A 57,671-nucleotide genomic window follows, 5' to 3' on the forward strand; every position below is an offset into this window, starting at 1 on the left:
CAACGGCCATCGCGCCGCAAAGCTCGACCTGTGTCGCAGGCTGCTGGCCAACCCGCTGCAGGACAATATCGAACCGCGCGTCGAAAGCACGCCCGCGCCCCTCAGATTAGCGCATCGCTGCCCATGCTGTGGAGGATCGATGATCACGCTGGCCATCTGGCGCTGCGGACAAGCGCCGCCAGGTCCCTTGTGGGACAACACCTCATGATCGTACGCGGCAGGTCCACATCACCAGCTTTGGTATCCGTCGCCATCCGCGCCGGCATGCCGACCTTTGACTTTCCGCACAAGACCGCGAGCACTCGTGCCCGCGACAGAAGGCGTCCCCACCCAATCCGCGGTGATCGCCATCAAGAGTCGACCTTCCACCGTGCCATCATCCCTTGGGGTCGCATCGCGGTTGCCCTTCATTCACCCGACGAAGACAATCCCGACCGCCCCTCCAGGCTACATCCCCATAGCGCCAGATTAGCCCGCGGCTTCGTTCAATCCGGCTTGCAATGAGGTCCGACGTCGAGCCTGCGTGCCCCGGCTGTGCCCGGACCTCACAGAACCCTTCAGATTCCCATTCTGGCTTGATCGTGATTCAAGCTTTGGATGGAACGATTCGTGCTGACGGACGCCCAGTGGGCGAAGATGGAACCGCATTGTCTGGGTAAGCCAGCGGATCCTGGGCGAAGCGGCCAGGACAATCGCCTGTTCGTCGAAGCGGTTCTTTGGATCGTGCGGACTGGCAGTCCGTGGCGTGATCTGCCTGCCCTCTTCGGAAAGTGGAACAGCGTTTTCACGCGATACCGAGGTTGGGTCAAAGCCGATGTTTTCATTCGGCTTTTCGAGGCTTGCTCGGGCCAGCCGGACATGGAATACGCCATGGTCGACGCCACCATCGTCAAGGTCCATCGACACGGCCAGGGCGCAAAAGGGGGACTCAAAGCCAGGCCATAGGTCGCTCCAAGGGCGGTATGACAACCAAAATCTTGGCGCTTGCCGACGCGCTTGGCAATCTCGTGCGCTTTGTCCTGCTGCCGGGCCAGCGCTTCGATACGGTCGGTGTCGAACCGCTCATCCAAGGCCTCTCCTTCGGCGCTCTGATCGCCGACAAGGCCTTCGACAGCAACACCATCATCGCCGATCTGAACGAGCGTGGCGCCAAGATCGTCATTTCCCAGCATCCGCGCCGAACAAAGCCGATCCCGCTCGATGCCGAGATGTACAAATGGCGTCATCTGATCGAGAATTTCTTCTGCAAACTCAAAGAGTTCAAACGCATCGCCATGCGCGCCGACAAAACCGACCAGAGCTTCAATGCCATCATTCATCTCGCTGCTGCCGTCATCAACTCCAAATGAATCTCAACAAGCCCTAGGCCAGCGGGTTGAATACGACATTAACGTTTGGTCTGTCAGTGAATGTACTTGCCCGCCATTGCTAGGTTTACGTCCGTGCCTGTTGGTATCTGCCTTCCGGATGAACCACACCTCCAGATTCGGCTGCTTCTGGCTTTATAGCCAGGTTTCGGGTCTATTGGCCGGCCACATCGGTCACGCCCAAATGGGCCAATGGAGCCTCTAAGTCAGCTACGATCGTCAACTGGTGGGTCGCTCGGCTTATGGCGACATAGAAGCGAAGCGGTCCCTGTCTTTGTCTATTTCGGGCCGGTAAGCGGCCGGGCGCGCCCTACCGAGGCACGCTTCGTTACTGAGTTTTTAGGAAAGCGCTGAGGCAAACCGATCATCCTAAACCCAACTCAACCTCCGCAGCCGTGGGTAGTGCATCAGATGCACTACCCAGCCGTCGCAGCATTTGACAGACCAACATGCGCGGTGTCATTTTGGTGGCTCAGCCAACATTGTCGCAAAGTCCTTATGTAGCCTCAGTCGCGCCCGCATGTCGCATTCTTGTTGCGTGGAGCGGCGGGAGCTCAGTGGGAACATACGTAAATCCATGGGAAATGCTGGAACCTTGAGTATTGGTCCCGCCTCCCCAATTGTATCTTGTTCAGACGCTAACTAGCTGTAGCTCCTATGATAATTTGCCTAAAGGATTCGATCGCAGTGGGGACTCTGACTCCGTTAGTCCTGGTTCGAATCCAGGTTCCCCAGAGAGCGTCGGCGCGCGCCCTGCCGGAAGCTTGGCCGAGGATGATGGTGGAGCGGCAGCAATGAAATTGATGGCGACGCCGAAGACAATCTGGCCGCCGGGATGGGTGATCCAGGCGAAACCGTGCACCAGCGCGAAAAGCAGGGCGGTGGCTACGGCGGCACCCAGGCCGAGCCGGGCCGAGCCTGTAACCGCGGCCGCCGAGGCGCCGCAAAGGTGCCGGCCAGCATCTTGCGCTCGAGCCCGGTGTCGAAGACGCCGGCTCGCTCCGAATAGAGCCCGGCCAGGGAGGCGAAGAGCAACAACCCGGAGAACAGCAGTTGCTCGGCCTCGATGGTGCAGGTCGGGTCCTGCACCGCCATGATGACGGCGCCCGCCGAAGCGTGCATCGCGAGCAATCGGACAGCAGGCACAGCATTCAACTCTCGAAGGCGTCCGTCGACATTCGACAAGAAACCTATGGCGCGGCGCGAGCGCTGGCGCTGTACGACTGACGAAGCGGCTGTCAATCCGAGGCGACGCCGTTCTTGATCCGTGTGAGGCGGCTTTCGCCTTCCTCCGGGCCGAAGCAGCTTTCGAAATCATTGCATTCCTGGCAACGGGGCGCGCTGCACAGCGAAAAACCTTCGGCCTCGCAGAGCTTGCGGTGAAAGTATTTCTTCCACTTCATCTTTTGGGTGTTGCCGGCCGCCAGCGTCGGAAAATGCGAGGCGAGCAGGCGGCCGAGGTCGGTTCGATTAAAAAGGCCAAGGTCCTGCCAGAGGTGGTCATTGCGCATGGCACGCCGGGCGATGATCCTGGCGAAGCGGGCGCTCGTCGGGTCGCCAGGTCGGGCATGCGCCAGCAGCAGTCCATGCAGAAGTTCTTCCTCCAGATCCGGCTCGGGCTCGCTCACCTCTTTCAAGGCAAACGCGTTGATAGGAATAGCAGGGAAACAGCGGGACAGGACATCGCGCAGCTCGGCGCGCGAAAGTCCGGTTGCCTCCGTCGCCGTCGCCTCGCCGGCCTCGATCTCCTCGAGCGCACGTGAAAGCACACAGGCAAGCACATGCTGGTCGAACCTCCTCTCCAGCTCGATGTGCGGCCATTGGCCGGTGCTGAGCCGGGCGTAATGTTGGGCAAATATGGTGCGTTCTCCTGGTTTCGTCCTATCAAATCATGCAGAGACCCGGCCTGCCGCAACATGGGTCGGGCAGTTCTTCGGTATGGCACTCCGGGTCGCCCCGCGTCGAGTAGTTCGGCAATTCTCGTCTGGTCCATCGGCTCTGACGCAAATTCTGTGATTGGAAGAGGTGTTCGCGAACCCCTGCCCTGCCGTTTGCGCCTCACGGGGAACACTGGCGCCGGAAATGCCCCTGCAGAGTTGGACGTGAACCGTGCGGGACAGAGGTCGCGTGCTGAGTGCGGCCACATGGTTCAAGCCCGCCAGACTCTCGGTTGAATGAGTCCTCAAAGCGCGCAGCGGGTGAGTTCCAGCGCACGTTCAGGACAGGATCGCGCGCCCCGCGATGCAGGCAGTTCCTCCCCTTCCGCAACTTCAATGTCACCAGGCAGGATGTAGCCCTCGTCATCAAGCTTGAAGATGTCCGGCGCTTGCGCCGCGCATCGCGCGTGACCCTGGCATTTGGCCTTTTGGACGATGATGCGCATAGCGCTGCCTCCATTGTCTGTGCCCCGGGTCGGGGCGGGCCTAAGACCAGTCCAGGATCAAATTTTCGATCCCGAACACATGGCCGCCAGAAGTTATCGGTGCCGTACCCTGCTTGATCCTGAAAGCCGGGATGCGCGCCAACCACTCCTCCAGGCCAATGACAATCTCCCGCCGGGCAAGGTGTGAGCCAAGGCAACGGTGGGGACCATAGCCAAACGCTGCGTGGCGGTTGTCCTCCCGCTCCAAATCGATTGTGTTGGGGCATTCGAATTCCGCCGGGTCACGATTGGCAATCATCGTGGCGCAGGAAACATAGTCCCCCTTCCGGATCGGCGCGCCTTCGAAGTCGATATCTTTCGTAGCCACGCGGATCAACTGAATGGGCGGATAGGCCCGCAGCAATTCTTCGGTTGCGAGCGGGATGCGGTCCGGTTCGCTCCGCAGCAATTGCTGATCTTTGAGGTTGCGCGCGAGGTACGCCAAGTCAAAGCCTATAGCTGCTGCGACCGTGTCGAGCCCAGCGACAAAGACAAGCACGCCGATGCCGCGGACTTGGGTGTCCGTCAGCCGGCGGCCCTCGACCTGTGCCTGCACGATAAAGGTCATGAAATCGTCAACCGCCTCCTGGCGGCGCATGGCTGCAAGTTCGTCGATGAATGCCACGATCGTCCGGGCAGCCACAGGTCGTTCCTTATCGTCGCCGTGGAGCAGATCTTTCCCCCAGCCGACGAATGTATCGAGTCGGTCATCGGGCAACCCCAGAAAGCGAAGAAAGGTGCTCACCGCGAAAGGAAAGGCAAAATCCTTCATCACGTCGCAGCTTGTGCCCGACGCGGCGATCCTTTCGATCAGCTCGACCGCCCGTTCGCGGACAGCCGGTTCCAAAGCCAACACCCGCTTTGGCGAAAGCAGCGGATTGAGCAGTGAGCGAAAGACGCCATGGGCCGGTGGATCGAGCTCAAGCGGGATCGTCGGCCAGTTTTCACCCAGTATGGAGGAGAAGATGCTGCGATGGCTGGAAAAAGTCTCTGCGTCCTGCAGCACCTTCCGCTGGTCCGCGGCACGGGTGATGACCCAGGTACCCCGGCCATCTTGCGTGTTGTAGCGGGAGTAAAAGATCGGAGGCCCGTCATGTACGCAAGCGACAGCTGCGTGTGGATCCCCGTTGGGTGTTGGTGGCATCCCTGGCGATGTAAACAGGCTGAAGTCCCTCACCATTTCGGGCGGGACATGATCTGGAACGGGGTTGGTCGCCATTTTGTTTTCTCTACATTGGCGTTCATGGCTCGATTGAGATTGCACCGCTGTTCATAAAGTCGATTTCCAGCATGGGCACGTCTCTTGTCGGGCGCCTTCTAGATTCTGTCGCCTGATACAGCCCACCTGCACCAGCGCGGATGAGATCGGTTGCGAAGTCGATCAGAAGGGGCATCTCCGCCGCGCTGCGGTCATGAAGCAAAGCCGCCGCTTATCCCCGTTAGGGTTGAGAGGCTGGTCAATCACCTCTGAGCTCCGTGACGCACTGCTGATGCCCTGCTGATCAAATTGTCGAAGCAAGTCGCGTGCCGGATAGGCGTACCCATGGCGCTGCACCAAGCAATGCCAGCCTGCACTAGGCCCGCCGCTGATGATCACCTGTCCATCATTCTTAGGACAACGTCCGACAACCGACATCCGTGGTCGGTTTTGTCGAGTCCGCGACATCGGGCTGTTCGGCTTGGCTGCTGCTGCACAGCCTTCCGGTCGACGAGCGAGGAGATCGCTCGCACGGCCCGGATTGAGCAACGACGCGATCCAGCGCAAGGTTCGGGTGCGGTCCGACAAGACCCGGCCGCGCTTCCGCTTCGGTTCGGCGCTGATGGCATATGCGTTGTTGTAGCCGCTGCAAGGATTTCCGGTCAGACGAGCGATGCACTCGTGCGCAGCGATCCGGCCGGCGACGAGCCTGACTGTATCGATGCGGTCAATTCCGGCGTGCACACCTGACCGTGCGTATGCGCTAACACGGCAAGCTCTATCGCACATGGACCTATATTTCCTCGCGAGCCGCTGTCGGAACGTGGTGCCGAGTCCTATGGCGGCCGGTTCAATCCGAGGGCCTGTCGGCACTCTACACATCCCGGTCGGTCGGACCGGGAACGCGTGGCAGACTCTCGGCCAGAAACCGCCAGTCGCTGCGCTCGCGTTCGCCTTCCTTGCGCGTGCCGAAGAACTGGACGATCATCTTGCCGTCGGCGCCATAGGCTTCAACGGACGTGACGTGACCGTCCCTCGTCGGCTTGCGCACGGCCCAGACCTCGCGGATGTGATGAGTCCTAAGATGGAGATGGAAGTTCTCGTCAAGCACATTGATGCGCGGCCCGATCTGCTTGACCGACTTGATCGGGCCGGAATGGATCTGGATGCAACCACGATTGCCGACAAAGCACATGATCGGCATCTCGTCTTCGGCCGCCTGTTGGAACAGGGCGCCAACGGCATCATTGTCGAGCAGCCAGGCGTAATCCTCGTCGGCCATACGCATCGCCTGGCAGCGGCTGAGCTTCAGGGTCTTTAACATATGGTAGAACTGATGCACGTCGCTCAGCCGGCTCCAGTGCTCGCGTAGGTCGTCGACCGTGGCGGCTTGGTCTGGACTCACTGCATTATCGAGCGCCCCGCTCGCCTCGACCGATATGATCGGCTCCTGGTCGGAGGATACAAGCTCTGCCGCCAGATTCTGATAGGCGTGCAGGTTCGAGGCGGGCCTGAGATGTACTTTGTGCATCGCCTCGCCGGTGGCATCAAAGAATTGCAGGCTGCGGCGGATCTCGGCTCCCTCGCGCTTCTCGACGGCGAAGCCATACGCCCACGCTTTCGGGAAGATGCGCAGGTCGATCTCGTCGCCGAGCACCATGGCATGCGGGTTGCCGGTGACCACTTTGTCGTAGACGCCGATCTTTTGGTGCACGGCACTTTGGTTGCGGGTGACCGCCATCACCTCGCCGACCGCTTCGAGGCCGGTCAGCAGATCATCGACGCGCGGCTCGATGCGCACCGCGCCGTGACCACAATGCGCCGCGACCAATTCGGCTTCCGAAATACCCAATCGAGCGGCGAGATCATGCTCCCGGATTTTCGGATTGTCTTCGCACGCCCGCCGGATTTCGTCCGGCGACGGTTTCTCGCGCTGGTCCATGTCTTACCCCTGCTTCCACCTACGTGTGAGGATCAGCTGCCCTGCCGGTGAATCTTCAGCCGATCGGGCGCGCCGTAATGCTCGACCCTGATCTGCTGCTGGCCCGTGAACAAAGTGTCGCTGGACAGCGTGCGCACGTCGTCGCACCCGCGCGAAAACCGGGGGTGCTATCGGAGCGGCGAGACCCGAGTGACACGAGCAGGCACATGCCGATGGAATCTCATCGAGCCGGTCGGTGGCCACCGGGCGGTGGTGAGCGATTGTGGGTGTTGTCGCAATCGGCCAATCGGTCATTCGGATGCCACGGGCGGCGCTGCTTCGCCAAACAAAGCGTGTCTGACCCAGTCCTGACATGTTGCTCCCTTGCTTCGCCGCATCGATCGCGAGGGCACCCACGACACGATTGTGGATCGGCAGTCTCTTGCCACCTCGCCAGTTGAGCTTCAAAAACCGTGCCAATTGCGCCGGAGCAAGCTCAGAAGGAGTCTTCTGTAATGGTCATTGGTTTAATGTGAGTTCAGCCAACAACTCAGGCCCAACATCCCGCGTGGCGGACCCGACAAACCCGACAGTACGTGTCGGTTGGCCGACACCTTCGCAGCAATGGACTCACAAGAATCACCGCAGGGTCAGAGATGCCGCGCTGTGTTGAAACGGTTTTCGCTTTGGCACGGTGCATGCAGCGTGATGCGCAAGCAGGTCCCGGACTGAGGAGAATGGAGCCATGATTACGCTCACCGACAACGCTGTTGCCGCCATCAAGACTGCTCTTTCCCGCGCCCAAGAGCCGGCGGAAGGCTTTCGCATCATGGTCCAGGCCGGCGGCTGCGCCGGCTTCAAATACTTAATGGGCCTGGAGAGCGTGTCGCGCGAGGGCGACGCGATCACCGAGACAGATGGGATCAAGCTGTTCGTGGACGCGGGCTCCCAACCGCATGTTGCCGGCATGACCGTCGACTTCCTCACCGGGCTCGAATCTTCCGGCTTTGTTTTCGATAACCCCAACGCGCGCGAGAAGTGCGGCTGCGGCAAGTCCTTCAGTTGATCGCCCGAAGCGCCTGTGCGGGTCCATGAAGCGATTGCCGCCGACGCACTCATTTGCGGCAGAGGAGGCTTATATGGCCGGCACAACAGATGTCCCTGTCCTCAAGAACAAGGCAAGGTCGAAGCCGATCTTGGGACCGGCAATCGCTTCAGGTAGGATGCAAAGAACGTCGCCTCCCGAAACAGTTCGGTTCCTGGTGGCACCCAAGCTGGCGGCCAAATCGCGCCGCTGCGCCAAATTCGGCTTATCGATAACGTTGTCGTGTTCGGGCGTCCTTACCTGCGGGCTAACGGCGGCGACTGCGGACTTGTCCATGTCGACGCCGATCCGGTCTACGTCAAACTCTCGGGCGTCTGCGCCGGCTGCCAGTTCGGGCCCATCATCATCAACGGCATGCGCCAGAGGCTCAATGAGGCGGTCGCACGCTCTCGTCATTCCGGTCAACTGAGGATCGCACATGAAACCTGTCTACCTCGACAACAACGCAACCACACGGGTCGATCCTGAGGTCGTGCAAGCGATGTTGCCGTTCTTTAGGGATCAATTCGGCAACCCTTCGTCGGCGCACGCTCTTGGCGCCTCAGTCAGTGCGGCGGTGAGAAAGGCGCGGAGGCAGTTGCAAGCTCTGATCGGCGCGGAGTTCGACGATGAGATCACCTTCACCTCGGGTGGGACAGAAAGCGACAATGCAGCGCTTCTTTCGGCGCTCGAGGCGGCGCCCAACCGAACCGAGATCGTGACGTCCGCGGTCGAGCATCCCGCCGTGCTGACGCTCTGCGCGCATCTTGAGAAGACCCGCCGCGTCAAGGTGCACAGGATTCCGGTGGATTGCCGTGGCCGGCTCGACCTCGACGCCTATATGGCCGCCCTCACCCCACAGGTGGCAATCGTCTCGATAATGTGGGCGAACAATGAGACTGGTGTGATCTTCCCCGTGGCCAGGCTTGCCGAGTTGGCCAAGGAAGTGGACGCCCTTTTTCATACCGATGCTGTGCAGGCGGTCGGCAAGCTTCCGATGGACCTGAAGTCGACCGCAATCGACATGCTGTCGCTCTCCGGCCACAAGCTGCACGGGCCGAAAGGGATCGGCGCGCTTTTCGTAAAACGTGGCGTCAATTTCCACTCGCTGATCAAGGGGGGCCACCAAGAACACAACCGGCGTGCTGGCACCGAGAATACGCCCGGCATAGTCGGGCTCGGCATGGCGGCCGAACTCGCCTTGAAATTCATGGACGACGAGACCACACGGGTAAAGTCGCTCCGCGACCGTTTAGAGGACGGGATTCTCCAGCGCATCCCAAGCACCTGTGTCACTGGTGATCCCCTGGAACGGTTGCCCAACACCGCAAACATCTCCTTCGAACATGTCGAAAGTGATGGAATCCCACTCCTCCTCAGCCGCGTGGGCATCGCGTGTTCCTCCGGCTCCGCCTGCACCTCCGGCTCTCTGGAACCGAGCCATGTCCTGAGCGCGATGAAAACGCCACACGCGGCAGTCCGCTTCTCCTTGGCGCGGGACAACGGCGAAGCGGACGTCGACCGGGTGCTCGAGGTCATGCCGGCAATCGTGGAGAAGCTGCGTGGCTTTCCCAGTTCTGGGCCGGGTAAGCGAAGCTCCGAAGACGTTCAATCCGGTCTATGCCTGAGCGGCAGCAGAACAGGCTACCGTCCATGACCCGTCATGTCTTTCTCAACGATACGACCTTGCGCGATGGCGAGCAGGCGCCCGGCGTCGTCTTTACCACGACGGAAAAGCTGGAGATCGCCGAGTCTCTTGCGGCGGCCGGCGTCACAGAGATCGAGATCGGCACGCCGGTCATGGGCGCCGACGAGATCGAAACAATTCGCGCCGTGGTCGCGCGGTGTCTCCCGGTTCGGCTCATGGCCTGGTGCCGGATGACGTTGCTGGATCTCGATGCAGCGATCGAGAGCGGCGTCCACGCCGTCAATCTATCGCTGCCTGCCTCGGACATCCAACTTGCCGCCAAGCTCGGCCTCGATAAGGCGGGAGCGCTCCAGGTCATCGAACATATGGTCAGACGCGCAGCCGCCGCCGGCTTCTTCGTCGCGGTGGGCTGCGAGGATGCCTCGCGGGCCAATCGGGATCATCTCGCCCGCGTCATCGAGACGGCTGCACGCGCCGGCGCAAGCCGCGTCAGGCTAGCCGACACAGTCGGCGTTCTCGATGCGTTTTCGACCTTCGAACTTGTCGCCCAGCTCGTGGCGCAGTCTCCAATCGACCTTGAATTTCATGCGCACAACGATCTCGGACTTGCTGCCGCCAACACGCTGGCCGCGATCCGCGCAGGCGCGCGCCATGCCTCCGTCACCGTCCTGGGGCTCGGCGAGCGTGCGGGCAATGCCGCGCTGGAAGAGGTGGCCGCCGCGATGGCGGTCCTCGACGGCGCGGATACCGGCATCGAGCTGACCGCATTGCCCGACCTCGCCGCCCAGGTGGCCTGGGCCGCCCGCCGGCAGACCGCGGCCATTAAACCGGTCGTCGGCGCCGATGTTTTCACGCACGAATCCGGCATTCACGTCGCAGGGCTGCTGAAGGACTCGCGCACTTATCAGGGGCTCGATCCGGCTCTCGTCGGCCGCTGCCGGCGTATCGTCATCGGCAAGCATTCCGGCGCCACTGCGATTGCCCATGTGCTGAGCGAAAGCGGTCGCGATCTCGACCCGGATCTGGCAGCCGCGATGGTGGCCCGCGTCCGGCGCGAGGCGGCCGAGACCAAATCGACCGTCACTGCAACTCAACTGGTCGAGCTCTACGATGGAATGTGCAGCGAGGCATCCCTCGCGGAGCTGTGCGGGTCCAGGTCAGCCGTGCGCGAGCGCACCGACACCACAGTTTTCCGACCAGGGAGAATGCAATGAATTGTTCCGCTGACAGCCGCCCCATCGACGTCACCGACATCCTCGCACGACTGAAGCGCCTGTCGGCTGCGGAGGAGTTCTTTGCAGTCCTTGGCGTCTCCTATGACCCGAAAGTGCTGAATGTCTCGCGGCTCCACATCATGAAGCGCGTGGGCCAATACCTTGCCGAAGAAGATTTCTCCGGTCTGCCCGACCAGGTGATTGCCGCGCGGGTGCGGGCGACGCTCGAACGCGCTTACGAGGACTTCGCGATTTCCTCGCCGCTCACGCATCGGGTCTTCAAGGTGCTCAAAGACCACGATCCGAACAAACCTGCCACGCCGGGCCGCACCTTTGTCCCGTTCGACTCCGTACTGAAGCGGTTCGGACAGGAATGACCGCGACACGGGTCGCGACGCGACAATGTCGAGAAGCCGACAAATCCGGTCATCACCACGGCGCCCTCAGAAGCAACCAATCGCAGAGGGGCACGCAAAACAGTTGGCACGAATGATGCAAACCAAGGAGATGAACCGCCAAGCCCGCATCCGGACAGGAGCCTGGAGAAACCGCCAATGCACATCGTAATCTGCATCAAGCAGGTGCCGGACTCGGCACAGATAAGGGTCCATCCGGTGACGAACACGATCATGCGCCAGGGTGTTCCGACTATCATCAACCCTTACGACCTGTTCGCCCTCGAAGAAGCCCTCAGACTGCGCGACTCCTATGGTGGCGAAGTCACCGTGCTCACTATGGGTCCGCCCATGGCAGAGGACGCGCTGCGCAAGGCGCTCGGTTACGGCGCCGACCGAGCGGTGCTCTTGACCGACCGCTATTTTGCCGGCTCCGACACGCTCGCGACCTCGTTCGCCCTTTCCCAGGCAATCGCGAAGGTTGGCGAGACGTTCGGCACGCCAGACCTCGTCTTCACCGGCAAGCAGACGATCGATGGCGACACCGCCCAGGTCGGGCCCGGCATCGCCAAGCGCCTCGGACTCCTGCAGTTGACCTATGTCGCGAAGATCGCCTCTATCGACCTTGCTGCGCGCGAGATCAAGGTTGAGCGCCGCTCCGAAGGCGGCACACAGATGCTGAAGAGCAGGCTACCTTGCCTGATCACCATGCTGGAAGGCACAAACGAGATCCGCCGGGGCTCGATCCAGGACGCCCTGTGCGCCGCGCGCAGCCAGGTCTTGAAATGGAGTGCGGCCGACGCCGGCATTGAGGATCTCACCAAATGCGGCCTGCGCGGTTCACCGACGGTCGTCAAGCGCGTTTTCGCCCCTCCTGCGCGGGCGGAAAAGGCGGCAAAAATCGACACCGCCGAGATGGCTTTGCGCGATGTCGCTGACGAACTCATCACGGCAATCTTCACCCGCCAGCCGGCATTGGAACATGAGCTCGCCTTCAACGGCGGCGCGTGAGAGGGCAAGGATCAGACGATGTCGAACGCGAACCGAGAAACCCCTCGCCCTGCCGCCGGCCGTGCCGGAATAAAGAAGGAGCTGCCCGCGCATTTCAAGGACTACCGGCACGTTTGGGTTTTCATCGAGCTCGAACGCGGTCAGGTCCATCCCGTATCGTTCGAACTGCTCGGCGAAGGCCGCAAGTTAGCAGACAAGCTTCAGGTCCAGCTTGCGGGCGTCGTGCTTGGACCGCCGGGAGAGGCCATCGGGAACGCCGTTGCCGAAGCCTTCGCTTATGGTGCCGACCTGGTCTACATCGTCGAGGAGCCGCTGCTCGCCGACTACAGGAACGAGCCTTTCACCAAGGCGATGACGGATCTGGTCGATACCCACAAACCCGAGATCCTTCTTCTCGGTGCCACCACACTCGGCAGGGATCTTGCCGGCTCCGTGGCGACGACCTTGCAGACAGGGCTCACGGCCGACTGCACCGAACTCGATGTGGATACCGACGGTTCGCTCGCCGCCACCCGTCCGACTTTCGGCGGTTCGTTGTTGTGCACGATCTATACGCTCAATTTCCGCCCCCAGATGGCGACAGTGCGACCGAGGGTCATGCCCATGCCGCAGCGGGCGGATAAACCGGTTGGGCGTGTCATCCGGCACAAGCTCTCGGTAGCCGAGGACGAGATCGTTACCAAAATCCTCGGCTTCCTGCCGGATAGTCAGTCGGCAAAGGCAAATCTTGCCTATGCCGACGTCGTGGTTGCGGGAGGCCTCGGTCTAGGCGCGGCGGAGAACCTGCAGCTTGTGAAGAATCTCGCGCGGGCAATCGGCGCCGAGCATGGCTGTTCGCGCCCGTTGGTCCAGAAGAGCTGGATGCCAGCTGATCGGCAGATCGGCCAAACTGGCAAGACCATCCGGCCGAAGCTTTACATAGCGGCCGGGATTTCCGGCGCCGTCCAGCATCGGGTTGGCGTCGAGGGGGCGGATCTCATCGTGGCCATCAACACCGACCCGAACGCGCCGATTTTCGATTTCGCTCACCTCGGGATCGTCACCGACGCGATCCGCTTCCTGCCCGCACTGACGGAAGCCTTCACCCGGCGGCTGTCGCCCCACAGTCGCGATAAGCTTGCGAGCTAAGGGACGGACATGATTGAGGAACAATTCGACGCCATTGTTATTGGGGCCGGCATGTCCGGAAACGCAGCTGCTTACACCATGGCCAGCCACGGCCTGAAGGTGCTGCAGTTGGAGCGGGGTGAATATCCGGGCTCCAAGAATGTCCAGGGTGCCATCATGTACGCGAACATGCTGGAGAAGATCATCCCGGATTTCCGGGACGATGCGCCTCTCGAGCGGCATTTGGTTGAACAGCGGCTTTGGGTGATGGACGACACATCCCATACCGGGATTCACTATCGGTCGGACGACTTCAATGAGGCGAAGCCCAACCGCTACACGATCATCCGTGCCCAGTTCGATAAATGGTTTTCGCGTAAGGTGCGCGAGGCCGGCGCGACGGTTCTGTGCGAGACGACCGTGACGGAACTCATCCGTGACGCCAAGGACAGGGTGATCGGCGTCCGCACAGACCGGGCCGGCGGAGCCATCTACGCGGACGTGGTCGTCCTCGCAGAAGGTGTATGCGGACTGCTTGGCACGCGGGCCGGCCTGCGCGAGATGCCGAAGCCGCAAACCGTGGCGCTCGCCGTCAAGGAAATGCATTTCCTGCCCGAAGAGGTCATTGAGCAGCGGTTCGGCCTCAAAGGCGATGAAGGCTGCGTGATCGAGGCGGTGGGCACGACCTCCCGCAGCATGGCCGGGCTCGGCTTCCTCTACACCAACAAGGAGTCGATCTCACTGGGCATTGGCTGCCTCGTCTCCGATTTCGCCGCGATGGTCGAGAGCCCTTACGTCCTCCTCGACGCCTTAAAAACCCATCCTTCGATCCGGCCGCTGATCGCCGGCTCGGAAGTGAAAGAATATTCCGCGCATCTCATTCCCGAAGGCGGCTACAAGGCTATTCCGCAGCTCTTTGGCGACGGTTGGGTCGTGGTCGGCGATGCCGCGCAACTGAACAACGCCATTCACCGCGAGGGTTCGAACCTCGCCATGACCTCCGGCCGCATCGCGGCTGAGGCAATCATCGAGGTCAAGAGCCGCAACGATCCTATGACCAAACGGAATCTCGCCCTTTACAAAGCCATGCTGGACAAGTCCTTCGTGGTCAAGGACCTAAGGAAATACAAAGACATGCCGGCCTTGCTCCACACCAATTCCTGCAATTACTTCACGGCTTATCCGCGGTTGATGTCGCAAGCCGCGCAGAACTTCATGCGTGTCGACGGCACGCCGAAGATCGAGAAGGAAAAGGCGACCACGGCGGCCTTCATCAAGGCGCGCTCGCGCTGGGGGTTGGTCAGCGACGCGGTCCGCCTTGCATTGGCGTGGCGCTGAGGGGAGACGAAATGACGATCGCAGTGACGAAGTCACGTGTCGAGGACAAGCTTTACCAGAACCGCTACTTGGTGGATTCCGGCCGTCCGCATATCAAAGTGCGACCGCACGAGAGGCCAAGCGCGAACTTGCTCGCGCTGACCCACGTCTGCCCCGCGAAATGTTATGAGTTGAACGACAAAGGTCAGGTGGAGATCACTGCCGACGGCTGCATGGAGTGCGGCACCTGCCGGATTTTGTGCGAGACCAGTGGCGAGATCGAGTGGAACTATCCACGCGGCGGCTTCGGAGTCCTCTTCAAATTCGGATGAGGACGCACGCACCGTATCAAGCGGGTCAATCTTGGTACACCTGAGGTCGCGACCAACGCCAAGTCTATCTTTGCTTGAATTGCCGCGCCACGAAGAGAAGCTCGTCAATACTGTGCTTTCACAATTCAGACTCAGACACAAAAGGAGGAGCACTCTGGACGACAACCGCTGAGGTGTTTCCATGGCTCACGTACCGCAAGATCGGGTCGACGAGGTAGCACCTCGGGATACCCGCCCTGAACCGCCCATCAAAAGCATGCCCCAAGCAGATATCGCGCTCAGGGGACTCTACGAGATATCGAAGGTGCTGACCGCCCCCAGCGAGCTGGAGATTACGCTCGCCAATGTCGTGAACATCCTGCCTTCGTTTCTGCAGATGCGTCACGGAGCAATCGTCGTCCTGGACGCTGAAGGAGAGCCGGAGATTGCCGCAACTGCCGGCAATACCCACGCACCTCAATCAGGCACTCGCCGCGTCATACCACAGGCCATAACAGATCAAATCGTCGCTACGGGGACGCCGCTCTTCATACCGGACGTCCGCAAGTCCCAACTATTTCAGGCTGACCTTCAAACATCTTCGAGCAGCGGCACCATCCCAATTGCCTTTATCGGTATCCCGCTAAAGGCTGATCATAAAATCCTTGGGACATTGTCGATCGACCGCGCCGGAGACGGCGCCACCGACTTTCGCGACGACGAGGACACATACTTCCTGACGATGGTCGCCAACCTTGTCGGCCGGACGATCCGTCTCCATCGCATCCTGAGTACAGATCGTCAGCGGTCTGTCCATGAGCAATGCAGACCGGAGAAATCGCCCAACGAGGGGAGGACCTACGACCCTGCCCGGCATGCGGATGTCAAAATCGACGGGATCATCGGGGAAAGCCCCGCACTCAAGCAGGTGCTCGAAACCGTCTCGGTCGTAGCAGGGACCAATTCCACCGTGCTTCTGCGGGGTGAAAGCGGCACCGGCAAGGAATTCTTTGCGCAAGCCATCCATAAGCTCTCACGTCGGAGGAAGAAGTCTTTCGTCAAATTGAACTGCGCCGCACTGTCTGAAAGCGTTCTGGAGTCAGAATTGTTTGGGCATGAAAAGGGCGCTTTCACGGGTGCTATCTCCCAGCGCGCCGGTCGTTTTGAATTGGCAAATGAGGGAACGCTGCTACTTGATGAAATCGGCGAGATTTCGCCGGCCTTTCAAGCCAAGCTGTTGCGTGTCTTGCAGGAAGGCGAGTTGGAGCGAGTCGGCGGCACCAAAACGCTACAGGTCGACGTGCGCCTCATATGCGCCACCAACAAGGACCTCGAGACGGCCGTCATAAAAGGGGAGTTCAGGGCCGACCTTTATTACCGCATCAATGTGGTGCCAATTATCCTGCCTCCGCTCAGAGAGCGACCCGGCGATATTCCACGCCTTGCGAACGCCTTCCTCAACCGATTCAACAAGGAGAACGATCGCGCACTCGCCTTCGCGCCGTCGGCGCTTGAACTGATCTCGCAATGCTACTTCCCTGGTAACGTCCGCGAGCTGGAGAACTGCGTCCAAAGGACGGCCACACTTGCGCGTTCAAGGACGATCACGCCATCCGATTTCGCCTGTAAGAAGAGCCAGTGCCTTTCCTGGCTCCTCTGGAAGCGAGCCGACCGCTCGAATGGCGGCAATGCCATCGACGATCTCGCACGGGTCAACGCAGTGCCGGTCGAATTGCGGCTGCCGGCCAGTCGCATCGGTGCCTCCGCAGGCAAGGTATCTCCCCTTACGGCCGGCGATCCGAACGATCCCGCTTGTCCCCCGCGTCTGACGGAACGCGACCGGCTGATCGACGCGATGGACAAGGCCGGTTGGGTTCAGGCCAGGGCGGCTCGTATCCTCGGCCTCACGCCGCGGCAAATCGGCTACGCCCTGCGCCGGCATGGTATCGAGGTGAAGAAATTCTAGACGTCGTGATGACGTCAAACGTAAGCCCGGAGTAGTCTCCCTCACACTCTGCGCGCCCAAGGCTGGTAACCTTCGCGACCCGATTTGCTTGTCCACTGTCGGAAGCCCGACAAAGGTGTGTCGGAGCAATCCGACGGAATCCGACACGAAAGCACAATTCGTGAACCAAAACCGCTCTTTGAGCTGGCATAGCTCTTGCGGTTTGAACTGCGACATTCACCAGCAACGGAGCCGTTCGATGTCCGCACCGGCAATTTCGCTTGAGAGCCTCAGCACGACATTCGGTGACCAGTTGCTTGCCACCGTGAAAGCCGGGGGCTGCGCGTCTTCGTCCTGCGGCTCGTCGATAAAGCCGGACGACACGGATCCGGCTGTCTGGGAGAAGATCAAGGATCACCCCTGCTTTTCAGAAGAGGCGCATCACTATTTCGCGCGCATGCACGTCGCGGTCGCGCCCGGCTGCAATATCCAGTGCAACTACTGCAATCGCAAATATGACTGCGCCAACGAAAGCCGGCCTGGGGTTGTCTCCGAAAAGCTGACGCCCGACCAGGCGCTACGCAAGGTGATCGCGGTCGCCAACGAGGTGCCGCAGCTTTCCGTGCTCGGCATCGCCGGACCTGGCGATGCCTGTTACGACTGGAAGAAGACGAAGGCAACGTTCGAACGAGTCGCCAGGGAAATCCCAGACATCAAGTTTTGCATCTCCACGAATGGGCTCGCGCTGCCGGACCATGTCGAGGAGCTTGCCGACATGAATGTCGATCACGTGACGATCACCATCAACATGGTCGACCCTGAGGTCGGTGCAAAGATCTATCCTTGGATCTTTTACGACCATCGCCGCTACGTCGGCATCGAAGCCGCCCGGATCCTGCACGAGCGGCAGATGTTGGGCCTGGAGATGCTGACCGCGCGCGGCATCCTCACCAAAATCAATTCGGTGATGATCCCCGGCGTGAACGATGAGCATCTGATCGAGGTGAATAGATGGGTCAAGGAGCGAGGCGCGTTCCTGCACAACCTCATGCCGCTGATTTCGGACCCGGCGCACGGCACGCACTACGGACTGAGCGGGCAACGCGGCCCAAACGCAATGGAGATGAAGGCTCTTCAGGATCGTGTCGAAGGCGGCGCCCAGTTGATGCGCCACTGCCGGCAGTGCCGGGCAGATGCCGTCGGCCTGCTCGGTGAGGATCGTGGCCAGGAATTCACACTCGACCGGATTCCCGGCGAGGTCACCTACGATGCCAGCAATCGCAAGGCCTATCGGGAGCTGGTCGCGGAGGAGCGCCGTGATCACGTGGCGGCTAGGAGAGAAGCGATCGGATTGGTCAAGGCAGCGAGCCCCGGCAAGTCCCTTCTCTTCGCGGTGGCGACCAAGGGCGGCGGCCGCGTCAATGAACATTTCGGCCATGCGAAGGAATTCCAGGTTTATCAAGCCTCGCCGAGAGGGATCAGCTTTGTTGGGCATCGCAAGGTGGAGCAGTATTGCCTCGGCGGCTGGGGCGGAGAAGCCGCCCTCGATGGCGTCATCGCAGCGCTTGAAGGCATAGATCTCGTGCTGTGCGCCAAGATCGGAAATTGCCCGCAGGATCAGCTCGCGGACGCTGGAATCCGAGCCATCGACGCATATGCCCACGACTATATCGAGACCGCAATCAGCGCGATTTACGCCGCCGCGTGTGGGACCCCCGCACTCGCGGCGACGGCCTGAGCGCGTCTCATCCATTCGGACCAGGAGTTAAAATGGCTTTCAAGATCATCGCATCCCAATGCACCCAATGCGGCGCCTGCGAATTCGAGTGTCCCTCCGGCGCGATCAAGTTCAAAGGCGAGAGCTATGTGATCGAGCCGCAAAAGTGCACCGAGTGCGAGGGGATCTTCGATGCGCAGCAATGTGCCTCGGTATGCCCGGTGCCGAAGACCTGCGTTCCTGCGTGACGAACATTGGGTTGCCGACATGGTCGGGGATGCCTTCGCAGGACGCCTGGAACGCCTTTGTTCACAATCTGCAGCCTCAAGAGAAATCAGGGAACGGACATGTCGCTCGGACGCGAAGAGGAGGTCGAAATCCGCAGGCCTCCACGATTCATGCCGGGAGAGCGGGTACGTGCCACTCGCCACATAAAAAATGACGGCACCTATCCTGGCAGGGAGATCGGCGAAAATCTCGTGCGGAAGGGCGACGAGGGATATGTGCGCGACATTGGCACCTTTCTCCAGCAGTTCTTCATCTATGCGGTCGAATGGGTCGACCGTGGCACCGTCGTCGGCATGCGAGCGCGTGAACTGATGAGCCTCGACAAAGCCGAGGCGCCCTGCAGTGCTGAAAGCAATACCAATGAAGGGACGGCCAGATGAAAGTCATGATCCGCAGGACCGAGGCTGGCTTGTCGGCGTATGTCCCGAAGAAGGACCTCGAAGAGCCGATCATCAAGCTCGAGAAGGAAGAGTTGTGGGGCGGAACTGTGACGCTCAGGAACGGGTGGCGGCTCCTCCTACCCGATCTTCCACGGGATACGCGTCTGCCGATCACCGTCGAGGCAAGGAAGGTTTCCGAACAGGACTGATGCTGCCCCTCGATAGGTGCGTCGCGAGGAAACGAGCATGAACACGATCCTGACATCGGGCCACCTCGTCATCGTGCGGGACAGTTTTGCCGAAAAGCTGCTTGACCTGGCGAAGGAAGCGCTCGCCGCCGATCAGGTAATCCCCTATCTCGGTCCGGGTCTTCTTGGGTTCAACTGTGCGGAACCGCCTGTGCCACATACGCCGGAGGTCGTTGCCGCGGCACTCAATGCACGGGCGCCAGCCCCTTCCAGGATCCGCACCAATATGTGGTCGGTTGCGCAGTTCATCGAACAGCGCCGGCATCGCCGAACGCTTCAAGCTTGGATGACCGACATATTCGCAGCGCCGGTGGCGCCGACCCTCCTCCACGCCTGGCTGGCAAGGCTGCCGCTCTCCCTCATCGTCGACAGCTGGTACGACGGCGCGATGCGCACGGCTCTCGTAGAGACCGGCCGAACGGACGTCGTTGAGATACAAGGCGTCACGCGGGCGAACGAAATCGGTAACATTTGGACGAAAACCTACGATTTGTCCGGGAGGGAACTCGACCCCCGATCGGGGGCAAAGACGGTTCTCTATACACCTCACGGGAGTATTAGGCCGGCGCAAAACTTTCTCGTCGCAGATTCCGACTATGTCGAAGTCCTGACCGAAATCGATATCCAGACACCGATCCCAGACGTGGTGAAGGAACGGCGCATCACCCGTGGATTTTTCTTCGTTGGCTGCCGCTTCAACGATCAGATGCTGCGCACCTACGCCAGGCAGATCATGAAGCGCTCCCGAGGTCCACATTGCGCGGTAATGGACGCGGAAACGCTGACCAGAAACGAAGCGCGTTTCCTTGCGGCAAGCGGAATCACGGTGATCGACATGCCAGTAAGTGAAACCGCGGCTCGGCTTATAGGAACGCGCCCTGCTGCAGGTGGTGGACAGGATTAACAATGGCGGGCCCTTTGATGATTGGTCCTTCGGCTTGCCTCGAAGACGCAAAATGCAGTCGGGAATACACCCGTGAGCAGTGATGCTATCGGCAGCGCAACGAACGCTCTGAATTCGTTGACCCATGTGGAAGCGGCGCGCTGGGGCCAGGATTTGAGTACGCTGTTGCGCATCACGCGTATGAATTTGCGGCATCCCTGGCAGGTCGCCTTCGCCATGGGCTCGACGATCATGGCGGCAATCCTCCAGTTGCTCATTCCCCAGCTTCTCGGCCGGGCTGTCGACCAGACCCAGACAGCCATCGGGGGCGGTGTCGCGGGGGCCGCCGCAGGACAAGCGCTCTGGACCCCGGCTCTCCTGCTGCTCGCCGTCAGCGCGCTACGCGGCCTTTTCACGATGGCGCAGAACTATTTTGCCGAAGCCGTCGGGCATCATGTCGCGTACGAACTGCGGCTCGCCTACTACGACAAGATCCAGCGTCTCAGCTTTTCCTTTCACGACCGGGTCCATTCAGGCGATCTGATCACCATCGGAATGCTCGATCTCCAAGGCGTGCGGATGTATTTTTCCACCGCGCTCGTTCGCGTGCTCCTGCTCACCATGCTGATCGGGATCGGCGCCTACATGATGATCTCGACCGATCCCATGCTCGGCCTGGTCGCGCTGAGCTTCGTGCCTTTTGTCGCCTGGCGCTCATCGGCCACACAGCTTAGGCTGCGCGCCACCTGGCTCGACCTGCATGAGCGGCTTTCAGTACTAAGCCGCGTGATGGAGGAAAATCTCGCAGGCATCCGCGTGGTCCGCGCTTTTGCGGCTCAAGCCTATGAGATGCTGAAGTTCGACGGCGCTTCCAAGAACGCGCTCGACCTCGCCCACGACCGAGTTGACATCTACGTGCCCAGCACGTCGGCGATGACCTTGTCCTTCTTTTTCGCAATGGGATTGGTGCTCTGGATCGGTGGCAGCAAGCTCGTCGCTGGCGAGATAAGCGTCGGAACGGTGGCGACCTTCCTGACCTTCATGACAATCCTGCAAATGCCAGTCCGCCAGATCGGCCTCATGGTCAATGCCTTTGCCCGCGCTTCTAGCTGCGGTTCGCGGCTTTTCGGTCTCCTCGACCAGGAGATCACAATCAGGGATGCTCTTGAGGCCAGACCGCTCGAGATAGGCGACGGCACTCTGCGCTTCCACAATGTCTCGTTTGCGTACCCCAGCGCCGAAAACCGCGCCATTCTGAAGAACCTCAGCTTTGAGGCCCGTAGAGGCGAGACGATCGCGATCGTCGGTCCGCCGGGTTCGGGCAAATCGACGATAGCTCATCTGGTCCCCCGCTTTTATGACGTGACCGGTGGCGCCATCACGCTGGACGGCCAGGACATACGCAATGTCACCCTCGCGACGCTTCGCAAGGCGGTCGCCGTCGTACAGCAGGATGCATTCCTATTCACCACTACGATCGAGAACAACATCGCTTATGGCGATCCCTGGGCGAAGAGACAGCGAATCGAACGCGCTGGCGAATTCGCCCAGCTCCACAACTACATCCTCGGGCTCCCAGCGGGCTACGAGACGGTCGTGGGCGAACGCGGCGTCTCTCTCTCTGGCGGCCAGCGCCAGCGTCTCACGATTGCTCGCACCATGATGCTGCGCCCCTCCGTCGTCGTTTTCGACGACTCAACGGCCGCGATCGATGCCGGCACCGAGCAGCGCATCCGCGCGGCGATGCGGCGCTTCGCCAAGGATCGGGTGACGATCATCATCGCGCACCGGCTGAGTGCGCTTGTGCATGCCGATCAGATCCTTTTTGTCGATAACGGCGAAATCGTAGAACGCGGCACGCATCAAGAGCTTTTGGCAAAGCGGGGACGCTACAGGGCCCTTTACGATCTCCAGACGCGCCCGGGTGATGACAATATGACCCAGTATGGGGGCGCCCGCTGATGGCGCAGGGCCGCGCCGGCGAAGTCGAAGCCGAACGTGACGACGGTAGACGCCCTCCGCGCGCGGTTGTCGGCTCGCACCGCATCGAGGAGGAGATGTTCGGCCGGGCTTTCGACAAGAGCATCCTCCGGCGCATCTGGGCTTTCGTCCGTCCCTATCGGGCCAGGGTAGTCATCACGATTGCAGCAATGCTGATCTTCACCGGGACGCAGCTTCTCATCCCGTTGATCATCCGCTACGCGCTCGACCAGGGCATGAACCCGGCAAGGACCGATCGCTCAGCCCAGCTCGCGGCCGTCGGCGCGTTCGTTTTGGCGATTTTGGTCAATTTCGCTGCCGGCTACATGCAGGAAACCGTGGTTGGGAAAGTGGCCGAAACTGTCCTGTTCGACATCCGCCGCGCCATGTTTGGCCATCTGCAGAAGGTTTCGCTCTCCTTCATGGACAAGACCGAGGTCGGACGCCTCATGTCGCGCCTGCAAGGCGACGTCAACTCCATACAGGAATTCCTCGAAACCTCGGTATATTCCGTAGGCGATGTTGCGCTTCTCTTCGGCATCGTTTTCGTAATGCTGTGGCTCGACTTCCGCCTCGGCCTCCTGACGCTCTCGGTTCTGCCGGTCCTGGTGATCGTACGCATTGTCTGGCTGCCGCGTGCCCGCGACGCCTTCATGGCCGCACACGAGACTAATTCCGTCGTCAACGGCGCGCTGGCCGAAGCCATTCACGGCGTGCGCACCGTCCAGTCAATGGACCGCCAGCAGGTGAATTTCATCCTTTTTGACGACAAGGCCCATGCCAACCTCAGGACCCACCTGATCGCTGCCAAATATGCACTGGTCATGGTGCCTATCGTCGATGGCCTCACCGGCCTCGCCATGGCCGCCGTTATTGTGGTCGGCGGCTCGATGGTCATGAATGGCCGCATAGATGTGGGCGTATTGGTTGCCTACCTATTTTACATCCAGCGCTTCTTTGACCCGATCCGCTCACTCACCCTGCAATATTCGGTCATGCAGCGCGCCATGGCCTCAGGCAAGCGCCTGACCGATGTGCTCGACGTCAAGATCGATGTTCAGGACAAACCCAATGCCGAGGTGCTTTCGCCCGAAATGGACGGCTCGGTCGAGTTCAGGGACGTCACCTTCGGCTACAATCCGAACCGTTCGGTGCTGAAAAATGTCTCCTTCCGGGTCAATCCCGGCGAGACGGTCGCACTGGTCGGGCCGAGCGGTTCTGGCAAATCGAGCGCGATGGCCCTGGTCCACCGCTTCTATGATGTTCAGCAGGGCCAAGTGCTGGTCGGCGGACATGATGTGCGCGATCTCACCCAGGAATCGCTCGGCCGCCAGGTCGCCATGGTGCTGCAGGAGCCGTTCCTGTTCACCGGGACGGTCTTCGAGAACATTCGATACCACAAGACGGAAGCCGCGCGCGACAAGGTGATCGAGGCCGCCAAGGCGGTCGGCGCCCACGACTTCATAATGAGCCTCGCCGACGGGTATGAGACCCAACTTGGCGAACGCGGCGACAACTTATCTCTCGGCCAGCGCCAGCTTATCAGTTTCGCCCGCGCCCTCGTCGCCGACGCCAAGATCCTCGTGCTCGACGAAGCTACCGCCAACATCGACAGCTACACGGAAATGCAGATTCAGAAGGCTCTGATAAAGCTGCTTGAAGGGCGCACTGGCCTCGTCATCGCCCACCGTCTTGCCACGATCCGGGGTGCCGACCGCATCATCGTGCTTCAGAATGGCCAAGTTATTGCGACTGGCAACCACGATCAGCTAATAGCCATGGGGGGCCTGTATTCCAAACTCTACAATCTCAACTACGCCTCCTTTGACGATATTCCAGAACACGATACGACCGTACAAGCCGGCTCCCAGACCTGACGTCTTGGCGGCCTTGTGGTACTGACATTGACTTCGGGCGTGCCGGCGGACACTCAGGCCGCCGCAGACGAGGAAGCAGGCAGCATTCATGCAAAGCACTCGCGCGGATCGTGAAGACCGGCTGCGAACGATTTCCTCCAGCGTCGTTATCCGACCGCGGTGCACGCCGCGACATCGGGCGAACTCGCTCCAGGTGGTGTCGCTCGGCGTAGCAAAGCCGCTCGCGAGCGCGCCCTCAACAGCGCCGTAGCGAGTGACGGCTTTGCTACCGCCGAGCCGCTGATGAAGCTGGATCTGGGCGCCGCCACCGGCGCCGCCCCGGGCGAGAAGAACCTCTGCGGCGGGCTATGTGCCAACGACTAGCGCGAGCGCGACGAGCAGACGCGTGCCGGCATCGTGACGCGCTCGGCCATCATCTCCTTAGGATCGTGCAGGTTCACACGATGGCCCAGACGCCAGCCAACGCACAAACCCCTGGTAATCTGTGCCGCCGGCTCGTGGTCAGTTTGGCCTCCCTCCCGATTGCCCGCCCCACCACGTGCACGCTCGAGCACGTGGATGTGAGGGAGCGCTGTTACAACGATTTAACCTTCAGATCAGACCGCGAATTTCACGGTCAGACAAGTCGAGCCATGATTTCGGATTGAATGGTCGTCGCGGTGTACAGGGAAGCATCTAGCGGCAGATTCCCAAATGCCAGTTGACAAAGAAGGTAGTTAGCACCTGCCTCTTCCAACTGACTGAGCAGAGCTTCTCGCACAGACGCTGCTGATCCTACCACGCACAATTCACTCTCGACTGCCGCATCGAAGGTCAGCGGCAGGTTGGGTGGAGTGGGGATAGCGTTAAGCTCGTAAAGGAATTGGAAGCTCTTGAGCCATCGATCGTAAGCAGGTGCCGCGAGCGAATAGGCATGTGTGTCACAACGCCCAACCACGACCATGCGGAGCAATCCAATAAATGGCGCTCGATCGCCCGCGCCAGTGTTGTCCTCTTGATAGGCGCGGAACGCATCAGTAGTTTTGCGAACAGAAGAGGAAGGTCCTACACACGCGATATTTGCTCCATTCGCAGCGGCCCAGGCTGCGGACTCGGGTCGATTGGCGGCGACCCATGTCGGCGGATGTGGACGCTGATGAGGTCTTAGCGTCAAAGGAACGTCATTGAGCTCAAAATGGCGGCCTTGATAGCACAGCGTGCCAACCTTCATGGCATTAACAAGTATTTCAACAAGAATTTCGCTGGCTTCCGCATAGCGGCCCGGCACCGCGTCCGCACCAATCCCGAAGTAACCCAATTCGATCGGGAGAGCACCGCGCCCTATGCCCAGTTCGAGCCTGCCACCGCTCAACTGGTCCAGCATACAGATCTCTTCGAACGCACGCAGCGGATGATAAAGCGCAAGCAGCATCACCAAGGGTCCGAGACGCAGGCGCCGGGTGCGCTGGGCGACGCTCGATAAGAACAGATTCGGCGATGGACCTCTCCCATGGGGGGTACAGTGGTGCTCTGCGAGATGATAGGCATAGAACCCTAGCTGATCGCACGCCTCTGCTAATATCAGACGATCTTCGTACTGCCGGGCGATATCGAGGCCGTCCTCGTCCAGATGATCGAAGATGCCGAAGGCTAGGTTTGAAGGAAAGACGTTTGTCACTCGATATTGTCCCCGATTTTAAAGAAAAATGTTGTCGTGCTTGGGTGACCAAGCAAGTCTAAAGATAGCAATGTGTGATATCGGATTAGCGTCAGCGTACCGAACGAGCAGAGCCTGACGCTTCCCTGCCCGTGGTGCTTGGTATGTTTAAGCTTCCAACTATATCGCGAGCGGCAGCAAGAAATGCATCCAATTGCTCTTTTGTGCCGATGCTGACGCGGATGCAATGTTCCAAACCATTGTCCGGAAAGTAGGCAACGAGTATCTTTTGCCTTTCCAACGCTGCTTGCCACCATGAGCCGTCCTGTCCCGCTGGCACACGGGCTAGCAAGAAATTTGCGTGGGAGGGCGTTACGGAAAATCCAAGTTGCGACAGTGCGGCTGTCACTCGCTGTCGTTCATGTCTGATGTGCTTGTGGTTCTCTGCGTAGGCGCCGCGATGCGCAAGCACGCTGATACCAACCGCATGCCCGATCACGTTCATGTTGAAGACGTTCTGGATGTTGCGCAGCCTGCCAATAATCTCAGGGTGACCGAAACCGAAACCGACGCGAATGCCGGCGGCGGCATAGCTCTTCGAAAATGTTCTCAAGATCAGAAGGTTCGAATAACGGTTGATGAGGCGCAGCCCGTGATCGGGTGCAAAGTCGACATAGGCCTCATCAAGGACGACCAGGCGATCCGATTGTGCCACGAGGCGTTCGATATTGCTTATCGAGAGGAATGTTCCGGTCGGATTGTTTGGATTGGCCACCAGAATGAACTTGGCGTCTTTTGCCGGACCGGAAAGCAATTGCTCCATTGGCAGCGAATGAGTTTGACATCCGATCTCGAGAAACTCAGCACCATGCAACATGGCAAGTTTGCGGTTGAACGAAAACCCTGGCGATATCATCGCCACCTTGTCGCCAGGGGCGAGGAAAGCTCTGTAGATGAGTCCGAGCAGTTCAGACGACCCGTTGCCTGCGATGACCTGATCCGTGGATACGCCATAGGTACTGGACGCTGCTTCCCTCAAGCTGATGTTATCGTCGTCCGGATACAGATACTGGCGATTGAGGGCCGCCACTGCACTTTGCATTATGATTGGCGGCAACGGAAACGGGTTCTCATTCGTATTCAGCTTGACAAAACTTTTGTCCGGCGCTGGTCCGTTGGACGGCAGAGCATCTAACTGTCGCGTCCCTTGCGGAAGAGACGAAAGCACAGCTTGCAGTTTTGCATCGGACATATTTTATCTCCGTTTCAGTCGCACAGGGGCATCCGTATGAGCTCGCAACGAGAGCAACATGGCGGACGGATTGACGATGGCAGCGTCGCCTTTCACAAGATGGTCGCAACGCCGGCTGCCACGACGGGAATTCGGCCAGGCTGTCCTCGGTCAGATCGACTTGACGCGGACGCGGATCTGCATCCCTGCGCGGGCCAAGCCGCTAAGCGGTCTCAGCTAATCCGCCTGAGTCATGCTTTCACAGACGCTTGACCTCGATACCGTATTTCCTCAGCACGTAGCCAATCTGGCGCGGGGTCAGTCCAAGCAGGCGCGCCGCCTTTGCCTGCACCCAGCCACATCTTTCCATGGCAGCAATGACGCGCTCGGCGTCGGTGGTCCTCGCGCCCAATGAGTGGGTTGCTCCGGCAGGCGGGACTGTGGTGGCGGCCGAATGAGCGGCCGCATCCGGCGGCGTGGCCGGATTCACTGCCTCTGGGAGGATTGGCGCTGGTTGGAGCGCGGCCTTGCCCGATCTGCTCTTCCGCAGCGCCTCGGCAAAGCATTGGTCGTGGGAGCACGCAAAGTCGTTTCTCCCGATTGATCGTCCCTCCGCCAGGATCGCTGTCCGGTGCACGCAATTTTCAAGCTCGCGAATGTTGCCGGGAAATTCACATTTCATCAGTACTTCAATCGCACGCGGATCGAAGGTCAGCGTACGGCCGTTCTCATCGTTGAAATTCTTGAGAAACTCAGCTGCGAGGAGCGGAATATCGCTGCGCCTTTGGCGTAATGCCGGCACCAGCAAGGGAACCACGTTGATGCGATAATATAGGTCGGCGCGGAACTCATTCCTTGCAACCGCCTCTTCAAGGTTCCTGTTCGTGGCGGCAATCACGCGAACGTCGACCTTGATGGTCTGGTTGCTGCCGACGCGCTCAAACTCCTGCTCCTGCAGCACGCGTAGTAGCTTTGCCTGGAAGGAGGCCGAGATCTCGCCGATCTCATCCAGAAACAACGTCCCCTTGTCGGCGAGCTCAAAGCGACCCTTGCGGGAATTGAACGCGCTTGTGAAGGCACCCTTCTCATGACCGAACAATTCGGATTCCAGGACTGTCTCTGGCAGCGCTGCACAATTGAGTTTGATGAAGGGCCGCTTGGCGCGCGGCGACAACTCGTGAATTGCCTTGGCGACCAGCTCCTTCCCGGTACCGGATTCGCCTCGCAACAGAACCGTGGTCTTTGCCTTAGCTACCACTGCGATCTTCTCGAGCAGCGCGCTTAGCGCCGGACTATCGCCAATCATCCCCTTGACGTGAACCTTCTTGCGCTGCGGTGCAGGGTGCTTGACATCAGAGAATTGCGTTTGCAGCCGATCTTCCACCTCTGTCGGTCGTTCGCGGTCGCCCGCGGAGAAGCGGTGCAACTTGACTGTCTGTCCCACCATGTTGGCGATCATGGTGAGCAGCCGGACATCATAATCGAGCCGATACGTTGACCTGCTGTCCAAGGCGCGGTCGATAGTCAGCGTGCCTACGGCGTTCCCATCAACACGAATGGGAACGCCGATGAAGGACACGGGGTCGGAGGCCCCAAGCACCTCTATGTCAGCGGCAGTGAAGGCCGAATGCACCGCTATGTTCTCGGCGACGAGCGGCGTGTCCGTCGTCACAATCAGATCGATTGCCTTGCGCGGCAGGCGCATCCGGGAGCGCTCATCGCTGTTCTCGTCGCAGCCGGTGACTACGGTGATGTCCAGTACGCCCTCAGCGTCGAAGAGAGCGATGATGCCGTGCCGCATCTGCACAAACGAGGGCAGGAGATCGACGACCTTGGCCAACGTGACTTCGAGCCGGGCGGGGTCGGTGAGTACTTTCGATATTTCGAAGATGCCGGTAAGCGCGTGCTCGTGCGATGGCACAAAAGGGACCGCGGTGTTCATCTCGGACTTTGGGTAAGCCCTTTTCGCATCCGGAAGCGAAATGCGGCACTCGCTGGCATTTTGTTCTGATTTGGGAATGTTGTGGTGCATATGATCCTCGATCTCGCGCCATGAAATGCATGCCGGCGGCATGTGCGCCCGCGACGTCGCGGGCAAGCGCGAAAATGCTCTGACGTGAACTCGTGCCACCGCCGTGTGGTCGAGTGCAAAGCGGGTCGACCCCTGACGCATCGCTTGGCTCTCCCTCCACGAAGCTTGGCCACGTTCTCGGCTTGCACGGGGGCAACCACACGTTGATTTTCAAAAGACTGGAGCGAGGCGGGATAGTCAATCGAGCTTTCTTTCATTCGTGAAAGGAAACCTCGCGGCCTATGATAGAATTCATCAGTTCTAATTTTTGTCGGCGATGTTGAACGACAGAAATACGGCGCCGGCGATGCGGTGGCCGAGCGGCTGACCGCGCCGAGTTGCCGGGCCGTGCCAGTCACCAGCGCCTGCGAACCAGGGGCGGGAGCGATAATCACTGCCGACGACACTGGTCGGTCGCGGCAACCGCCATTTCCTCGATATTGATGACGCAGATAAGGCGGCGGCGTCGCGTGTGAAGGCGCGAAGGTGGCGGTCGAGCGCGGCTTTCTCGGCGGTGCTCGGAACTTCTGAACCGCATCGTCGCGGTCAGCACTAGCGGCGTCAATCCCTACGTCTCGACGTCGCTTTCAAGCTGTCGCTGCAGCGGGAGCGCGGCAAAGAACACGGCAATTCTGCGCCCTGGTGCCAGCGATGCGGCCCTTCCCAAAGTCGGCAAACCGAGGAGCCCGCCACGATGTGCAGCAAAACCGCAAGCCAGATAGATCGACCGGCAATCTGCCGGAGAACATCAAGCGCCTGCTGGACGGCGGCCTTGTCATTCCCGTCTTGTGCCACCGCATTCATCCCATCATTGGCGAGCCCAACGTCAGTTCAGGTCATGCGGATCCATTTGGCATGGGTATTGCGGCGGCGTTGGTGCAGCGTTCGACCGGAGCGCCGCGATAGGGAGAAGCCCGGGAGAAGTCACGCCACCTCGATCCGGTCAGGGAGAGAGAAACAGTGTCAGCTGCACAAGTCCGCGGCGCGAGTCCCGCGCCCCGCAAACCCTTCTATGCCAAGCTTTACGCGCAGGTGCTTGCCGCCATCGCCCTCGGCGTCGCAATTGGCTATTTCTATCCGGGGACCGGCGAGAGCCTGAAGCCGCTGGGTGATGCCTTCATCAAGCTGGTCAAGATGATCATCGCGCCTGTCATCTTCCTGACAATTGCGACCGGCATTGCCGGCATGAACGATCTTCACAAGGTCGGCCGGGTCGCCGGCAAGGCAATGGTCTATTTCCTCACCTTCTCGACGCTGGCGCTGATCGTCGGCCTCATCGTCGCCAATGTCGTCCAGCCTGGCGCCGGCCTCAACATCGATCCGGCCTCGCTCGATGTCCAGGCCGTGAATACCTATGCCGCAAAGGCCCACGAGCAGTCGGTCACCGGCTTCCTGATGAACATCATCCCGCCAACGATTGTCGGCGCCTTCGCGGAAGGCGACATCCTGCAGGTGCTGTTCTTCTCGGTTCTGTTCGGCATGGCGCTCGCGATGGCCGGAGAGACGGGCAAGCCTGTCGTTTCCTTCCTTCAGGCGCTCATCGCGCCTGTCTTCAAGCTCGTCGGCATTCTGATGAAAGCCGCGCCGATCGGCGCTTTCGGCGCAATGGCCTTCACCATCGGCAGATATGGCATCGGTTCGGTCGTCAACCTCGCGATGCTGGTCGCGACGTTCTATTTCACCGCCTTCCTCTTCGTGTTCGGGGTTCTCGGCGCGGTCTGCCGCTACAACGGCTTTTCGATCTGTTCTCTCATTCGCTACATCAAGGAAGAGCTGCTGCTTGTCCTCGCAACGTCCTCCTCGGAGGCCGCGCTCCCCTCGCTCATGCAGAAGATGGAGAAGGCGGGCGCCAGGCGTTCGGTTGTGGGTCTCGTCATCCCGGCCGGATATTCGTTCAATCTGGACGGCACGAATATCTACATGACCCTGGCGGCCCTCTTCATCGCGCAGGCGACGAACACCGATCTGTCAATCGGCGATCAGGTGCTGCTGCTGCTCGTTGCGATGCTTTCCTCCAAGGGCGCTGCAGGTGTGACAGGTGCGGGCTTCATCACCCTGGCTGCTACGCTCGCCGTAGTACCGAGTGTTCCCGTTGCTGGGATGGCCCTGATACTCGGCATCGACCGCTTCATGTCCGAATGCCGGGCGTTGACGAATTGCGTTGGTAACGCAGTGGCATCCCTCGTCGTCGCCCGCTGGGAAGGAGAATTGGACCAAGCGCAGATGAAAGCCGCCTTCTGCGGTCATCAGCTTGCCGAGGCATCAAACCGGCTATCCTCCGCCGAGTAAGGGCGACGCACCGCGACCGGTTTCGCCAAGCTGGTCACATGACCTGAACGATCGACTCGCAGGCTCTAAACGGCGCCTCACGGACCATGTATCAGAAGCGCTAAATGTGTGAGTGCAAATCATCGCCGCCCTAAGCGAATGAACCTTCCGTTATACCCGGCCGGTCTACGTCTGGAGTAGTCCAATACGCTGTCGATCATTCAGTATGCGGGCGTCTTCACTTTGCCCACCCGAAAGCATTGTCGAATCGCGCTAGGTGACAGAGAGCCAGCCTGCGTCAAAAACCAATCAGAATAGGACCCATGACCAAGCGCCCCACAATTACCGATCTCGCCCGCGAAGCCCGAGTCAGCGTAGCAACGGTCGATCGGGTTCTGAACGCCCGCCATCCGGTGCGCGAGGAGACCGCGCGGCGGGTCCACGACGCCGCCCACGCGATCGGCTATCATGCTGCCGGGCTCATCAAGCAGCGCTTGCGGCGAGACCTACCGTGCTACCGTCTGGGCTTCATCTTGAGAAAACCGGCCCAGCATTTCTACCAAGACTTTGCGCGCGAGGTCGAAGCGTCGGTCAATTTGGCCCAGTCCTTCCACGGCATTCCGCTCATCCAATTCGCCCCGTCACATATGCCGAGCGACCTAATCGCACCGCTCAAGGATTTGGGCGCACGCTGCCATGCGATCGCGATGGTGGCACCGGACCACCCAAAAATTACAGCAGCGGTTGAGGACCTCAAGGCCAAAGGCATTCCGGTTTTCTCGCTGCTTTCCGACTTCGCCGCCGGCGTGCGACAGGGCTATATCGGCCTCAACAACCGCAAGGTGGGGCGCACGGCCGCTTGGATGGTGTCCAAGGTCGCAAAACGGCCCGGCAAGGTGGCGGTGTTTGTCGGTAGCCATCGTTTCCAGGGGCACGAGCTCCGTGACGTCGGCTTTCGCTCCTATTGCCGTGAGAACGCGCCGACGTTCGAGGTGCTCGATCCGCTTGTGAACCTGGAGAAACGGCAGGTCACCTACGAGGCAACGCTTGATCTCATGCAGCGGGAACCCGAGCTCGTCGGCTTCTATGTCGCCGGGGGCGGCATGGAGGGCGCCATCTCCGCGGTCCGGGAAGAGGGTAAAAGTCGCGATCTCGTCGCGATCGTGAATGAAATCACGCCGGAATCTCGGGCGGCACTCGCTGATAACATCATCACGATGGCGGTCGCCACGCCAATGCGCCGGCTTTCCCAGGAGCTGATAACGCTGATGACGCGGGCTATCGAGACCGGCACTGCTGAAACACCAGGACAGACATTTCTGCCGTTCGACATTCATCTGCCGGAAAATATATGAAACTGATGGCTTCTATCGTAAGCGGGGAAGTTTCCTTTCATAAATGAGAGAAAGTTGATTGATGATCCCATCCACGCGGGGTAGCCGCACCCCACAGGCCTCAGCCGCGGCCCAGGATGAAGCCAATTGGGTGAACGGATCGGCCACGCGTTCAGGCGGAAGCGCGAGGTAAATTGCCTACATCCGCAGCGTCAATCGCGACCGGCTTCATTGCCAACATCTCGACGTTGTCGGTGCAGGGCGGTGTCGTCAAGGATGCCTCACGCCAGTAGCCGAGCGAGGCCGGCACAGTCCGTTGGGATTGACCTCGTCGACCGGCATCTCCTCGCCTGGCCGCGCGTGAAAAGCCGCGGCAAGGCCGGCAAAGTTGGCATTTGAGTGGGGCTAGACATCTTCTGGGACTTCGCACGCGAAATCGGAGGCGGCAGTCAACTCAGCACCAACCCGGGCATGTGTTCTGCTCGTTACTGGCCCTCGTACTCAGCAAGGAACTGCGCCGCTCTGCCGAGCCAAAGGCCTGACGCCCGAATGGCAACCGCTCCTACGCGATCGCGACCGCCTCCAGGAAGCCACCATCGAAAAGGATGCTCGCGTCGTCACCACCACGTCACGGCCAAAGTGGGCAACGTTTTGAAGGCAGCTGGCATCGCTCTGCCACACAACCTCGACGAACAACTCGCCTGAGATCACCCCCAAAACGTAGTGGTAACACGCGCCGGAGCGCGCCTAACATGCTGATTAATGACATATCCTTGCGGGCGGTGTTTAAACTGCCAGGTCGGATGGTCGTGCCCGAGACGCTCAATAGCTTTCAGGCAAAGGCGCCAGGCGAGATGCCTCCTGCAACATCATTTCCCGCATCCACAGGCTTGCCGGATCAGTATTGTGAAGCGCGGGCCATTGGACGGCCTCCGTGAATGCGGGATGAGGAAGTGGCGGCGGAAGTCCGACAATCCGCAGGGGTGTTGTTTTTGCGAAATGCTGCGCCAGCCGTAAGGGCATGGTCCCGATGCGGTTGGTGCCTGATAGGACGGGCGCGATCAGGCTAAAGCCCTGTACGACGACCTCGATACGTCTCTCGAAACCGTGCTCGAGCAAATACCACTCCTCCATGGTGGGCTGCCGGGTGTGCCTGAATTTGAGCACGACATGCCCCATCGACAAGTATCGCTCGAATGTAAGTGGCTCTGACAGCTGCTTGTTCGTGCCGCAGCCTACGCATACGAGCATATCTTCGAACAGGGCTGCGCGAGGATGTTTCGACATGAACACTTCTGGCATAATCAGAAAATCAACGTCGCCGCGCCGGAGAAGCTCCTCGGGGTCGTCGCAAATAGGCAGACATTCGAAGCGGACGGCGGGAGCTTCCCGCGCAGTACGCTCTACGATCCTCTTAAAAAGCACGAGCGTGAGGTAATCGGAAAGCATGATTCGGAAGAGACGATCCGATTGGGCTGGGTTAAAGGCGTCGGAGGAAATAATCGATAGCTGGATGTGCAGCAATGCGTCCCGGACTGCTGGGGCAAGCCCCTCCGCGCGCGGTGTCAAAATGAGCTCGCGGCCGTTCATCGTAAATAGCTCGTTGCTGAAGTAGGCGCGTAACCGAGCGACGGCGGCGCTCATGGCCGGCTGGCTCAGGTTAATACTGTTGGCCGCGGCAGTGACTTTACGCTCCCTGATCAGAGCGTCCAGCACAACGAGGAGATTCAGATCCAGCCCCTTAAACCGCATATCCTGATCTATCCAGCGTGTGGATGGGCATCATCTAAACAATCAATTTTACGAATTTACGAACCATGCATTAGAGGAACGTAAATGACCGACGTCAAGCTCAAATCGACGGCGCCGCGACACGGGCGGGAACATCGAGAGAGCTCATTGGCGAGCCCCACCGGCTGGCTCACCTTCGCTCACGACAACGGTTGAGTGCAGCCAACAACGCCGCCGCTTTGGCCGGGTAATGCGGCCCGCAAGAAACTATTTTGAAGAGAGGTCCTGAATGCGCCCTCAGGTGCAGTGGAAATTGTGCTGGGAAAACGAGTTGCAGCTCTCGGACCACGTCGAGCTCGCCCAGTTCTTTCGTAATACCTACGGGCCGACTGGGGCGTCCAACGCAGAACCGTTCGAAGGTAGTCGAAGCTGGGCCGGAGCCAGGCCTGAACTCCGCGCAATCGCCTATGATTCGAGCGGTGTAGCGGCTCACATGGGCATACTGCGCCGTTTCATCAAGGTTGACGCGGTCGATCTGTTGGTGGCTGAGCTGGGCCTGTACGGGGTACGTCCGGATCTTGAGGGTCTCGGAATCGCCCATTCAATCCATGTCATGCTTCCAATACTGCAGGAGCTTGGCGTTCCATTCGCTTTCGGAACCGTCCGGGACGCGCTGCGGAATCATGTTGAGAGGTTCGGGCGGCGATACAGCCCTTTGGCCGTTTTGTCGGGAATTCGCGTGCGCTCCACCCGACCAGAGGCGCGCCTCGACCTGCCGCCCACACGCATCGATGACGCACTCACCATTGTTCTGGCAGTTGGACGGCCGATCAGCGAATGGCCCACGGGCACGATGATCGATCGGAACGGACCAGAGCTATGAGCCGTCCCGATTGCTTGTACGAAGTGCGCCGTGAGTGCTCTGACGGCACCGGCCGTCGCAGCGTTTATCTGACGTTTGACGACGGTCCCAATCCACTTTTCACACCGGAGGTTCTGGATGTGTTGGCAGAGCAGCGGGTGCCGGCGACCTTCTTCGTCATCGGCGCCTACGCCTTAGAGCACCCGGATCTAATCCAACGAATGTTTGCAGAAGGGCACGAGCTAGGCAACCACACGATGACTCATCCGGATCTGTACAAATGCGGCTTCGGCGAAGTGCAACGTGAGATCTTTGAAGCGAACGGCGCCATCATGAGGGCGTGCCCTCAGGCCTCGGTGCGCTATATTCGCGCGCCCTACGGGGCCTGGAGCGAAGAAGTCTTCACAGCGTCACAGATCGCCGGGCTGACGGCCCTCCATTGGTCCGTCGACCCTCGAGATTGGTCTCGCCCTGGGGTCGACGCGATTGTCGATACCGTGCTCGCCTCTGTCCGGCCGGGCGCAATCGTACTCTTGCACGACGGATGCCCTCCCGGCGAGTTGAGCCAGGGCGCTCACGCCGGTCTGCGCGACCAGACGGTCACGGCGCTGTCCCGGCTGATTCCAGCACTTCATGAGCGCGGATTTGTAATCCGCTCACTTCCTCAACATCACTGAACAAACGAGATCCCATGACTCTTCTTGGTACAACCAGCACTGTGGCCATTTCGCTTTATGCACTGCTCTCGACTGCTTATAAGAGCATGCAGGGGATTTATGCTCTGCCGACAAACGACTCATCGGCGTTGGAGGATCTCGCCGGCTCCTATCAACTGCCCAGCGTGGATGTCATCGTCCCCTGCTTCAACGAGGATCCGCGCACGCTTTCAGAGTGCCTGGCGTCCATTGCAGACCAAGAATACGCCGGAAGACTTCGGGTCTATGTGGTTGATGACGGTTCTGGAAATCGCGAAGCCGTAGGAACTGTCCACGAAACCTACGCGCGCGACCCTAGGTTCGACATCATTTTGCTTCCCGAGAATGTTGGAAAGCGCAAGGCGCAGATCGCCGCGATACGCCGCTCATCCGGGGATTTGGTGCTTAACGTTGATTCAGACACGATACTCGCGTCCGACGTCATCACCAAGCTTGTACCGAAAATGCGAGATCCAGCGGTCGGCGCAGTCATGGGTCAGTTGATTGCCAGTAACCGGAGCGAGAGCTGGCTGACAAGGCTGATAGACATGGAGTACTGGCTGGCTTGCAACGAGGAGCGCGCGGCACAGGCTCGCTTCGGTGCCGTTATGTGCTGTTGCGGCCCATGTGCCATGTACCGCCGGTCTGCGCTCCTTTTGTTACTGGACCAGTACGAGTCGCAATTTTTTCGGGGCAAGCCAAGCGACTTCGGGGAGGATCGCCATCTCACTATCCTCATGCTGAAAGCAGGCTTTCGAACCGAGTACGTTCCGGGCGCCATCGCGGCCACAGTCGTTCCGAACAGACTCGGACCGTATCTGCGCCAACAACTCCGTTGGGCACGAAGCACATTCCGGGACACGCTGCTTGGGCTGCGCTTGCTGCCCGGCCTCAATAGCTATCTCACGTTGGACGTGGTCGGACAGAATCTCGGGCCGCTACTCCTCGCCCTATCGGTACTAACGGGCCTCGCACATTTCGCACTGACAGGCACTGTGCCTTGGTGGACAGGACTGATGATTGTGTCCATGACCATGCTCCGATGCAGCGTGGTAGCATTTCGTGCTCGACAGTTTCGATTTCTGGGCTTTTCCCTGCACACGTTCATCAACATCTTTCTCTTACTTCCCTTGAAGGCCTACGCGCTGTGTACATTGAGCAATAGCGATTGGCTGTCGCGAAGCTCTGCTGTCGCTACATCGAACACTGGGGGAAAACAGGCCCCCACCCAAACTCCGATCACTGGATCAAGCAGGGCAGAATTCTCACCGCATGCGGCTCCGCTTCGCAGGCTCAATCTTGCGCGGATTCTTCGGGATTAGCGCTGTCGAGCAACATCTGCGGCGACGAGTGATCGCTAATTACCTAGGTGGACGAGAGGTGGACGAGTTTGACCCAGAACATGAATCATCAGTTGCTCGATCGGGAATTGGCCGCAGACGATCCGTGGCGCCTCGACGGCAATCCGTTCGAGCGGGAGCGCCACACGCAAATGCTCCAGCTGGCGCTTGCCCAAGGCTCCATTACAAATGCCCTCGAAGTCGGGTGCGCTGCCGGCGCATTCACGGAAAAACTAGCTCCCTACTGCCAAGGGCTCACCGTCATCGATGTGGTGGCGCAAGCGATTGCTCGAGCACGTCAACGGATAAAGGAGCCGTCGCGCATCAACTGGATAGTCTCCGATGTTCAACAGTTTTCGACCGACGAGTTGTTTGACCTGATCGTTGTGGCGGAGGTCCTATACTACCTCGAAGACATAGCCGAGATGCGCGCGGCCGTCAAAAACCTGGTGCGGGTGCTTGCGCCAGGCGGGCATCTGATCTTCGGATCGGCAAGGGATGCTAATTGCCGTCGCTGGGGTCACGCCGCTGGTGCTGAGCCGGTCATCGCCATGCTGAACGAAACGTTGACCGAGGTAGAGCGTCTTGAGTGTCGGGGCGAGTCGGTCAACGAAGACTGCTTGCTCGTCCGTTTCCGGAACCCGCTTTCCGCTTCCTGATGAATCGAATCTATCGCCGTTAACGTGGAGACACTATGCGCATCTGTGGTACCAAGCTGACCCATGATGGGGCGATCGCCCTTGTCGAGGATGGACGGCTCGTCTTCTGCGTTGAGCAGGAAAAGCGGCACAACAATCCGCGTTATCAAACCATCGATAATCTCGACGTAATTGTCGCCGCTTTGGCGGAACAGGGGCTAAATCCTTGTGATGTCGATCAGTTCGTTATCGACGGCTGGGATGGCGAAGACGAGTCACAGTTTCAGGTCCGGCAGGCAACCAAGCAACCGCCAGTCTTGGCGTCCCTCTCGGTAAAATGAACCCATGTCCATGGTAGCGATCGATCTTACTGACGTAAGCAAAACTTATGACAAGCTCGTTGTCGACAGACTGTCGTTCCGCGTTGCGGCGGGGGAATGCTTCGGGCTCTTGGGACCGAACGGTGCGGGCAAAAGCACGATTGCGCGTATGGTCCTCGGCATGACATCGCCTGATGCGGGGAAGATTACTGTGCTCGGCGCTCCAGTGCCGGCGCGCGCGCGTTTGGCACGTATGCGCATCGGCGTGGTCCCGCAGTTCGACAATCTTGATACCGCGTTCACTGTACGCGAGAACCTGTTGGTGTTCGGGCGCTACTTCCGGATGAGCAGACGCCAGATCGAAGCGGTCATACCGTCGCTGCTTGAGTTCGCCCGCCTCGAGAACAAAGCGGATGCGCGCGTCGCCGAACTGTCCGGCGGCATGAAGCGGCGCCTGACGCTCGCGCGTGCGCTGATCAATGACCCGCACTTGCTGGTGATGGACGAGCCGACCACCGGCCTCGATCCGCAGGCCCGCCACCTGATCTGGGAACGGCTGCGATCGCTGCTGGCGCGGGGCAAGACTATTCTTTTGACTACCCATTTCATGGAAGAGGCCGAGCGGCTGTGCGATCGGCTGTGCGTTATGGAGGAGGGGCGCAAGATCGCCGAAGGCCGCCCGTCCGCACTCATTGACGAGCAGATCGGCTGTGACGTGGTCGAGGTCTACGGCGGCAATCCGCATGAACTGGGTGCGCTGATCCGGCCGTACGCACAGCGCATCGAGGTGAGCGGTGAGACGCTTTTTTGCTATGCACCCGATCCGGAGCAGGTGCTGGTGCAGCTACGCGGGCGCGCCGGTCTGCGCCTTCTGCAGCGTCCCCCCAATCTCGAGGATGTGTTCTTGCGGCTAACCGGGCGCGAGATGGAGGACTGAACAATGGGCGAACGTTATGCGGCGGCCATGCCCGCCAATGCGTGGAATTGGGTCGCGGTTTGGCGCCGCAACTATCTTGGATGGAAGAAAATCGGGCTTGCATCGGTTCTCGGCAACCTCGCCGATCCGATGATCTATCTGTTCGGTCTCGGCTTTGGCATCGGAACAATGATAGGTCCTGTTGAGGGCACTTCGTACATTGCGTTTCTCGCGGCTGGCATGGTTGCCACAAGCGCGATGGCATCGGCGACTGCTGAAACGGTTTACGGGAGTTTCGGCCGCATGGACAACCAGCGCACCTGGGAAGGAATGCTATGCACTCAGCTGACGCTCGGCGATATCTTACTCGGCGAATTGGCGTGGGCAGCCACCAAGGCCCTGATGGCGGGCACAGCAATCACTATTGTTGCCACCACGCTCGGCTACACATCGTGGCCATCCATCCTCTGCTTGCTGCCAGTCATCGCTCTCAGTGGCCTCGCCTTCGCGAGTCTAGCGATGGTCGTCACGGCGCTTGCGCCCAGTTATGAATATTTCATATTTTATAATACGCTTGTTGTAACACCCATGCTGTTCCTTTGCGGCGCGATGTTTCCGGTCAACCAATTGCCCGGCGCTTTTCAGGACGTCGCCTCCTTGTTGCCGCTCGCACATGCAATTGACCTCATTCGTCCGGCGATGCTTGGCCGTCCGGCCGGCAGCATGGGCCTGCATATCGGCGCGCTTTGCATATACACGGTTTTGCCGTTCTTCCTATCGGTTGCTCTATTTCGTCGTCGGCTGATGCGTTGACGCTACTCACCATTCGTAAAATTGATTCTTTGGGCGATACCCATCCACGCGTCGGATAGGTCAATACATGCGTTTTAAGGGACTCGATCTAAATCTCCTCGTTGTGCTGGACGCTTTGATCAGGGAGCGTAAAGTCACCGCCGCGGCCCGCAGTATTAACCTGAGTCAGCCGGCCATGAGCGCCGCCGTCGGTCGGTTACGCGCCTATTTCAGCGATGAGCTATTTACGATGAACGGCCGCGAACTCATTTTGACACCGCGCGCGGAGGGGCTCGCCACAGCAGTCCGGGAGGCATTGCTGCACATCCAGCTGTCGATTATTTCCTGGGACGCCTTTAACCCGGCCCGATCGGATCGTCGCTTCCGCATCATCCTTTCCGATTACCTCACACTCGTATTTTTTAAGAAGATCGTAAAGCGTGCTGCGCGGGAAGCTCCCGCCGTCCGCTTCGAATGTCTGCTTATTTCCGACGACCCCGAGGAGCTTCTCCGGCGCGGCGACGTTGATTTTCTGATTATGCCGGAAGTGTTCATGTCGAAACATCCTCGCGCAGCCCTGTTCGAAGATATACTCGTATGCGTAGGCTGCGGCACGAACAAGCAGCTGTCAGAGCCACTTACATTCGACCGATACTTGTCGATGGGGCAGGTTGTGCTTAAATTCGGGGACACCCGGCAGCCCTCCATCGAGGAATGGTATTTGCTCGAGAACGGTTTCGAGAGACGTATCGAGGTCGTCGTACAGGGCTTTAGCATGATCCCGCCCCTTCTATCAGGCACCAACCGCATCGGGACAATGCCCTTACGGCTGGCGCAGCATTTCGCAAAATTAACACCCCTGCGGATTGTCGAACTTCCGCCGCCACTTCCTGCCGCATTCACGGAGGCCGTCCAATGGCCTGCGCTTCACAATAATGATCCAGCAAGCCTATGGATGCGGGAAATGATGTTGCAGGAGGCATCTCGTATGATTACCCCGCCTAAGAGCACCGGACGTCTCAGTTGTCGGCCGACGACCCCTCGGTTATGAGAGGAGGCATGGATGGCGATTGGGATTGGGCGATTCCTGCATTGTCGAGAACGATGCAGGGAGAGCAGATCCTTCAGCCTGAAGAGGTGGCAGCGATGCTGCCTGGGGAACCGACGGGCGAACGAATTCGGGTGCGCTCGCAACACGGTGCCTCGGTATCTAAGCGAGGGCGGGACTGTTCCGTTTCGCAAGCCTGTGCGGCCGACCGCGTTTGACGGACTGGACGATTGGCTGCGGGAGCGCTTCTTCCCCCATGGCTCGGGCTGGATGACGATCTCGACCCGCTCCAGATGCGCCGGGAACGCCTTGCGCGGTCGCGCAGCACGTCGCGGCTCGCCTGTCGGTCTTGCGGCCTCGAGCTCGGACTCAATCGCGCCGAGCCCGGTCTGATTTCGAAGGCGAAGGCCTGCTGGGCACGTTCGAGCCTCTCGGAGCTGCGACCGAAGCGGCGCGCTCCAGCTGCTTGACGATCCCATGAAGGTCGGCGATCCTCTCCTGGGCACGCTCGTTGAGTGTCGCCATCCGGACGATCTCGCCTTGAGTGTTTCGCTCCGGAGTTGTTGCAGTTCGGCCTTCTCCGCCGCCATGGCGACGAACATCGCCTTGAGCGGATCGATTTCGTGGGGACGGGCCGAAGCGCTTCTCGTCATGACGCCGACAGGAGCTTATTTTGCACGGCCTGAGGCCCGCCTTTTGCGCCTGAGTCACTTCGCCACGGCCTATCCGGCCGACGTCGGACGCCGTCTCCGTTCGGCTCAAACGCGCCAGTCCAAGCCTTCGACGAGCGCCATCGGTTCGGCGCGGCAAGCCGGATCACGCCGTTCTCCACCCGCGGCCAGCGGAACTTGTCCTCGTCCAGCGCTTACGGTGCGGGTATGCCGGCGTCGAGCAAACAGAGAGAAGTTTGGGGCCGAACTAGGACGGCCCCGTTACGAAGTGTTGTCCTGGTGGTTTGAGTGTCGAATCTTCAGATCGATTGCTTGGGCGACCAGCGTCCCCGCCGCCAGCGAGCCCGCAACTGCTCAGCAGAAGGGCGAAGTGAACGTGAGTGCATCCATTTCGTAAATGTGTGTCTATCCAAGCAATCGATTTCTCTAATTATCCGACGAGGAATATGAACGCGTCAGGCAGGGTGCATCATTAGGAGTATTTTCGATGGCAAAGATTATCGAGGGTGGCCCGGGTTCCGAAACACTCCTCGGCACCGAGCTTGAAGATTGGATGGAGGGTTTCCAGGGCAATGACTGGATTGACGGTCGTGGCGGCAACGACGAGATCTCGGCTGGCCAGGGCAGTGACCGAGCTATTGGCGGCGAGGGTAACGACCGCATCTTCGGCGGAGATGGCTGGGACGATCTCTCCGGCGACAACGGCCGCTTCAACGCGCGCATCTCCGGTGAGGACAATGACAGGCTCAGCGGCGGTCCCGGCCAGGACGTCCTCTACGTGGGTGACGGCCAGGATACGTTGACCGGGGGCACCGACAATGACACGTTCGTGTTCCAGTTCCACAATCCGGTGCCTGGGGTCGACCCGAGTGTCGGGTCGAAGCCGGACATTACCACTATCACCGATTTCAACCCGGCGGAGGACAAGTTCGCCTTCGATGCGGTGGGCCTCTACAACGACGGTTTTGGCGCGAACTTCGTCAACAACGCCAGCATACAGTCCGGCTACCCGGTGAGCAGCTTCTACAGTGGTGCGGCCTCGGGTGCGAACGGCGAACACGTCGTGGTGATCACTGGCGAATCTTTCAACTCTGCTTCTGAAGCCGCGAGTGCGATCTCCGGCGAGCACGCCGGCGACATCATTGTCTACCAAAGCAGCTACAGCGACAGAGTCGCAACTCTGGCCTATGTCACCGCCGAGAACAACGGGCATGAGTTCGCCCACCTGGGCGGTGTGGTCACCGTGGCCGACCTAGGCCTGACCGCGTCGGACTTCACCTTCGTTTGATCCAGAAAACCCATACGGAACAGCGCCCCGCCCCCTGGGCGGGCGCTTTCCGTCTCCGCTACTTGCGATGGGCCGGGGCGCCCGGGAGCAGTCGCAGCGTGTATAGCTTGACGAAGCCCTGCACGTCGCGCTGGTCGTACACCGAAATCTCCCTGAACGCGTGGAGGCGGAAGCCTGTTCGGGCCCTTGCGGCCGGCCACGATGACGTTGCCCTTCCAAACCTTCAGCCGGACGGTGTTGTTGTTGACCCGCTCCATTAGATGCCAAACCAAACATATTCGGCGGGAGCACTGATCCTGAATCAGCGAGTCGGTTGCCGCTCGGGGAGCAATATAGGGAGCTGGGTCGCCAGATCCTCACAAGACCTACGTGAGTAACCATTCCTTGAAGGATTCAGCTTTGAGACCTTTCCCTCTGACTTCCGCTATTTGGGGAATTCTGTTGATCAGCGGCGTGGTCAACGTGCTTGCGCTGATCTCGCCGCTGTTCATGCTTCAGGTCTACGACCGCGTTCTGGCAAGTGGCAGCGTATCGACGCTAGTGGGGCTCGTCGTGCTTGCTGCAGGGCTTTATGCGTTCCAATGCCTGCTCGACGTTTTGCGCGCCCGCGTGCTGCTGCGGATTGGCGAGCGTTTCGATGAACAGTTTTCCGGACGCGTTCACGATGCGATCGTTCGCCTTCCGCTTTTAACGCGCATGCCGGGCGACGGCTTGCAGCCGCTTCGCGACCTCGACAATATTCGCGGATTCTTAGGTGGAAACGGCCCGACAGCGTTCTTCGATCTGCCATGGATGCTGCTTTATCTTGGCATTTGCTTCCTCTTTCATTTCTGGATCGGCATGACGGCACTTGTCGGGGCGATCGGTCTCACATCTCTGACACTCCTTACCAACACTCTCTCGCAAGGGCCGATACGCGATACCATTGACCACAACATGGTACGCAATGGTCTACTGGAAGCAGCGCGCCGCAATGCCGAGGTCGTGCAAGCTCTCGGTCTCGCAAAGCGGATCGCTGCCCGATGGCACAAGGCCAATGCCAAGTATCTGGCCGCCAACCGGAAAGTCGGGGACGTGGCAGGTGGGCTGGGTGGCATTTCAAAGTCGCTGCGCGTGCTGCTGCAATCGGCCATTCTTGCCGTCGGCGCGTACCTTGTCATCAGGCAGGAGACTACGGCCGGGGTCATGATTGCCAGTTCGATCACGATGGGGCGTGCGCTGGCTCCGGTCGATCTGGCCATTTCAAGCTGGAAACCCTTCCTCATGGCGCGCCAGGGTTGGGCGCGGCTGGAGGACCTCTTGGGAAAGGTTCCTGAAACCGCTCCTGTTATGCCAATGCCTGCACCTGAACGCGAACTCCGCCTCGAAGGCGTGACAATCGTTCCGCCCGGCGAAAGGAAGCCGACCGTGACCGGCCTTGCGTTTGCCGTTCAGGCGGGAAGCGCACTCGGGATCATCGGTGCATCGGGTTCGGGCAAGTCGACACTCTCGCGCGCCATCGTCGGCGCATGGGCGCCGGTCGCCGGAAAGGTTCGCATCGACAGCGCAAGCCTCGATCAATGGGACCGGGAAGCGCTAGGCCGTCATATCGGCTATTTGCCGCAAGGTGTTGAACTATTCGACGGCACCATTGCCGAAAACATCGCTCGTTTTGAAGATAATCCTGACCCTGAGGCTATTGTCACCGCGGCGAAAGCAGCGGGCACGCACGAACTGATCCTCCGATTTGAGCACGGCTACGAAACTCCGATTGGTGAGGCCGGATCGGCACTTTCCGCCGGGCAGCGCCAGCGTATCGGTCTTGCCCGTGCTCTTTATCGAGACCCTTTCCTTGTTGTGCTGGATGAACCCAATGCCAATCTCGATGCGGAAGGCGAGGCTGCGGTTGTCAAGGCGATCGCCTCCGTGCGCGAGCGCAAGGGCATTGCGGTTGTCGTTGCCCATCGGCCGAGCGCCATCCGCGCCGTGGATTTGGTGTTGGTGATGGAAGGTGGACGGCAGCGAGCATTCGGTGCGCGTGATGAGGCGCTTTCCAAAGTCCTTAAGGGGGCAGCGATGGCATCAGGCGCTGGGGTCAAGGCCATCGAGTCTACACAGGATAACGAGCGCGCTGACATGGAGGATCCCGGTGTCCGGCATTCATCAGAACAATGACGTTTCCAGGTCCATTCGCCGGCACCTGGTGGCGGGCCTGCTGGCGAGCGTGATCTTTGTGGGAGGAGCCGGAGCCTGGGCGGCCTTCACGAATCTCTCCGGCGCGGTTGTCGCGTCCGGACACTTTGTCGTCGATTCCTATGTGAAGAAGGTGCAGCACCCGACCGGCGGGGTGGTGGGAGAAATCCTGGTGAGCGAAGGTGATAAAGTAAAAGCCGGCGACATCCTCATGCGGCTCGACGCCACCCAGACGCGCGCCACTCTCGCTGTAGTCACCAAGCGGCTCGATGAGCTGGCCGCCAACCTGGCACGACTCGAAGCTGAGCGTGACGATCTGGCGGAGATCGCCTTCCCGGACTGGCTGCTCGCCCGCAGAGATGTTCCGGACGTAGCTTCGGCAGTACATGGCGAGACGCGGCTGTTCGAATTCCGCAGACAATCCCGCGACGGAAGGCAGGCGCAGCTAGCGGAACGCATCACTCAATATGAGCACGAGATCGAGGGGCTCAAGGCGCAGGCAATCGCTTGTGAGAAAAGCACCGAGATCCTCCAAAAGGAAATTGCTGCCCTGAGTGGGCTGCGCGACCAAGGCATTGTCTCGGACCAACGCTTGAACAGTCTGAAGACGCAGGTTGCCACTTTCGGCGGCGAACGCGGTGAGAAGATTGCACATCAGGCACAGACGGCAGCCCGCATAGCCGAAACGCGCCTGCAGATCCTGCAGATCGATCCGGATTTCAAGACGGAAGTCGGCCAGGAGCTCAGAGAGGTTCAGGCGCAGGTTGGGGAGTATGTTGAGCGCAAGGTGGCGGCTGAACAGGAACTGCGACGGATCGATATTGTCGCGCCGCAGTCAGGCGCCATTCAACAACTCGCAGTTCATACGGTCGGAGGAGTGATCACGCCCGCCGATCCGATTATGCTAATCGTGCCGGATGGCGACGATCTTGCGCTTGAAGCACGAATCACCCCGAAGGACATCGACCAAATCCAGCTTGGTCACAAGGCCGTGCTGCGGATGTCAGCCTTCAATCTGAGGACCACGCCGGTATTGAACGGATATGTCAGCCGGATCGCAGCCGATCTGGCGACGGACGAAAAAAACGGCGTTTCGTATTACCTGGTGCGTCTGTCGGTTCCGCATGCGGAACTGACGAAGCTCAAGGACCTGACGCTCGTGCCCGGCATGCCGGCCGAAGCGATGATCCAGACGGGCGAGCGTACGGCGCTTTCTTATTTTGTGAAGCCGCTGTCGGACCAAATCAGTCGCGCATTCCATGAGGAATGAAAGTAACCACAGAAACATTTTGTTGGTATTCTTGTTGGTTGTTACGCATGCATGAGAGTCATAACCGTCTGAAACCACAGCCATGATTCCGCCTCTGACTCAGATTCGTGGTTCCACGGTCATTTTGCCCTTCCAAGTCGCCGACCATTCAGTTCTTGGCCTCTAGCGCATTAAGATACCCATCATCGTACACAAAGGCTGGAAAAGAATCCGGTGTCTTGAGCGATCCTGAGGTCTGGAGACCTAGGGTGAGCCTGCAAGCACAGGGCTAGGACATGATTGAGCGTCTGCAATATTCGGACAGGTACATAGGAAGACAGGCAGGCGTCAAAAACGCGCTTTCAACGCGCTAAACCGATGCTACGCACCCCGAGCGTCTTGCCGCCCTCGCTCCCGCCGGTAGGAATCAATCGCGAGCAGGCTGCGACGTTCATCGGCGTAAGCTCAACGACCTTTGATGAAATGGTCCAGGACGGCCGGATGCCCCAGCCACGAATGCCGAGCAAGGGGCGCATTGTTTGGGACGTCGAGGAACTTGTATTGGCCTTTCGAAAGCTCCCTCACCGCCAAATCGGAGGAGCACCAAAGCTTGACGAAGATTCGCCGCCACTAGACAATCCTTGGGATCGAAAACCACGAACATGACGGATGAGCCCGTGAAAATCGATCTTAAGGGCGTAGTGAAGGACACTGATCGCCACGGCAATGATCGGTACTATTTTCGCGCACCGGGTCGGAAGAAGGTCCGGCTCCGTGAACCGACCGGCAGCGACGAGTTCCTCGAGGAACTGCGGTGCGCGCGCGCCGAGGTCACTTATGTTCGGCCCGGCACTCTTCCCGAGATTTGCCGGCGCCTCACCAAGCCTTCCGAGCCAGCGAAGAAAGGCACGTTGCTGTGGCTTTGCCAGGAGTATTACCGTCGGGGCGGCACGGAAATCACCCAAGACACTATGGCGCGCCGACGAGCAATTCTGGAGCGCGTATGCGTATTACCTCATCCCCTCGAAGGTGACCCGGATCCTCAGTATCCCACCAAGGGATCTCTGCCATTCGCCGGTATGAAACGGTCTCATGTTAAGGAGATCAGGGACACCAGGCTCGACGCCCTTGGCGCGGCAAACAATATCGTAAAAGCCATCAGCGCGATGTTTGAGTGGGCAAAGGACACAGAGATTCCGGGCGTCGACTCCAATCCCGCCCGCGGCATCAGACGGCTAAAGAGCGGCGACGGCTGGCACCCATGGGACGTGTCGGAGATCGTTCAATATGAGAAGCGGCATCCGCTGGGTACCGCAGCCAGACGTGCGCTCTCGATCTTCATGTTTACTGGCCTGCGGTTGTCCGACGTCGCGATCTTCGGTCGACAGCACATCACGCTCGTCTACAACGAGGAGACCGAGCAGTGGGAGAAGTGGATCAGAATTAAGCCTGGGAAGACCAGTCGTAACAAGGATGCGGTGTTGGTGGAGCTCCCGCTTCTGCCCGAACTAGAGGCGGAACTTGAGCACACGCCCTCCGACCAGATGACCTTCCTGGTCAATGAGTATGGTCGCCCGTTCTCGGAGAACGGTCTGGGCAACAAGATGCGCCAGTGGTGTGATCAAGCTGAGCTGCCGCACTGCAGTGCTCATGGAATTCGCAAGGCCGGCGCGACGATCGCCGCTGAGAACGGCGCGACGCACGAGCAGCTGAAGGCGATATATGGGTGGACTACGTACCAGCAGCCCGACCACTACATCAAGAAAGCGCGTCGCCGGAAGGTAGCGAGAGCGGCGAAATACCTGCTGGTTATCGATCGAAAAGAGAACAAAATTGTCCCACTTTCTGAGGGGGTTGAAAGAGGTGGGACAAAAATGGCCAAAAAATCCAATTAAATCAACGGCCATAAAAGCCAATGGTGGGCCCGGAGGGACTCGAACCCCCAACCAAGCGGTTATGAGCCGCCGGCTCTAACCATTGAGCTACAGGCCCCACGGCGCTGGATTAGTGTTTTTCCCTGAACCGCACAAGGCTTTCCCTGGGCTTTCCGAGCAGACGTTCCAAGGGGCTGGCAGAGATCGCCCAAATCAGCCCATATTGATAACCTATTGCACGTCGCCCATTGGACGCCGCCCAACACTCGGCCGTCTTGGGATCGCAGATCGAGGAGATTTCATGACCAGACGTATTTTGCCCCTGGCAATTGCCGCCGCAATCGCATTTCCGGCGATCGCCGGCGCCGCCGATTCACCACCGCCGCCGCGTATCGTCGTCACCGGCGAAGGCGAGGCGGCGATAGCACCCGATCTGGCTCTGCTGACGCTCAGCGTCATGCGCGAAGCCAAGACGGCACGTGCAGCGCTCGATGCCAATAACGACGCCATGGCCGCGGTGATCGCGGCGATGAAATCGTCCGGCATCAAGGAGCGCGATCTGCAGACCGCGGGCATCCAGATCAATCCGCGCTATAACTACACCAACAAGCCCGACGGCAGCCAGGAGGCCGAGCTTGTCGCCTACCAGGTGACCAACACGCTGTCGGTGCGCATCCGCGACATCGACAAGACCGGCGACATTCTCGACAAGGCGGTGTCGCTCGGCGTCAACCAGGGCGGCGGCATCTCCTTCTCCAACGACGATCCGGCGGCAGCCGTCACCGAGGCGCGCAAGAAGGCCGTCGCCAATGCCATGGCCAAGGCCAAGACGCTGGCCGAAGCGGCCGGCGTCGGCATCGGCCGGGTCCTGGAGATCACCGACCAGAATTTCGCACCACCGCCGATGCCGATCAACGCCAAGGCATTCGATGCCGCCGGTGCGTCGGTCCCGGTGCAAGCCGGCGAAAATTCCTATACCGCACAGGTGACGGTGACTTTCGAATTGAAATGATCATCGCTTGCAGCATGAAAAACCCCGGAGGATCGATCCTCCGGGGTTTTTTTGAGCCGCGCTTTCCGTCCTGGCGGAAGGGCTCCGCTACTCTACCGGCTGCAAGTCAGCCGGCCGCAGGCCCGAAGACCTTAGCGATAGATGATCGGACAGCCGCGCTCATTGGCGAATACGATCACGACGCGGTCGCCATACTGGCGGCCGGCGACCTTGACCGTGCGGCGGTTGATGTCGATGATGCGGGCGCGGTGCAGGCCCATGCGTTCGGCCTTGTCGATGGCACGCTCCGGCGAACAGGACCGGCGCCAGCCGCCATGACGGCGGTGTTCGCGATAGTAACCATCATCTTCGTCGCCGGTATAGACGCCGACGCGCGGATCCTGGTTATTGCCGAAACCGAGATAGATGCTGTCAGCATGAGCGGGGATGGCAGCAAGTGTGCCAAGGCCGACAAGAGCCGAAAGAGCAGCCGTCTTAATGGTATTGAACATTGTGTTCTCTCCTTGTTGAGGGTTTCAACCCGTTTTCGTCGAACCGATGCGAGGAGAATGCACCCGTCTATCTGAATTTTTTGCGAACCGGCCGTTCATCTCCAGTTCATGAGGCAAGAATGGGCCAGCTGTTTAGTCTCTCCGTTTCTGGAACCGGTTCTATGCAGGGCAGATGGGGAACGCACCGTTTTGCCATGGTTCCCGGTCTTCGTTACCGGAGGAAATCCTAAGGCTCGTCTGCGAGAATATGGTCGAAATAGTCGTCCGGCTCGGCAAGGTCGGTCTCGCTGGCGCTGACCCGGCCGCGCATCGAGATGCCGGCCTCGTGCACGGTCTCGTCGCTTCCAGACACCAGCCTGTGCCACCAATAGAGATCGCGGCCCTCGGCGACCAGCCGGTAAGCGCAGGTCTTGGGCAGCCAGCTGATGGTGCGCACATTCTGCGGCGTCAGCCCGACGCAATCCGGAACACGCGCCAGCCGGTTGGCATAGTCGGAGCAGCGGCAGCTTCCAGCGTCGAACAGCCGGCAGCCGACGCTGGTCCAGTAGATCTCTCCGGTGTCCTCGTCTTCGAGTTTGGACAGGCAGCATTTACCGCAACCGTCGCAGAGTGATTCCCACTCGGCCGGGGTCATCGCCTCGAGGGTCTTGGTCTTCCAGAACGGCTTTTCCATCGTCGGCATGTGGCCCTCGGACGCTTCAAGGTCAAGCACGGCAACCGTGCACCCTCGTCCGAACGATACGCCGGGACCATACGCCGGAACATACGCCAGGACCATACGAATGACATGAAGTCGCCTTCAAAACGCCGGTCAATCGCCCTGTGCCACAGCTAGAACCTACAAACAGGAACCAAACATGGTTGCTGAAAGTTTGGGCAGGGATGGGACGCCACAAGGAGTGTTTATGATGAAACGCCAACCACGGATTCTGGCAGGCACGGCGCTTGGCCTGTTGATGGCGTCCGCGCCGTTAGGCGCGTTCCCGCTGCAAGGCAATGCCGCATTCAGCCCCGTGCAACGTACCGCAGCGCCGCTCATCCCAGTGCAATCGAGTTGCGCCGAGGGCGAGTCGGCGGAGGCCTGCGCGCAAAGCCAGCAGGCAGAGCAGCCCAGAAAGAAGAAGCGCGACCAGCAGCAGCAAACGGAATCCGCTCCGGCCGAGCAGGCGGCTCCGGCCGAGTCCGAGCAACCCCGCAAGAAGCGGCGCAATCAGCAGCAGCAAACAGAATCCGCTCCGGCCGAGCAGATCGCTCCAGCCGAGTCCGAGCAACCCCGCAAGAAGCGGCGCAATCAGCAGCAGCAAACGGAATCTGCTCCGGCCGAGCAGATCGCTCCAGCCGAGTCCGAGCAACCCCGCAAGAAGCGGCGCAATCAGCAGCAGCAAACGGAATCTGCTCCCACCGAGCAGATCGCTCCGGCCGAGACCGAGCAGCCCCGCAAGAAGCGGCGCAACCAACAGCAGCAAACGGAATCTGCTCCCACCGAGCAGATCGCTCCGGCCGAGACCGAACAGCCCCGCAAGAAGCGGCGCAATCAGCAGCAGATCGAAGCGGCCCCATCGGAACAACCGGCCGAGCAGGCAGCGCCGGCAAACGACAACCAGCCCAACGTCAATCCGCGCAAGAAGAAGCAAAAACAGAACCAGCAGATCGAGGCTGCCCCGGCAGAACAGGCTCCGACTGTCGAGCCCGGACAAAAGCCGGGCAAGCGCAAGAAGCCTGCTGAATTGACCGGACCCGCCACGGAGCCGGAAGGCCAGCCGGCGCCGACCAATAAGGAAGCGACCCCACAGGCCCAACCGGCTCCGACGGAGCAGCAGGCCGCTCCCGTCCAGGACGAACAGCCCCAGGACAAGATCAAGAAACGTGGCAAGAGGCCTGTCGGCGAACAGCCGGTGACAGGAGAGCAACAGCCCTCGACCGGCGAACAGCCTTCGACTGGCCAGGCCGCGCCGGTCCAGGGTGAAAATCCGGTCCAGGGTGAAGCCCGGGCCAATCCGAACGAGGCACCTGTTCTGGACAGCCAGAAGGATGTCTTGCGCAAGCGCAAGGGTGGCAAGGAGCGCGGCCAAAATGCCGGCAAGCAGCAGGGCAACCAGCCCGCCCAGCAGGGCGAGAACCAGGCGGAAGTCTCGAAACCGGCTCCGGTCGAGGAGGGACCGCCACCCACCGACGACCGGGCGGCCCAGAAGGAGATCAAGCCTGAAAAGATCGCTCCGGTGACCGAGGAAAAAGGCAAGCGTGTCGAGCGTGCGCCGGACATCGAGGATGTTCGCCGCCGTCCGCGCCCCCAGGGCGCCAACGTCGTCAGGGAATTCGGCGACCGCGTCATCCTCCAGTTCAACAACCAGACGTTCGTGGAAAGCAGCGATGCCCCGCGCATGCATCGTGGCGCCAGGAATGTGTATTATGAGGACCTGTCGGGCGATCGCACCCGGGAGATCGTCGAGCGCGACAACGGTGTCCGGATCGTCACTATCCGCAACCGCTACGGCGACGTCATCCAGCGTTCACGCATCGCGCCTGACGGGCGCGAATATGTGCTGAGCTATGTCGACGAGCGGAACTATGACTATGATGCAGACTGGCGCGACCCGGGCGACGACCTGCCGCCGATGCGCCTTACCATCCCGCAAGAGGAATACATTCTGGATTCCGAAGAAGTCGAGGATCCGGACGACTACTATACCTTCCTCGAACGGCCGCCGGTCGAGAGGGTCCAGCGCCTCTATTCGATCGACGAGGTCAAGCGCTCGGCCCGCGTGCGCGACATCGCCCGCCGCATCGACCTCGACACGCTCAACTTCGAATTCGGTTCGGCCTCGATTTCCGACACCGAGGTCCAGAAGCTGGAGGGTGTTGCCAACGCCATGGACAAGCTGCTGAAGAAAAACCCGGCCGAGAGCTTCCTGATCGAGGGCCATACCGACGCTGTCGGCACACCGGAAGCGAACCTTGCTCTGTCCGACCGCCGCGCCGAGGCGGTCGCCGAAGCCTTGACCAACGCCTTTGGCATCCCGCCGGAGAACCTGACGACCCAGGGCTATGGAGAGGAGTATCTCAAGGTCAACACGTCGGGACCCAACCGCGAGAACCGCCGCGTCGCCATCCGCCGGATTACCCCCCTGGTGGCGCCGGTGGCCAGCGCCCAATAAATCGGAATGTGAACCGCGCGATTTGATCAACCATTGAATCGCGCGGTCATCAATCTTGAAACGCGTGGTTACCAATCCCAGATTCTGGACAGGGCGTTCCCTGCCCTGTCCCGACTCCAGCGGGACACACGAGCCCCGCCGGTTCCCCTCCCCGGCGGGGTTTCGTTTTTTTGGAACCTTGCAAACAGCCGCAGCCTGCCCGAAATACGGCACTCCGACAACGGAGCCCGAACCGCCGCATGAAGCGCCTCGAACTCGCCATCGAATCGATCATTCTCGCCTCGCGCTGGCTGCTGGTCGCCTTCTATCTCGGACTGGGTGCGGCACTTGCCATCTATGCCGTGTCCTTCGGCAAGAAGCTGTTCGAGTTCGTTCCCGTCGCCTTCACGCTCGATGATACCGACACAATCCTGAAAATGCTCGGCCTCATCGATGCCGCGCTGGTCGCCTCACTGGTGGTGATGGTGATCATCTCGGGCTACGAAAACTTCGTCAGCCGCTTCGATGAAAATGACGGCAAGGTGCATTGGCTGGGCACGATCGATGTCGGCTCGCTGAAGGTCAAGGTCGCCTCGACAATCGTAGCGATCTCCTCGATCCACCTCTTGCAGGTGTTCCTGAACTCGGTCTCCTACACGACCGACCAGCTGATGTGGCTGACCATCATTCATCTGGCCTTCGTTCTCTCGGCACTGATGCTTGCCTATATCGACCGGCTGATGGGTCTTGGCAAAGCCAAGAAAGCCGAGGAGTGAGCACGCGTCTGTGCCGGTCTTTTAAGAGATGCTTCTGTAGCTAGATACTTTTAAGAGATGCTTCTGTAGCTAGATACTTTTCGTCAGTAGATACCTTTGATTTTGGTATCCGTCCGGCCGAACACCTCGTCCGGCACAAAAAAGTCGCCGGCGAGCGGGCCTGTCGCACCCGGCGCATAGGCCGAGAAATCGCTGACGCCCTCAGCGCGCAGCACTTCTTCGTCAATGTAGAAATTGCCGGTCGTCTCACGCGACGGCCTGACCAGGATGGCGTATGCCGCATCGGCTATGATGTCGGGCGAACGGCTCATCGCCGCCACCGTCGCTCCGCCCAGGAGGTTGCGCACCGCCGCCGTGTCGATGGTCGAGATCGGCCATAGCGAATTGACCGCGATGCCGTCCCTGGCGAACTCGGCGCTCATGCCCAGCGTGCACATCGACATGCCGAACTTCGCCATCGTGTAGGCGACATGGTTCTTGAACCACTTGGCCTTCATGTCGAGCGGCGGCGCCAGATTCAAGATGTGAGGATTTTCCGCTAACCTCAAGTGCGGAATGCACATTTTGGAGACGAGAAAAGTGCCGCGCGTGTTGATCTGGTGCATCAGATCGTAGCGCTTCATGTCAGTCTCCAGCGTGCCGGTGAGTTGGATGGCGCTGGCGTTGTTGATGCAGACATCGATGCCGCCGAACCTCTCCACGGTCTTGGCGACGGCTTCGGCGACCTGCGCTTCATCGCGGATGTCGCACAGTGCTGGCAGCGCCTTGCCACCGGCTTGCTCGATCTCGTGGGCCGCTGTGTAGATCGTCCCCGGCAGCTTCGGATGCGGCTCGGCGGTCTTGGCCGCGATCGTCACATTGGCGCCGTCGCGCGCGGCGCGCAGCGCAATCGCCAGCCCGATGCCGCGCGACCCGCCGGAGATAAACAGCGTCTTTCCCTTGAGCGACATCCTCGCGCCTCCCTGCAACATGAAAGACACGATCCTTGCGCGGCTGAGAACCGCCGCGCAAGGCCCAACACACCGGATGCGGGTTACGCTGCGTCGGCCTTGAGACAATCTGAGCTAGACCAGCACCAGCCCCTGCCGCATAGCGATGGCAATGGCATCGGTGCGGTTGGCGGCACCGAGCTTCGTCAGGATCGCTGCGACATGGAATTTCGCCGTATGCACGGAGATGTTCAGCCGCCGCGCGATGACCTTGTTGGGCGCGCCTTCGGCGAGCAGTGCCAGCACCTCGCTTTCGCGCGGCGAAAGCGTCGGCCGGACGATCTGCTCGTCGGTCAGTTCCTCCTCGAACCGGTCGCTGCCATGGAATGTCAAATCGTGATGCCGATCGGATAGAGCATGGCTGTCATGCGAAATCCGGTAGCCTGCTGCCGCCAGCCGCGCGGCGGCGGCGATCAGCAACTCGTCCGCTTTCACCGGCAGCACGGCAAACACTGTATCGGCCGGCCGTTCACGGGCCGCTCGCGACGATAGCAGCACGCGAGGCATCGCCGCGTCGAAGAGACCGCCTTGTAGCCCATGATCATCGACGATGGCGACATCCGCCGCCCCACGCCCGTCGACTTCGCCCGCCAGAACCGGCCGCAGATCATCGGTCGCAGCGAGAGCCGCGGACAGACTTCGCGCGCGCTCGACGTCACCGAGCGCGATCAGCACCGTCAGCCGTCTGCCAGCGACCTCACCGCTTACCATCTATCCCTCAGCTCAGTGGCTTTTCACCGATAGTCAGGGAGACCTCACGGTTCTCGCCGCCGCGCACCACGCCGAGTGTCACCAAGGCACCGGCGCTGTCCGGCCCGAGCTTGCGGATCAGCTCGCGCGGGCCATGCACCGTCTCTGCGTTCCACGACACGATGATGTCGCCGAGACTGAGACCGGCTGCTTTCGCCGGCCCGTTATCGTCGAGGCTCATCACCATGGCGCCCTGTGTATCACCATTGCGGACCGGATGCAGGCCGGCGCCAAGATAGCCGCGCGCCACATGACCCTTCTCGCACAGCGTCGTGACTGCTCGTTCGATCGTTTCGTAAGGCATCACCAGCGCCCGCCGGCGTGGCCCGAACAGCAGCATGCCGATCAGTCCACCCTTAGCGTCGAGCACAGGGCCACCCTCGAAACGGCCGCCGGCATTGACGGCAAGGTTGATGCGCCGGTCGATCGTGCCGCCGCGCATTGAACGCCAAGCCGGACCGACCTCGCCGACCGTGCCGAAGGTAGCGAGCGAGGTGCCGTCGCTATTGCCCGCCACGACCGCCAGGTTACCCGGCCGCACCGCATCCGCCTTTACCAGTGACGGCACGCTCGGCGCGCCGGTCGGCTTCAAAACGGCCGTTCCGGTGGACGGGTCGCGGCCGACCAGTTCGGCCTTGACGGCTTCGCCCGAAGAAAACGTCAGCTCGATCTCCTCGCCGGCCTCGACCGCCTCCTCGGCAGTGACGAAATAGCCGTCCCGCCAGTGGAAAGCAGTTGACGTCCGGTGGTGCGTCGCGAAGCTGGCCGTCGCTGGTGCCGCGGCTGCCGCGATGTCGGCAATGGCGTCGGAAAACGTGCTCAGATTGAAATCGCTCATGATCTGTCTCCTGGGTTCTTCGTGACCCAGATATCGCCCCGCAGAGCGTTGGCGGATACTCGCCTGACGGCTAGTTGGGCATTTGACTGGCCATCTGGTCAGGTCGCGGCCGGTCCGGCCGCTCCGCACATATAGGGATTGTTCATCTTGTTCCAAAAAAGCTACGGAGCCCTCAGATGGCCCTGCCCGCCCAGCAATTGCACTATGACGATGGCCTTCTCGATGCCTATTCGGCGACGGTCGCCGATGCCGTCGACCGTATCGGGCCCGCCGTCTGCCGCATCGAGCGCGTCGGTGGCCCGGGCGGCCATGGCTCAGGCTTCGTCATCGCGCCGGACGGGCTGGTCGTCACCAACTTCCACGTCGTCGGCGATGCGCGCAGCGTGCGCGTATCAATGCCGGACGGCGCCTCCAGGGAAGGCCGCGTGCTCGGCCGCGATCCCGACACCGACATTGCGCTGGTGCGCGCCGACGGCAACTTTGCCGACGTTGCGCCGCTTGGCGATTCCAAGCGTTTGAGGCGTGGCCAGATTGCAATTGCCATCGGCAATCCGCTCGGCTTCGAATGGACCGTCACCACTGGCGTCGTCTCGGCACTCGGCCGCTCGATGCGTGCCTCCACCGGCCGGCTGATCGACGACGTCATCCAGACCGACGCCGCGCTCAACCCCGGCAATTCCGGCGGACCGCTGGTGTCCTCGGCCGGCGAGGTGATCGGCGTTAACACCGCGATGATCCATGGTGCACAAGGCATTGCCTTCGCGGTTGCCTCCAACACGGCCAATTTCGTCATCTCGGAAATCATCCGCTTCGGCCGCGTGCGCCGTGCCTTCATCGGCGTTTCCGCCGACACCACCAACCTGCCGCGCCGCGCAGCCCTTTTGTCGCAAGTATCGAGCAGCACGGCGGTGCGCCTGCGCAGTGTCGAGAAGAACAGCCCGGCGGACAAGGCCGGCCTCAAGGAAGGCGACATTATTGCCGCTATCGACGGCCGCCCGGTCACCGGCGTCGACGATCTGGTGCGCATGCTCGACGCCGAGCGCATCGGCCACGAGACACTGTGCACGGTGGTGCGCCGCTCCGGCATCACTCAGGTCACGGTGATGCCGTTGGCGCGGGCGAGTTAGCGCGCCGCAGCACCCTGCGCATATAGCGCCAGGAATTCTGGGCTCGGCGGGATCGGCCTGATCACGTCGATCAGCACGCCGTTGGGATCCCTGGTGATGAAATGG

The 57,671-nt window shown here is 60.3% G+C and carries 50 protein-coding genes, 1 tRNA gene and 6 pseudogenes (1 of these 57 running past the window's edge); 41 read left to right on the plus strand and 16 right to left on the minus strand.

The annotated features are described in order from the left end of the window. Positions 1-208, plus strand: a pseudogene (locus NKH13_RS26045) (IS91 family transposase); the annotation flags it as partial. Positions 209-636: 428 nt separating this feature from the next. Then, a pseudogene (locus tag NKH13_RS26050) lies at positions 637-1,349 on the plus strand (IS5 family transposase). Positions 1,350-2,128: 779 nt separating this feature from the next. Here the strand turns inward: NKH13_RS26050 and NKH13_RS26055 are convergent. From NKH13_RS26055 to NKH13_RS26075, 5 genes and pseudogenes are all read right to left on the minus strand, one after another. After that, positions 2,129-2,462 (minus strand): annotated as a pseudogene (locus tag NKH13_RS26055) (hypothetical protein); the annotation flags it as partial. Between the two features lie 143 nt (positions 2,463-2,605). Continuing rightward, positions 2,606-3,226, minus strand: a complete 621-nt coding sequence (locus NKH13_RS26060) for a nitrogen fixation protein NifQ (RefSeq protein ID WP_502914585.1) — start codon at positions 3,224-3,226, stop codon at positions 2,606-2,608. A 323-nt stretch (positions 3,227-3,549) separates the two neighbouring features. Beyond that, positions 3,550-3,750: a ferredoxin gene (locus tag NKH13_RS26065; protein WP_352491466.1), complete on the minus strand. Its 201-nt coding sequence runs from the start codon at positions 3,748-3,750 to the stop codon at positions 3,550-3,552. Positions 3,751-3,790: 40 nt separating this feature from the next. After that, positions 3,791-5,008 (minus strand): cytochrome P450, encoded by a 1,218-nt coding sequence (locus NKH13_RS26070; protein ID WP_352548234.1) that lies wholly within the window; start codon positions 5,006-5,008, stop codon positions 3,791-3,793. Positions 5,009-5,861: 853 nt separating this feature from the next. After that, complete coding sequence (locus NKH13_RS26075; RefSeq protein ID WP_352494970.1) at positions 5,862-6,929, minus strand: hemin-degrading factor; 1,068 nt, start codon at positions 6,927-6,929, stop codon at positions 5,862-5,864. A 724-nt stretch (positions 6,930-7,653) separates the two neighbouring features. Between NKH13_RS26075 and NKH13_RS26080 the strand changes: the two genes are divergently transcribed. The 18 genes from NKH13_RS26080 (at position 7,654) to NKH13_RS26165 (ending at position 24,676) form a co-directional block, all read left to right on the plus strand. Then, positions 7,654-7,974: a HesB/IscA family protein gene (locus NKH13_RS26080; RefSeq protein WP_352506805.1), complete on the plus strand. Its 321-nt coding sequence runs from the start codon at positions 7,654-7,656 to the stop codon at positions 7,972-7,974. Between the two features lie 261 nt (positions 7,975-8,235). Further along, positions 8,236-8,481, plus strand: coding sequence for a NifU family protein (locus NKH13_RS26085; RefSeq protein WP_352915422.1), 246 nt, complete (start codon positions 8,236-8,238; stop codon positions 8,479-8,481). Then, positions 8,432-9,649 (plus strand): cysteine desulfurase NifS, encoded by a 1,218-nt coding sequence (nifS, locus tag NKH13_RS26090; protein ID WP_352566023.1) that lies wholly within the window; start codon positions 8,432-8,434, stop codon positions 9,647-9,649. The genes NKH13_RS26085 and nifS overlap by 50 nt, the downstream gene beginning before the upstream one ends. After that, complete coding sequence (gene nifV / locus NKH13_RS26095; protein WP_352822249.1) at positions 9,646-10,854, plus strand: homocitrate synthase; 1,209 nt, start codon at positions 9,646-9,648, stop codon at positions 10,852-10,854. Before nifS ends, nifV begins: the two co-directional genes overlap by 4 nt. After that, complete coding sequence (gene nifW, locus NKH13_RS26100; RefSeq protein ID WP_352491471.1) at positions 10,851-11,231, plus strand: nitrogenase stabilizing/protective protein NifW; 381 nt, start codon at positions 10,851-10,853, stop codon at positions 11,229-11,231. The genes nifV and nifW overlap by 4 nt, the downstream gene beginning before the upstream one ends. A 177-nt stretch (positions 11,232-11,408) precedes the next feature. Next, positions 11,409-12,260, plus strand: coding sequence for an electron transfer flavoprotein subunit beta/FixA family protein (locus NKH13_RS26105; protein ID WP_352548223.1), 852 nt, complete (start codon positions 11,409-11,411; stop codon positions 12,258-12,260). Positions 12,261-12,278: 18 nt separating this feature from the next. Further along, a complete protein-coding gene (locus tag NKH13_RS26110) occupies positions 12,279-13,388 on the plus strand; it encodes an electron transfer flavoprotein subunit alpha/FixB family protein (RefSeq protein ID WP_352548221.1) in 1,110 nt (369 codons plus the stop codon). Between the two features lie 9 nt (positions 13,389-13,397). After that, positions 13,398-14,705: an FAD-binding protein gene (locus tag NKH13_RS26115; RefSeq protein WP_352873063.1), complete on the plus strand. Its 1,308-nt coding sequence runs from the start codon at positions 13,398-13,400 to the stop codon at positions 14,703-14,705. Between the two features lie 11 nt (positions 14,706-14,716). After that, complete coding sequence (locus NKH13_RS26120) at positions 14,717-15,016, plus strand: ferredoxin family protein (protein WP_023678245.1); 300 nt, start codon at positions 14,717-14,719, stop codon at positions 15,014-15,016. A 181-nt stretch (positions 15,017-15,197) separates the two neighbouring features. After that, positions 15,198-16,961, plus strand: coding sequence for a nif-specific transcriptional activator NifA (nifA, locus tag NKH13_RS26125; RefSeq protein WP_352915424.1), 1,764 nt, complete (start codon positions 15,198-15,200; stop codon positions 16,959-16,961). Positions 16,962-17,199: 238 nt separating this feature from the next. Beyond that, positions 17,200-18,678 (plus strand): nitrogenase cofactor biosynthesis protein NifB, encoded by a 1,479-nt coding sequence (gene nifB, locus NKH13_RS26130; protein WP_352915426.1) that lies wholly within the window; start codon positions 17,200-17,202, stop codon positions 18,676-18,678. Beyond that, complete coding sequence (locus NKH13_RS26135) at positions 18,645-18,905, plus strand: 4Fe-4S dicluster domain-containing protein (RefSeq protein WP_352763186.1); 261 nt, start codon at positions 18,645-18,647, stop codon at positions 18,903-18,905. The genes nifB and NKH13_RS26135 overlap by 34 nt, the downstream gene beginning before the upstream one ends. Positions 18,906-19,004: 99 nt before the next feature. After that, positions 19,005-19,325, plus strand: a complete 321-nt coding sequence (locus tag NKH13_RS26140; protein ID WP_352542072.1) for a nitrogen fixation protein NifZ — start codon at positions 19,005-19,007, stop codon at positions 19,323-19,325. Then, on the plus strand, positions 19,322-19,534 hold the full coding sequence (gene nifT, locus NKH13_RS26145; protein ID WP_352542071.1) for a putative nitrogen fixation protein NifT: 213 nt from the start codon (positions 19,322-19,324) through the stop codon (positions 19,532-19,534). Before NKH13_RS26140 ends, nifT begins: the two co-directional genes overlap by 4 nt. Before the next feature lie 37 nt (positions 19,535-19,571). Next, the gene (locus tag NKH13_RS26150; protein ID WP_352815961.1) at positions 19,572-20,477 is read left to right on the plus strand and encodes an SIR2 family NAD-dependent protein deacylase; all 906 of its coding nucleotides are present in this window, start codon (positions 19,572-19,574) and stop codon (positions 20,475-20,477) included. A gap of 72 nt (positions 20,478-20,549) precedes the next feature. Next, positions 20,550-22,418 carry an ABC transporter ATP-binding protein gene (locus NKH13_RS26155; protein WP_352915427.1) on the plus strand — a complete coding sequence of 623 codons (1,869 nt, stop codon included), beginning with the start codon at positions 20,550-20,552 and terminating at the stop codon, positions 22,416-22,418. Then, positions 22,418-24,313: an ABC transporter ATP-binding protein gene (locus tag NKH13_RS26160; RefSeq protein WP_352833651.1), complete on the plus strand. Its 1,896-nt coding sequence runs from the start codon at positions 22,418-22,420 to the stop codon at positions 24,311-24,313. Before NKH13_RS26155 ends, NKH13_RS26160 begins: the two co-directional genes overlap by 1 nt. Positions 24,314-24,472: 159 nt before the next feature. Next, the gene (locus NKH13_RS26165; RefSeq protein WP_352915430.1) at positions 24,473-24,676 is read left to right on the plus strand and encodes a hypothetical protein; all 204 of its coding nucleotides are present in this window, start codon (positions 24,473-24,475) and stop codon (positions 24,674-24,676) included. 253 nt (positions 24,677-24,929) lie between these two features. On the opposite strand, the gene NKH13_RS26170 is transcribed toward NKH13_RS26165, so the two are convergent. From NKH13_RS26170 to nifA (NKH13_RS26180), 3 genes are all read right to left on the minus strand, one after another. Then, entirely contained in the window at positions 24,930-25,970 is a 1,041-nt protein-coding gene (locus tag NKH13_RS26170) for an LLM class flavin-dependent oxidoreductase (protein WP_352915431.1), read from the minus strand. 91 nt (positions 25,971-26,061) lie between these two features. Then, positions 26,062-27,201 carry a histidinol-phosphate transaminase gene (hisC, locus tag NKH13_RS26175; RefSeq protein ID WP_352915433.1) on the minus strand — a complete coding sequence of 380 codons (1,140 nt, stop codon included), beginning with the start codon at positions 27,199-27,201 and terminating at the stop codon, positions 26,062-26,064. Positions 27,202-27,439: 238 nt separating this feature from the next. Continuing rightward, complete coding sequence (gene nifA, locus NKH13_RS26180) at positions 27,440-29,212, minus strand: nif-specific transcriptional activator NifA (protein ID WP_502893774.1); 1,773 nt, start codon at positions 29,210-29,212, stop codon at positions 27,440-27,442. 735 nt (positions 29,213-29,947) lie between these two features. Between nifA (NKH13_RS26180) and NKH13_RS26185 the strand changes: the two genes are divergently transcribed. The 4 genes and pseudogenes from NKH13_RS26185 to NKH13_RS35705 all read left to right on the plus strand — a co-directional run. After that, positions 29,948-30,157 (plus strand): hypothetical protein, encoded by a 210-nt coding sequence (locus NKH13_RS26185; protein ID WP_352915434.1) that lies wholly within the window; start codon positions 29,948-29,950, stop codon positions 30,155-30,157. A 54-nt stretch (positions 30,158-30,211) separates the two neighbouring features. Next, on the plus strand, positions 30,212-31,540 hold the full coding sequence (locus tag NKH13_RS26190) for a dicarboxylate/amino acid:cation symporter (protein WP_352615322.1): 1,329 nt from the start codon (positions 30,212-30,214) through the stop codon (positions 31,538-31,540). Positions 31,541-31,842: 302 nt separating this feature from the next. Continuing rightward, positions 31,843-32,874 (plus strand): LacI family DNA-binding transcriptional regulator, encoded by a 1,032-nt coding sequence (locus tag NKH13_RS26195; protein WP_352466665.1) that lies wholly within the window; start codon positions 31,843-31,845, stop codon positions 32,872-32,874. A 443-nt stretch (positions 32,875-33,317) separates the two neighbouring features. Beyond that, positions 33,318-33,558 (plus strand): annotated as a pseudogene (locus NKH13_RS35705) (IS1634 family transposase); the annotation flags it as partial. A 117-nt stretch (positions 33,559-33,675) separates the two neighbouring features. On the opposite strand, the gene NKH13_RS26200 reads toward NKH13_RS35705, so the two are convergent. Continuing rightward, entirely contained in the window at positions 33,676-34,605 is a 930-nt protein-coding gene (locus NKH13_RS26200) for a LysR family transcriptional regulator (RefSeq protein WP_352494956.1), read from the minus strand. 268 nt (positions 34,606-34,873) lie between these two features. On the opposite strand from NKH13_RS26200, the gene NKH13_RS26205 reads away from it, so the two are divergent. The 13 genes and pseudogenes from NKH13_RS26205 (at position 34,874) to NKH13_RS26265 (ending at position 48,470) form a co-directional block, all read left to right on the plus strand. After that, positions 34,874-35,467 (plus strand): NodA family N-acyltransferase, encoded by a 594-nt coding sequence (locus NKH13_RS26205; protein WP_352472404.1) that lies wholly within the window; start codon positions 34,874-34,876, stop codon positions 35,465-35,467. Further along, positions 35,464-36,123 (plus strand): chitooligosaccharide deacetylase NodB, encoded by a 660-nt coding sequence (gene nodB, locus NKH13_RS26210; protein WP_352915438.1) that lies wholly within the window; start codon positions 35,464-35,466, stop codon positions 36,121-36,123. Before NKH13_RS26205 ends, nodB begins: the two co-directional genes overlap by 4 nt. Before the next feature lie 14 nt (positions 36,124-36,137). After that, positions 36,138-37,463, plus strand: coding sequence for a chitooligosaccharide synthase NodC (gene nodC / locus NKH13_RS26215; protein WP_352915441.1), 1,326 nt, complete (start codon positions 36,138-36,140; stop codon positions 37,461-37,463). An 80-nt stretch (positions 37,464-37,543) separates the two neighbouring features. Beyond that, positions 37,544-38,140, plus strand: a complete 597-nt coding sequence (gene nodS, locus NKH13_RS26220; protein WP_352915510.1) for a nodulation methyltransferase NodS — start codon at positions 37,544-37,546, stop codon at positions 38,138-38,140. 35 nt (positions 38,141-38,175) lie between these two features. Then, positions 38,176-38,421, plus strand: a pseudogene (locus NKH13_RS26225) (carbamoyltransferase N-terminal domain-containing protein); the annotation flags it as partial. A gap of 43 nt (positions 38,422-38,464) precedes the next feature. Beyond that, a complete protein-coding gene (gene nodI / locus NKH13_RS26230; RefSeq protein ID WP_023719311.1) occupies positions 38,465-39,376 on the plus strand; it encodes a nodulation factor ABC transporter ATP-binding protein NodI in 912 nt (303 codons plus the stop codon). A gap of 3 nt (positions 39,377-39,379) precedes the next feature. Continuing rightward, on the plus strand, positions 39,380-40,168 hold the full coding sequence (locus NKH13_RS26235) for an ABC transporter permease (protein WP_352483783.1): 789 nt from the start codon (positions 39,380-39,382) through the stop codon (positions 40,166-40,168). 67 nt (positions 40,169-40,235) lie between these two features. Beyond that, positions 40,236-41,198 carry a LysR family transcriptional regulator gene (locus NKH13_RS26240; RefSeq protein ID WP_023678269.1) on the plus strand — a complete coding sequence of 321 codons (963 nt, stop codon included), beginning with the start codon at positions 40,236-40,238 and terminating at the stop codon, positions 41,196-41,198. Positions 41,199-41,206: 8 nt separating this feature from the next. Next, positions 41,207-41,453, plus strand: a pseudogene (locus NKH13_RS26245) (hypothetical protein); the annotation flags it as partial. Between the two features lie 900 nt (positions 41,454-42,353). Continuing rightward, a complete protein-coding gene (locus NKH13_RS26250) occupies positions 42,354-43,154 on the plus strand; it encodes a calcium-binding protein (RefSeq protein ID WP_352915445.1) in 801 nt (266 codons plus the stop codon). 384 nt (positions 43,155-43,538) lie between these two features. Continuing rightward, complete coding sequence (locus NKH13_RS26255) at positions 43,539-45,308, plus strand: type I secretion system permease/ATPase (RefSeq protein WP_352915513.1); 1,770 nt, start codon at positions 43,539-43,541, stop codon at positions 45,306-45,308. Continuing rightward, positions 45,283-46,596 (plus strand): HlyD family type I secretion periplasmic adaptor subunit, encoded by a 1,314-nt coding sequence (locus NKH13_RS26260; protein WP_352915447.1) that lies wholly within the window; start codon positions 45,283-45,285, stop codon positions 46,594-46,596. Before NKH13_RS26255 ends, NKH13_RS26260 begins: the two co-directional genes overlap by 26 nt. A gap of 656 nt (positions 46,597-47,252) precedes the next feature. Then, positions 47,253-48,470: a tyrosine-type recombinase/integrase gene (locus NKH13_RS26265; RefSeq protein ID WP_352915450.1), complete on the plus strand. Its 1,218-nt coding sequence runs from the start codon at positions 47,253-47,255 to the stop codon at positions 48,468-48,470. A 21-nt stretch (positions 48,471-48,491) separates the two neighbouring features. Here the strand turns inward: NKH13_RS26265 and NKH13_RS26270 are convergent. Further along, positions 48,492-48,567: transfer RNA gene (locus NKH13_RS26270), tRNA-Ile, on the minus strand. Between the two features lie 183 nt (positions 48,568-48,750). Here NKH13_RS26270 and NKH13_RS26275 point away from each other — a divergent pair. Beyond that, positions 48,751-49,461, plus strand: coding sequence for an SIMPL domain-containing protein (locus NKH13_RS26275; protein WP_023719319.1), 711 nt, complete (start codon positions 48,751-48,753; stop codon positions 49,459-49,461). A 131-nt stretch (positions 49,462-49,592) separates the two neighbouring features. On the opposite strand, the gene NKH13_RS26280 is transcribed toward NKH13_RS26275, so the two are convergent. After that, a complete protein-coding gene (locus NKH13_RS26280) occupies positions 49,593-49,952 on the minus strand; it encodes a hypothetical protein (RefSeq protein WP_023678277.1) in 360 nt (119 codons plus the stop codon). 226 nt (positions 49,953-50,178) lie between these two features. After that, positions 50,179-50,625 carry a YcgN family cysteine cluster protein gene (locus tag NKH13_RS26285; RefSeq protein WP_352915516.1) on the minus strand — a complete coding sequence of 149 codons (447 nt, stop codon included), beginning with the start codon at positions 50,623-50,625 and terminating at the stop codon, positions 50,179-50,181. Positions 50,626-50,860: 235 nt separating this feature from the next. On the opposite strand from NKH13_RS26285, the gene NKH13_RS26290 reads away from it, so the two are divergent. Continuing rightward, positions 50,861-53,107, plus strand: a complete 2,247-nt coding sequence (locus tag NKH13_RS26290; RefSeq protein ID WP_502914586.1) for an OmpA family protein — start codon at positions 50,861-50,863, stop codon at positions 53,105-53,107. Positions 53,108-53,346: 239 nt separating this feature from the next. After that, positions 53,347-53,862: a TIGR00645 family protein gene (locus tag NKH13_RS26295; protein ID WP_352915456.1), complete on the plus strand. Its 516-nt coding sequence runs from the start codon at positions 53,347-53,349 to the stop codon at positions 53,860-53,862. An 83-nt stretch (positions 53,863-53,945) separates the two neighbouring features. Here NKH13_RS26295 and NKH13_RS26300 read toward each other — a convergent pair whose 3' ends face one another. From NKH13_RS26300 to NKH13_RS26310, 3 genes are all read right to left on the minus strand, one after another. Then, positions 53,946-54,812 carry an SDR family oxidoreductase gene (locus NKH13_RS26300; protein ID WP_352915459.1) on the minus strand — a complete coding sequence of 289 codons (867 nt, stop codon included), beginning with the start codon at positions 54,810-54,812 and terminating at the stop codon, positions 53,946-53,948. A 114-nt stretch (positions 54,813-54,926) separates the two neighbouring features. Next, entirely contained in the window at positions 54,927-55,562 is a 636-nt protein-coding gene (locus NKH13_RS26305) for a helix-turn-helix transcriptional regulator (RefSeq protein ID WP_352915462.1), read from the minus strand. 7 nt (positions 55,563-55,569) lie between these two features. Then, a complete protein-coding gene (locus NKH13_RS26310) occupies positions 55,570-56,439 on the minus strand; it encodes a S1C family serine protease (RefSeq protein ID WP_352915465.1) in 870 nt (289 codons plus the stop codon). Positions 56,440-56,615: 176 nt separating this feature from the next. Here NKH13_RS26310 and NKH13_RS26315 point away from each other — a divergent pair, with 176 nt between their 5' ends. Beyond that, positions 56,616-57,566, plus strand: a complete 951-nt coding sequence (locus NKH13_RS26315) for a S1C family serine protease (RefSeq protein WP_352915468.1) — start codon at positions 56,616-56,618, stop codon at positions 57,564-57,566. Here NKH13_RS26315 and NKH13_RS26320 read toward each other — a convergent pair. After that, on the minus strand, positions 57,563-57,671 hold the end of the coding sequence (locus tag NKH13_RS26320; protein ID WP_352915471.1) for a VOC family protein. Its footprint extends 317 nt past the window's final position; the window shows 109 of its 426 coding nt (coding positions 318-426); its start codon lies beyond the right edge, outside the window; it ends in the stop codon at positions 57,563-57,565. The genes NKH13_RS26315 and NKH13_RS26320 overlap by 4 nt on opposite strands.

The organism is Mesorhizobium sp. M1348 (genome assembly GCF_040317925.1).
Classification (GTDB): Bacteria; Pseudomonadota; Alphaproteobacteria; order Rhizobiales; family Rhizobiaceae; genus Mesorhizobium.

Bases quoted from the DNA above. Each gene is read 5' to 3' on its own strand.
- NKH13_RS26065 (WP_352491466.1), bottom strand. From the start codon at position 3,750: ATGCGCATCATCGTCCAAAAGGCCAAATGCCAGGGTCACGCGCGATGC.
- NKH13_RS26070 (WP_352548234.1), bottom strand. From the start codon at position 5,008: ATGGCGACCAACCCCGTTCCAGATCATGTCCCGCCCGAAATGGTGAGG.
- NKH13_RS26075 (WP_352494970.1), bottom strand. From the start codon at position 6,929: ATGGACCAGCGCGAGAAACCGTCGCCGGACGAAATCCGGCGGGCGTGC.
- NKH13_RS26080 (WP_352506805.1), top strand. From the start codon at position 7,654: ATGATTACGCTCACCGACAACGCTGTTGCCGCCATCAAGACTGCTCTT.
- nifS (WP_352566023.1), top strand. From the start codon at position 8,432: ATGAAACCTGTCTACCTCGACAACAACGCAACCACACGGGTCGATCCT.
- nifV (WP_352822249.1), top strand. From the start codon at position 9,646: ATGACCCGTCATGTCTTTCTCAACGATACGACCTTGCGCGATGGCGAG.
- nifW (WP_352491471.1), top strand. From the start codon at position 10,851: ATGAATTGTTCCGCTGACAGCCGCCCCATCGACGTCACCGACATCCTC.
- NKH13_RS26105 (WP_352548223.1), top strand. From the start codon at position 11,409: ATGCACATCGTAATCTGCATCAAGCAGGTGCCGGACTCGGCACAGATA.
- NKH13_RS26110 (WP_352548221.1), top strand. From the start codon at position 12,279: ATGTCGAACGCGAACCGAGAAACCCCTCGCCCTGCCGCCGGCCGTGCC.
- NKH13_RS26115 (WP_352873063.1), top strand. From the start codon at position 13,398: ATGATTGAGGAACAATTCGACGCCATTGTTATTGGGGCCGGCATGTCC.
- NKH13_RS26120 (WP_023678245.1), top strand. From the start codon at position 14,717: ATGACGATCGCAGTGACGAAGTCACGTGTCGAGGACAAGCTTTACCAG.
- nifA (WP_352915424.1), top strand. From the start codon at position 15,198: ATGGCTCACGTACCGCAAGATCGGGTCGACGAGGTAGCACCTCGGGAT.
- nifB (WP_352915426.1), top strand. From the start codon at position 17,200: ATGTCCGCACCGGCAATTTCGCTTGAGAGCCTCAGCACGACATTCGGT.
- NKH13_RS26140 (WP_352542072.1), top strand. From the start codon at position 19,005: ATGTCGCTCGGACGCGAAGAGGAGGTCGAAATCCGCAGGCCTCCACGA.
- nifT (WP_352542071.1), top strand. From the start codon at position 19,322: ATGAAAGTCATGATCCGCAGGACCGAGGCTGGCTTGTCGGCGTATGTC.
- NKH13_RS26150 (WP_352815961.1), top strand. From the start codon at position 19,572: ATGAACACGATCCTGACATCGGGCCACCTCGTCATCGTGCGGGACAGT.
- NKH13_RS26160 (WP_352833651.1), top strand. From the start codon at position 22,418: ATGGCGCAGGGCCGCGCCGGCGAAGTCGAAGCCGAACGTGACGACGGT.
- hisC (WP_352915433.1), bottom strand. From the start codon at position 27,201: ATGTCCGATGCAAAACTGCAAGCTGTGCTTTCGTCTCTTCCGCAAGGG.
- nifA (WP_502893774.1), bottom strand. From the start codon at position 29,212: ATGCACCACAACATTCCCAAATCAGAACAAAATGCCAGCGAGTGCCGC.
- NKH13_RS26195 (WP_352466665.1), top strand. From the start codon at position 31,843: ATGACCAAGCGCCCCACAATTACCGATCTCGCCCGCGAAGCCCGAGTC.
- NKH13_RS26200 (WP_352494956.1), bottom strand. From the start codon at position 34,605: ATGCGGTTTAAGGGGCTGGATCTGAATCTCCTCGTTGTGCTGGACGCT.
- NKH13_RS26205 (WP_352472404.1), top strand. From the start codon at position 34,874: ATGCGCCCTCAGGTGCAGTGGAAATTGTGCTGGGAAAACGAGTTGCAG.
- nodB (WP_352915438.1), top strand. From the start codon at position 35,464: ATGAGCCGTCCCGATTGCTTGTACGAAGTGCGCCGTGAGTGCTCTGAC.
- nodC (WP_352915441.1), top strand. From the start codon at position 36,138: ATGACTCTTCTTGGTACAACCAGCACTGTGGCCATTTCGCTTTATGCA.
- nodS (WP_352915510.1), top strand. From the start codon at position 37,544: ATGAATCATCAGTTGCTCGATCGGGAATTGGCCGCAGACGATCCGTGG.
- nodI (WP_023719311.1), top strand. From the start codon at position 38,465: ATGTCCATGGTAGCGATCGATCTTACTGACGTAAGCAAAACTTATGAC.
- NKH13_RS26235 (WP_352483783.1), top strand. From the start codon at position 39,380: ATGGGCGAACGTTATGCGGCGGCCATGCCCGCCAATGCGTGGAATTGG.
- NKH13_RS26240 (WP_023678269.1), top strand. From the start codon at position 40,236: ATGCGTTTTAAGGGACTCGATCTAAATCTCCTCGTTGTGCTGGACGCT.
- NKH13_RS26250 (WP_352915445.1), top strand. From the start codon at position 42,354: ATGGCAAAGATTATCGAGGGTGGCCCGGGTTCCGAAACACTCCTCGGC.
- NKH13_RS26275 (WP_023719319.1), top strand. From the start codon at position 48,751: ATGACCAGACGTATTTTGCCCCTGGCAATTGCCGCCGCAATCGCATTT.
- NKH13_RS26280 (WP_023678277.1), bottom strand. From the start codon at position 49,952: ATGTTCAATACCATTAAGACGGCTGCTCTTTCGGCTCTTGTCGGCCTT.
- NKH13_RS26285 (WP_352915516.1), bottom strand. From the start codon at position 50,625: ATGGAAAAGCCGTTCTGGAAGACCAAGACCCTCGAGGCGATGACCCCG.
- NKH13_RS26290 (WP_502914586.1), top strand. From the start codon at position 50,861: ATGAAACGCCAACCACGGATTCTGGCAGGCACGGCGCTTGGCCTGTTG.
- NKH13_RS26295 (WP_352915456.1), top strand. From the start codon at position 53,347: ATGAAGCGCCTCGAACTCGCCATCGAATCGATCATTCTCGCCTCGCGC.
- NKH13_RS26300 (WP_352915459.1), bottom strand. From the start codon at position 54,812: ATGTCGCTCAAGGGAAAGACGCTGTTTATCTCCGGCGGGTCGCGCGGC.
- NKH13_RS26305 (WP_352915462.1), bottom strand. From the start codon at position 55,562: ATGGTAAGCGGTGAGGTCGCTGGCAGACGGCTGACGGTGCTGATCGCG.
- NKH13_RS26310 (WP_352915465.1), bottom strand. From the start codon at position 56,439: ATGAGCGATTTCAATCTGAGCACGTTTTCCGACGCCATTGCCGACATC.
- NKH13_RS26315 (WP_352915468.1), top strand. From the start codon at position 56,616: ATGGCCCTGCCCGCCCAGCAATTGCACTATGACGATGGCCTTCTCGAT.